The following is a 57671-nucleotide window of genomic DNA, read 5'->3' as shown; positions in this document are numbered from 1 at the left end:
AAAGATGCAAATACACAAGAAAAAGAGATAAATACTTGCAATGCTGGGGTTTATGTGATTGACTCGAGGCTTTTAAAAGAGCTTTTACCTTTGATTGATAACAATAATGCGGCAAAAGAGTATTATTTAACCGACATTGTAAAACTAGCAAAAGAAAAAGATGTGATGATTAAAGCGGTTTTTGTAGATGAAGATGAATTTATGGGGATTAATGATAAATTTGAACTCAGTATAGCTGAAAATTTTATGCAAGAAAAAATTAAAAAATACTGGATGCAACAGGGTGTGATTTTTCATTTACCGCAAAGCACTTTTATAGGTGCAGATGTTGAATTTGCAGGTGAATGCGAAATATATGAAAATGTAAGGATAGAGGGCAAAAGTAAGATTATAAACTCCATTATTAAAAGTTCAAGCGTGATAGAAAATTCCATCGTAGAAAATAGCGATGTAGGGCCTTTGGCACATTTGCGTCCAAATTGTGAGTTAAAAAACACTCATATAGGAAATTTTGTAGAATGCAAAAATGCGAAGTTAAATACCGTAAAAGCAGGGCATTTGAGTTATTTAGGAGATTGTGAGATAGATAGTGGAACCAATATAGGCTGTGGGACTATCACTTGTAATTATGATGGGGTAAAAAAGCATAAAACCATCATAGGAAAAAATGTTTTTGTAGGTTCTGATACGCAATTTATCGCACCTGTAAAAATCGAAGATGAAGTGATCATAGCAGCAGGAAGCACAGTAAGTGTCAATGTAGAAAAGGGTGCTTTGTTTATCAATAGAGCAGGGCATAAAATGATAAAAGATTATTATTATAAGAAATTTCAAAAATGAAAACCATACTTTTAGCCATTAGCGGTAGTATAGCTTTTTATAAATCTTATGAGCTTATTTCTTTGTTTAAAAAAGAAGGCTTTAGGGTAAAAGTTTTGCTTTCTAATGGTTTGTTAAAATTTGCTAGCAAAATGAGTTTTGAAGCCTTGGTTGATGAAGTTTTATGTGAGGAAAATGAAAGTTGGCAAAATTCAAACAATCACATAGCTTTTAGCAAGGATGTAGACCTTGTTTTGTTTGCTCCTGCAAGTGTTAATTCTATCAATAAACTTGCTTTTGGTATAGCGGATAATCTTTTTATCCAAACCTTAATCGCAGCAAATAAACCTCTTATCATAGCTCCTGCGGCAAATACAAATATGTTTCATTATTTTAGCACGCAAAATTCTTTAAAGATGCTTAAAGAAAATAAAGCTTTGATTATAGAGCCTATTTGTAAAGTTTTAGCTTGCAAAGATGAAGGCGTAGGAGCCTTAGCTGAAGTTAAGGATATTTTTAATATCACCAAAAGAGAACTTTTAAAAGAAAAGTTTTGGTGTGATAGAAGTGTAGTTATCACAGGTGGCGGCACAAAAGAAAAGATCGATGATGTGCGTTGTGTGAGTAATTTTTCAAGTGGAAAAATGGCAAAAGCCATAGCCGATGCTTTTTATTTTTTAGGAGCTAGGGTAAAACTTTTAAGCTCTGTGGAATTTGATACGCCTTATGAGCTTTGCAAATTTGAAAGTTCTAAGGATTTAAAGGAGCTTTTGGATAAAAATTTAAGCCATGACTTTTTGATTATGACAGCTGCAGTGAGTGATTTTATCCCTCAAGGTATAAAAGGGAAAATTAAAAAAAATGAGCATTTGCAGGGTTTAAATTTATATTTATCTTTAAACGAAGATTTGCTTAAAACTTGCAAATTTCAAGGCAAAAAGATAGGTTTTAAGATGGAATTTGATTCTCAAAATGCCTTAGAAAATGCGAAAAAATCTTTAAAAGATAAGCAACTTGATATGGTTTGTCTTAATATCATTGATCAAAAAAATTATTTTGGAAGTGATCAAAATGAGCTTTATTTTATCACTTTAAACAATGAAAATAAAAGCACTTTGCAAAGCAAAGAAAAATTGGCATTTGAATTAGTAAAATGGTGTGAAAAATTATGAGTATGATTAATTCTACCTTGCCTATACAAATGAAAGTTTTGGCTAAATCAGGCTATGGGCATTATACGCTTTTGTTAAATCACAAAAAGATTCAAACCAAAAGCATGATAGAGCTTGAAATTGGTGCTGAATATTTAGCTGAACTTTATATGCAAAATGGTGGAGTTATACAATTTAAACATCTTTCAAAGCGTCCTAATTTTAAACCTTTTGAAGAGGGATTGGCTTTGATAATCGCTATTTTAGAGGATAAAATTTCTTATAAAAAATTCATTATACAAAATCTTTTAGATTGTAAAGATATAGAGCGTTATCAGATATTAAAAGAAATGCTTTTTGCAAGTTTTGAAAATATTTATCATATTCCTTTTAACTTTGAAAATAAATCTTGCTTGTTTCAAATGCGTAAAAGAGCAAAATATTTAGAAATTTACTTATATTTTAGTGTTTTTGGAGCTTTAAAAATTTTAATAGACTCGCAAGGCATTAGTGTTTTTACACCTTTTGCCAAGGTGCAAAAATTTTTAAACGAACATTTAGATTTTAATGTATTGCAAGAAAACAAGATTGAACCTTTGTTTGTTTTCAAAAGGCTTTTTGATTTTAAAGGATGAAAAATGAATGAATTAAAACACCTTGCTGTTGTTATGGATGGCAATAGGCGCTGGGCTAGGGCTAAGGGTTTTTTGGCAAAACTTGGATATTCCCAAGGAGTCAAAACTATGCAAAAATTGATGGAAGTTTGCATAGAAGAAAATATTTCAAATTTAAGCCTTTTTGCTTTTAGTACGGAAAATTGGAAGCGTCCTAAAGATGAAATTGATTTTATTTTTGAACTTTTAGATCGTTGTTTAGATGAAGCTTTAGAAAAATTTGAAAAAAATAATGTGCGTTTAAGAGCTATAGGTGATTTATCGCGTTTGGAAGATAAAGTAAGAGAAAAAATTACCTTAGTTGAAGAAAAAACAAAGCATTGTGACGCACTTTGTGTTAATTTGGCTATAAGTTATGGTGCAAGAGATGAGATTATAAGAGCTGCTAAGCGTGTGATTGAAAAAAAACTTGAGCTAAATGAAGAAAATTTAACGCAAAATTTAGATTTACCTTTAGATGTGGATTTGATGCTTCGCGTTGGAAACGCTAAAAGACTTTCAAATTTCTTACTTTGGCAGTGTTCATATGCTGAAATTTATTTTAGTGAAACTTTATTTCCATCTCTTACCAAGAGAGAATTTAAAAGGATTATTAAAGAATTTAGAAATAGAGAAAGAACTTTTGGAAAATGATATTTTTCATAATAATTCTAGGGGCTTGTTTGGGTTCTTTTTGCACAAGTTTGGCAAGTAGGATAATTGAAAAAAAGCCCTTTTTTATCTCGCGCTCTTTTTGTTTTTCTTGTGATACAAAATTAAAATACTATGAACTTATTCCTATTTTTTCTTATATTTTTTTAAAGGCAAAATGTCAAACTTGTAAATGTCATTTGCCTATTTCTTTGTTAATCAATGAAATTTTAGGCGCAATTTTGCTTATTTTGGTTTATTCTTTAAGTCAAAATTTTTATGATTTTTTATTTTTATCTCTATTTTTATTTAATCTTTTCTTACTTTCTTTAATTGATATTAAACTCAAAGCCGTACCACAAATTTTACTTTGGAGTGCTTTTTTATTTGCTTTTTTTTACGCCTTTAGGGAAAGTGAAATTTTACATTTTTTGATTTTTAAAGAGTTTAGTGGAGGTTTTTTACTAAATGCTTTTAGTTTTGGAGGATTTGTTTTTTTATTAAAAAGTTTGGTTTTTTTTCTAATGAATTTCCAAAAAAAAGATGAAATTTTAGAAAATTTGGGTGATGCTGATATTATTATTATGTCTTGTATAGGTGGAATTTTAGGTTTTGAGTATGGATTTTTAGTATTATTTATAGCTTCTATTTTGACTTTGCCTTTTTTTATTTTTTTTAGAATTAAAGCAATAAAAGAGCAAGAACTTGCTATGATACCCTTTTTAAATATCGCTTTTGTGGCAGTTTTATTTTATAAAAACTTAGGATTATTCTAATGAAGCTTAGTTTAAGATATGTTTTAAATCAATTTTTAAGTACGAATTTGTCTATATTTTTCGTACTTTTTGCTATTGTATCTATGGTGTTTTTTATTCAACTTGCAAAACTTACTTCAAGTATAGAGATTAGTTTTTTGGATCTTTTAAAGCTTTATGGGTTTATGTTGCCTAGAATTTTAATTTTTACCTTGCCTATATCTTTTTTTATTTCTTTAACTTTGGCTTTGTTTAGGCTTTCTAAGGAAAATGAAAGCATAGTGCTTTTTACTTTGGGATTTTCACCAATGATTTTGGCAAAATTTTTCCTTAAAATTGCAAGCTTGATTAGTGCTTTTATGCTTGTTGTGGCTTTGGTAATGATACCTATAGTATTTGAACTTCAGGATAACTTTGTAAACTATAAAAGCACTCAAGTGAAATTTAACTATAAAACAGGAGAATTTGGACAAAAATTTTTAGACTGGATGATTTTTATAGAAAAACAAGATAGTGATAAGTATGAAAACATAATTATGTATCGCCCTAAACATAAAGCAGATGATAAAGAACAACTTATCATAGCCAAAGAAGCGCATGTGCAAAGAAAAGATGATAGCTTTGCTTTTAGCTTAAATCAAGGCAAAATGTATAATTTTGAGCAAGGTCAAAGTATTTTTAGTGGAGAATTTGACACTTTAGTAGTAAATACTCAGTTTAATACAGACAATCTTCAAACAAAGAAATTTTATGAATACTGGAATGATTTAAACGAAAATCCACAAAGAGCAAGAGAATTTGTGATTTATACAACTATAGCCTTGTTTCCACTTGCTAGTACGCTTTTTGCGCTTTGTTTTGGTTTGGTTACTTATCGTTATGAAAAAGGCTATGTGTATTTAGGTATGTTTGGAGTGATTGCTATATATTTTGGACTTTTAAGTTCTTTTTCTCAACCTCCAATTTTGGCTTGTCTTGGAATTTTTTCTTTAAGTTTATTTGTTTCGGCTTATTGTTTTAAGAAAATGATTTTGAGTCGATATTGATGAAAATAAAAATTATATTTTCTTATGATGGCTCTGCTTTTTTAGGTTCTGCTACTCAGCCTCATAAAAAAGGTGTTCAAGATGCTTTAAGTGGGGCCTTATCGCATTTGGGTATTTTTTCACCTCTTTTGATGGCTTCTCGTACAGATAAAGGAGTACATGCAAGCTATGCTGTAGCTAGTGTGGAGTGTGGAGATTATTTTACTAATTTAGAATATCTTCAAAAACAACTTAATAAATTTTCTCATCCTTTTATCCATATTAAAAAAATTGAAAAAGTAAAAGATGATTTTGAAGTAAGATTTGATGTAAAAAGTAGAGAATACCGCTATATATTTTCTCACGCTTCTTATAGTCCTTTTATGGCTTCTTATGTACATTTTTATCCTAAATTTGACCTAGGTAAAGCTAATGAACTTTTGGGTTTTTTTGTAGGAAAAAAGGATTTAAAGTTTTTTTGCAAAAGTGGAGGGGATAATAAAACGACTTTAAGAGAAATTTTTATTGCTAGAGCTTATGCTTATAAAGATTTTAGCATTTTTCATTTTAAAGCTAATGGTTTTTTAAGAGGGCAAGTTAGATTAAGCGTAGCAAGCGTTTTAAAAGTTTTAGAAGGAAAAATGAGTGAAAAAGAACTCAAAGAACAGATTGAGGCTAAAAAGCAATACAATCACTTTTTAGCACCGCCAAATGGGCTTTATTTAAGCCGTATATGTTATTAAAAACTTTCATAGAAATTAAAAGCCTTTTGGGTTAAAATTTTTCTTATTTCTTCTTGATGTTCTTTACCTTTGGTTTCTAGGGTAATTGAAATCATCGCATCGCCATAATCAAGCTTGGTAGAAAATCTATCATAGTCGATTTTTACTATATTTGCATTGGCTATTTTTAAGCTGTCTGTAAGGTGTAATAATGCCCCAGGTTTATCTACTAAAGTAACATGAATTTGCATTTTTCTGTAAGATTTAAATAAACCTTTTTCTATGATGATATTTAGCATTTGTGCATCGATATTGCCTCCGCTTAAAACTACGCCAATTTTTTTATGATTTTGTGTATTTATTTTTTGATGAAGCAGGGCGGCTACACTCGCAGCTCCCGCACCTTCGACTATGATTTTATGTTTTTCGAGTAAAAACAATACCGCATTAGCTATTTCTTCATCATCAACTTGGATAAAATCATCTACACATTCTAAGATAATGTTAAAATTTATAGGATTTGCATCACGCACAGCAATACCATCGGCTATAGTGCGTACGCTTTTCGCATTTTTGATTTTTTTAGCATGAAAACTTTCATACATTGCAGGAGCTCCTTTGGCTCCAACTCCAATGATTTTAATGTTAGGATTGATTTGTTTAGCTGTACTTGAGATACCGCTTATAAGCCCTCCGCCTCCAACAGGTGCAATAATCATATCAAGATCGCTTATTTCATCAAGCATTTCAAGCATTAAAGTTCCTTGTCCTGCCATTACAAATTCATCTTCAAAAGGATGGATAAAGCTAAGATTATTTTCTTTAGCATAAGAGGTTGCAAAAGCATAGGCTTCATCAAAATTATCCCCTCTGAGCATCACCTCTGCTCCTAAGGCTTTTGTAGCAGAAACTTTTAAGAGTGGAGTGGATTCTGGCATTACGATAACTGCTTTAATGCCAAATTTTTTTGCACTAATGGCCACGCCTTGAGCATGGTTTCCCGCACTTGCTGCAATGACTCCATGTTGTTTTTGTTCAGTGCTAAGATTGGCTATTTTATTGTAAGCTCCACGAATTTTATAAGCACCTGTAATTTGTAAATTTTCATTTTTAAGATAAATCTCACTTTGACAAATATCACTTAAAAAAGAAGAGTATATGAAAGGAGTTTTGTTTACAAACCCTGAAATTTGTTGTTTTGCTTTGTAAATTTTATTAAGCTCTAACACTATTTTTCCTTTGTTTTAAAATGCGGATATTCTAGCATAATGCAACGATTTTGTATAAAATTTATATCTAATTTTTTACATTCTTCTTTGGCTGTTTCATTACTAATATCAAGTTGAAGCCATAGGTTTTTAATATTTTTTTCAACAAGCTTAGGAAGAATTTCTAGCGCCACTTCACCTTTTCTAAAAAGTATAAGTGTATCGATTTTTTCTTCTATTTGATCTAAATTTCTATAAACTTTTTCATTTAAAATAAACTCTTCTTTAGGATAAATAGGAAAAATTTTATAATTTTTTCTTTGTAAAAATTCTGCTACCCTATAAGAAGCTTTTGTCTTATCTGGACTTAAAGCAAATATGACAATATTTTTACTTGTATTTATAATATAAGAGATAGTTTCTTTTTCGTTCATTGTTAACCTTTGTTTTGGTATTTTATCTTAAATGATTAAAAAATTAACTAAAGTGAATTCAAAAAATGAAAAAAGTGTTATAATATAGCAAATTCCGAAGTTTAATAAGGAGGGAAAAATGGAAGAATTTTATCCATATACTTTAACAATCCATCTTCTTTGTGCTATTTTGTTTATAGGTTATTTGTTTGTTGATGTATTTGTTTTGGGTGTAGTTAAAAAGAAAAATCCTAATTTTGACAAAAGTCTTTTTAGTGCTACTGGAGTTAAAATAATGCCTTTTGTTGTTCTTTTGCTTTTTTTAAGTGGAGGTGCTTTGGCAGGTTTTCATTTTAAACCTTTAAATTTACTTTTTGCTGTAAAAATTATTTTGGCTTTTGGAATTTTATTTTTAGTTGTTTTTTCTTTATTTTGTCATTTTATACTAAAGAAGAAAAACCCACTTGGTGCTTTTATCCACCCTTTTGTATTTGTGCTTTGTATTGCAATAGTAATACTGGCTAAATTAATGAATTATTTTTTTATACCTTGCTAAGAAATACTCCACATTCAAGATGTGGAGTATTGACAAATTGATCAAAAAGAGCAAACTCTTCCGCTTTATGTGTTCGGCTTAATTCTTTTAAATTTTCTTTTAAAGTGATAGGATTGCAAGAAATATAAATAATATTTTCATATTTTTTTATTAAGTCGATTACGCTTTTATCAAGTCCTGCACGGGGTGGATCAACTAAAATATGAGAGAAATTAAAATCATCCAATCGAATATCTTTTAAACGAAAAAATTCTCTTTCTTTTTTGATAGCAAGACTTAATTCTTCGCTTGAAAGTCTTGCAAAGTGGATATTTGTTGTATTGTTAAGCTCGCAATTTTTTAAAGCAAAATTAATATTACTTTTTGAAATTTCGGTGGCTAAAACTTTAAAAAAGAATGGTGCTAAAGCTAAAGTAAAATTTCCATATCCACAGTAAAGCTCAAGTAAATCCATTCTTTTTTGAGTATTTAAAATTTCACACACCCAAGTAATCATTTTTTCATTTATAGCAGTATTAGGCTGAATAAAACAATCGTTGTTTAATTCATAAAATATTTTTTTATCTTGAATATTTAAAGTTTGTCTTAGATTTTCTGTTTTAAAAATAAGTTTTTTGCCTTTACTTCTTGCTATAAGGTTGATATGAAGAATATTGCTTAAATTTTCTAAATTTGACTTTATATCTTCTATATTTTTATGATAGAGTAAGGTTACGCTAAGCTCTTGCTTTGTGGTTAAAAACTCCACGCCAAAAAGTTTTTCTTTTAATTTATTATCTTGACGCAAGTATTCTAGAAGTTTTGGCATAAAAGCACAAATTTTCTCATCAGCAAAATCTAAATATTCTATAATGTACTTTTTTTTGCTTTTTGGATCAAACATTGCATAAAAAAGCGTATCATTTTCATGATAAAATGAAAGTTCAGCTCTTGTACGATAATGTTTATCTTTTGAGGCAAAAAGTTTAAAATCCTTTGTATAAAATTCTTTAAAATATTTTTTTATGAAAGAGTGTTTTTGATCTAAAGTGAGAAAATTTCCAAAATTTTCAAGACTCATGGAACTTTCTTTCCAATGAGTCTTAGTAAAAGCGCAATAAGTATGAAATTTAAAGGCAAGACAAACCAAACGCTAAGTCCTAAAGATACAGGAATATATCCAGCGATTAAAGAAATACCACAGATAAATAAAGCATAAGGAATTTGTGTTTTTACATGCTCCATATGATCGCATTTTGCACTCATAGACGAAAGGATTACATTATCTGAAATTGGTGAGCAATGGTTTCCAAAAATCGCACCTGTTAAAACGCAGCTTATATTAATGACCATATAATGATGCATAGCGTTTGCATCCATGCCATTGATTTTGGCGATTTCATGAGCTAAAGGCGCAGCCAAAGGCATTAAAATCCCCATAGTTCCATAGCTTGTTCCTATGGCAAAAGAAATGGCTGAAGCAAAAGCAAAAATAGTAGCAGGTAAAACAAACTCAGGCAATTTATCTGCAAGCAAACTAGTGATAAATAAAGAAGTCCCTAAATCTTTTACTATGCTTGAAAGTGACCAAGCAAATAAAAGCAATACTATAGTAAAAATCATGGTTTTCCAGCCATATATCCAAGTTTCTACTGCTTCTTTAAGATTGAAAATTTTACGACGCACCCCGATAAAAATCGCTACGATAGCAGCAAACAAAGCAGCTTGAAATAACACCACAGAAGAATCAGCATTTCCAAAAGCAGCTCTAAAAGTTTCAAAAGATAAAGGATTGGAACTTGCTTTTGCAAGTTCTTCGCCTTCTAAAGCACTAAGTCCATTAAAATAAAATCCTAATATAGCTAAAATGATTAAAGCAAAAATAGGAACAATAGCATCAAAAGCACGAATTTTAATACCTTCTTTTGGTGCTAAAAACTGATCTTCTAATTCAGCAGTATTTAGTGTGCCTGATTTAGGCAGAGGTGCAATTTGTCCTGTGGTTCTTGCACGTATTTCAGCTTTATACATAGAACCAAACTCACGCCCCATGATTGCAGTCATGACTACAAAAAAAAGCATGAAGATATTATAAAAACGATAAGGTATGGTTTCGACAAAAATTCCAAAAGCACTAATATCGCTAATGCCTATATGTTCATAAGCGGTTTTAATTAAAGAAACTTCTAAACCTATCCAAGTAGAAATTACAGCTATTCCTGCCACAGGAGCTGCGGTAGAGTCGATAATAAAGGCAAATTTTTCACGAGAAATTTTAAATTTATCTGCCAAAGGACGCATAATTGGACCTACGATTAGTAAATTAGCATAATCATCAAAAAATATTAAAAGCCCTAAAAACCAAGTGTTAACTTGAGCTGATACAGCTGATTTGGCTCTTTTGGCAAATTTTAATGCTACAGCTTTTGCACCTCCCATTTTTGTGATAAGTGCCACAAGACCACCTATACAAAGAATTTGTAAAATGATTCCTGCATTTACTGGATCTGAAGTTGAACCTAAGATATAGGAAATAATTTTTGAAAAAGATTCTACCGCAGTATTGTAATAATTTACAAAAGTTAAATGTTGTGCTTTAAAAATATTTGCAGAAAGGCTAAGTAGAAAAGTTCCACTTAAAACTCCAGTAAAGAGCGATAAAATAACATCTTTTGTGATAAAGGCTAAAGCAATAGCAACTAAAGGTGGTATAAGCGTAAAAGCTCCAAATAAATTAGCATTTGCAGCTGCTTCTGAGGAGTTTGCAAATGCAACTAAAGGTAAAAACAATAAAACTAAAAATTTATTCATTCATCTCTTTCTATATAAAATCCATTCCAAGTTTGTGTTACCGGCATAAGCTCGATTTCATTAACATTAATATGGCTTGGTAGGTTAATGATAGACATTACCACTTTGGCAATATCATTAGCACTGATAAATTGCGTATTTTCATACACTGCATCAGCTTTTTGGATATCTCCTTTAAAACGCACTTCACTAAATTCAGTTTTGCAAAGTCCTGGAGCAATGTTTGTTACTTTGATATTGCTTCCTCTAAGATCATTTCTTAAGGCCAATGAAAATTGTCCTACAAAGGCTTTGGTTCCACAATACACATTGCCTCCAAAATAAGGATTGCGTCCCGCAACCGAACCTAAGTTAAAAATATAAGCATTTTTTTGTTTACGAAGTATAGGAATAGCAGCTTTTGCAACATATAAAAATCCTTTGATGTTTGTATCTATCATAGTGTTAATATCTTCAAGGTTTAATTTATCAAATTCATCTACCCCTAAAGCTAAACCTGCATTATTAAAAAGCACATCAATTTCTTGAAATTCTTTAGGTAAATTTTCAATAGCTTCAAAGATTTCTTTTTGATTTCTTACATCTATGCAAAGGGTGTAAATCTTATCTTTGTGAGCATTTTTTAGCTCTTCTAGACGCTCTTTGCGTCTAGCAAGGGCGATTACTTTGTAGCCTTCTTGTATAAAAGCTTCAACACAAGCTCTACCAAAACCTGAACTCGCTCCTGTAATAAATGCGGTTTTCATTCTAAACTACCTCCGTAAAATAGATTTTCGTTTGCTTTTAAACCCAAGCTTTTTAGATAATCAGCATTTTCTTTTTTACCTGCTGCTAGTGAAAAGTCAAGTGCATTAAAACCAAGATCATCAACAGCGTTAAAATTTGCTCCTTTTGAAATAAGAAGTTTTAAAATTTCAACATTTCCATAGGCTGCAGCATGCATTAAAACATTTTTTGAAGTGTGCTCTAGAGCGCAAAATGTAATAAAATAAGGCGTATTTGAACCTATGTTCGCACTTAATGCTAATTTTTCATTGTTATTAATATATTTTTGATTAACATTTGCTCCATTATCAAGAAGTAGTTTTATGATATCAAGACGATTAAACTCTATGGCATAAAAAAGCGGGGTTTTACCAAAGGCATTGGCTTGATTAACATTTGCTCCATTTTGGATTAAAAAGTTTGTATTTTCATAATTTTCCAATGCGTAAAAAATAGCACTTTCATAACCTTCGTCAATCCTAGCACCAAAACGAATCAAAAGTTCTAAAATTTCTTTTTCTCTTTGATTTAGAAGCGCTGCTTGCAAGGCTATAGTAAGATCATCTTGGCTTGGATTATTTGAAAAAATAAAATCTTGTATATAAGATACCGAATAATTTTTATTTGACATGATTTTTGCTAAAGGACTAATGTCTTTGTAAATTTTTGTTTCACCAACAGCCCAATTTAAAAATTCGTTTAAGGCATTGCTAGTATAGTAAATATTACTACCTTTATCAAAATTAAAATTACTTTCAAAATACTTTTCTAAAGGTTCTATAGCGTTATTGTATTCTTTCCAAAAAGCTTTGTAAAGTCTAAAATTTCCTATACTTTGATATGCCCAATATCTAAAATAAGATTTTAAAATATCATATTTTTTTTCTAAATTTTCGGGTGTATCTAAAGTTTTTTGATAAGCGATGGGATCGATAGCTATTTTTAATAATAAAAAATCAAATTGTTGTAATTTTGGCAAATAAGCCACACCATTACAAGAGCTATTGCTTCCGCGAATTTCATTGGAAATTGCATAGAGTTTTTTTGTAAAATCTTGATTTTTTAAAGATTCTTTACAGCTTGAAGCTATATTTAAATAATCTAAATTTGAACTTTCATTTAGCAATGTTTTATTATTTTTAATGTTGTCGCAGTTAATGGCATCATTAGCCATTAAACTTGCAAAACAACAAAAGGAAGCGAATAATAACTTCAATATTTTTCCTTTGAAAATTTTAATTTTGTTATTTAATCCAAATAAGTATTAAATTTGAATTAATTTTCAAGTTTGAAATTTTCAATCTCATTAAAATTTAAATATCTATAGATATTTGCCTTATGCTCATCACTTAGTTTTTCGCTAACAATTTGTAAGTATTCTTCCTTGCTTGGAATTTTACCCAAAATCGCACAAACTGCCGCAAGTTCTGCACTGCCTAAATATACTTTAGCACCCATTCCCATACGGTTGTCAAAATTTCTTGTAGAAGTTGAGAAAACTACAGCTCCATCATTTACTCTAGCTTGATTACCCATACACAAAGAACAACCAGGAACTTCTATTCTAGCACCTGCTGCGCCAAAGATGCTGTAATAACCTTCATTGGTAAGTTGTGCTTTATCCATTTTTGTTGGAGGCACTACCCAAAGTCTGGTTTTAAGTATGCCTTTATCTTTTAAAATTTCTCCCAAAGCTCTATAATGTCCTATGTTTGTCATACAAGAACCTACAAAAACTTCATCTATATTTTTTGGACGCTTATCATCGGCTAAAATTTCGCTTAAGGTTGCCACATCATCAGGGTCATTCGGACAAGCTAGGATTGGCTCTTTAATGTCATTAAGATTAATATCTATAATATAAGCGTATTTTGCATCTTTATCTGCTCTTAAAAGAGTAGGGTTTTTAAGCCATTCTCTCATTTTTTCAGCCCTTCTAGCAAGGGTAGATTTATTCTCATATCCTGCTTCTATCATAGCTTCAATTAAAGAAATATTGGATTTGATATATTCGCTTACACTTTCTATGCTTAAATCTACACTACAAGCAGCTGCAGATCTTTCAGCACTTGCATCACTGAGTTCAAAAGCTTGTTCGACTTTTAAGTTTGGCAAGCCTTCTATTTCTAAAATTTTTCCTGCAAAAATATTTTTCTTATTTTTCTTTTCAACGGTAAGTTGTCCTTGTTTGATTGCATAATAAGGTATAGCATTAACCAAATCTCTTAAGGTAACTCCGGCTTGCAATTCTCCACTAAAACGTACTAAAACACTTTCAGGGACATTTAAAGGCATAGAACCAGTAACTGCAGCAAAAGCTACAAGTCCGCTTCCTGCAGGGAAAGAAATTCCTATAGGAAAGCGTGTGTGAGAATCCCCACCCGTTCCTACGGTATCTGGCAATACAAAACGATTAAGCCAAGAGTGGATAACTCCATCACCTGGTTTTAAACTTACCCCACCACGACTTGTCATGAAATTGGGCAAGGTTTTATGTAAATTTGAATCGCTTACTTTTGGATACGCAGCTGTATGGCAAAAGCTTTGCATAACAAAGTCTGCATTAAAACCTAGGCTTGCAAGTTCTTTAATTTCATCTCTAGTCATAGGACCTGTGGTATCTTGAGAGCCTACGGTTAAAGTTATAGGTTCTATATACATACCTGGACGCACACCTTCAACTCCACAGGCACGACCTAGCATTTTTTGAGCCAAGGTATAACCACCGCTTGAAGATTTAGGTTGTTCAGGTTTGGTAAAGATATTTTCGCTTTCCATTCCTAAAAATTCTCTAGCCTTAGCACAAAGCCCACGACCTATGATAAGTGGGATTCTTCCTCCTGCTCTAACTTCATCTAAGAGAGTGTTTGGACTGAGTGTAAATTCTGCGATTGCAGAGCCATTTTTTATGATTTTTCCATCATAAGGATGAATTTCAAACTCATCGCCCATTTCTAAGTTTGCTACATCACAGATGATAGGTAAAGCCCCGCTATCTTGAGCAGTGTTAAAGAAAATCGGTGCTATGGTTGAACCCATTACTATACCACCGCTGTGCTTGTTTGGTACACCTTCTATTTCTTTTCCTAAGTGCCATTGTATGGAATTTATCGCCGATTTTCTACTTGAACCTGTTCCTACAACATCACCTACATAAACCACTTCGCGACCGCTTTTTTTAAGCTCTTTGATTTTTTCTAAGGATCCTGTTTGTCTTACCTTTAGCATGGCATTTGCATGTAAAGGAATATCGCTTCTTGTAAAAGCATCTCCTGCAGGGCTTAGATCATCGGTATTTGTTTCCCCTGCTACTTTAAAAACTATACATTTAATCACTTGTGGTAGTTTTTCTTTTTTATTAAACCAGTCCGCATTTGCCCAGCTTTGTAAAACTTCCTTAGCGTGTGGATTGTTTTTGCTAAGTTCAGCTATGGTATGGAAATTATCATGTACAAAAATAATATTTTTCAACACTTCTGCAGCATCTTTGGCTATGTTTTCATCTTTTAAGGCATCGATTAAAACTTTAACATTATATCCGCCTAGCATAGTTCCAAGCATTCTTAAGGCTCTTTTTTTGTCTATATTTGGAGCACTGATTTTGCCTTTAAGTATGGAATCTAAAAATTCACATTTTACTAAAGCTGCATCATCAACACCAGGATTTACTCTATTTTCTAAAAGATTTGCAAGCTCTTCATTATTTTCATTTTCAAGTAATTTACAAAGTTCTCTAGTTTGATTTGCATTTAAAGGAAGGGGTGGTATACCCAAAGCGGCTCTTTCTTCAACAAGTTTATTGTATTCTTGCATAAAAGACATTTTCTACTCCTTAAATATTTTTTATTATAATTGTAGCTCTTTGAAGGATAAAAAATGTTTAAAGTTTATTATAAAATGCCTTTATGTTACCTATCTTTACATAGTGATGGAAAATTTTTAACTAGAGTCGATTTTTGTGATAATAAAAGATCAGAAAAAAATTGTAGTTTGCTTGACTTAGCAAAATATGAACTTGATTTATATTTTACTCATAAGCTTAGAAAATTTAGCATTCCTGTTTTGATACAAGGTACGGATTTTGAATCAAAGGTTTATAAGGCTTTAATGGAAATTCCTTATGGCAAAATAGCTACCTATAAAGATATAGCAGAAAAAATTAATCATCCAAAAGCTTTTAGAGCTGTTGGAAATGCAAATTCTAAAAATCAAATTCCTATTTTTATACCTTGTCATAGAGTTATTGCAAGCAATGGCATAGGAGGATATAATGGAGGGCTTGAAATAAAAAGATTTTTGCTTGAAAATGAAGGAGTGAATTTAAAATAAGCTTGGGGTTTGATTTTCTTTGTTTTCAAATTCTTGTTCAAAAATATCATAATTTTCAAGAATTAAACAATATTTAAAATTTTTTAATTTTCTTAAATCTGAAAGCTGATTATAGGAAAAATCGCAAAATAAAGAATTTTTAGAAGCAATTTTAAAGTCTTTTATGTTTTTAAATTTTTCTTTCCAGAATTCAAAGGTATTTTGGTTGTTGCTTACAATAAACGCTTGAGAGCTTGAACCAAAAGGAGTGATTTCAAATTTATCATCAATAAAATAAATTTTAAAATCATCAATCTTATTAAAGTCAAATATTATTTTTTGACTTTTTTCTTTTAAAAAAGAAATAATTTTTGCAAAACTATTTGCGTAAAAAAAAGGCAAATTAAGATTTTTAAAATATAAATTTTCACAAATCAAAGTTGTAAAAAAAAAGCTAGATCGCGATAATAAGGTAAAATTAGCATCTTTTAGACTATGAGAATAGGTGCAAAGTTTATTTAAGTAATTTTCTTCACAGTAGCAAAAAATTTCACCCTTTTTTGCTTTGATTAGTTTTTCAAAATCAGCAAAAATATTTCCTTTTAAAATGTTAAAATAAAAAGCCTTGCAAAGACTTAGTTCGTAAGATTTAAAAAGTAAAAATTCACATTCTTTATCTTCGCAAAAAAAGCGTAAAAATCTTACAAGAGCTCGTTCTAGATTTTCTACTCTAAAGTAAAAAATTTCTTTATCTTCAACAGCAATGTCATTTTCTGTAATTATAGCATAAGCGCCTTTTTCTATAGCTTGGGCAATTTCTTTTTTATCGTTATTAAAGAAGGCAAAGCCTGTTTTAAGTTCGTTTAAATTTATGGCAAAACCTTCCACGCTTAAAACACTACCTTCATGAATTAGTGTTGCGTTTAACAGTTCGCCTAAATTGCTAATTTGCATATTTTAACCTACTAAAGAGCCGTTTTGCACAAGTTGTTCAGGGGTGATTAAAACAAGTTTATCTCCGCTTTTTGCAGAAAGTATCATACCATCGCTTTCATGTCCAAAAATTTTAGCTTTTTTAAGATTGCTTATAACGCAAACTTGTTTACCGATTAAATCACTGGCCTTATAGTATTTTGCTATGCCTGAGAGTACTTGACGGATTTCTTTATCGTCAAGTTCGAGTTGAAATTTTAAAAGTTTTTCACTCCCTTCTATATTTTGACAATCAAGTACCTTAGCAACTTTGATTTCAATTTTTGCAAAATCATCGATTTTTATTTTAGGACTTTCTTCTTTTTTAGGTTCTTCTTTAATTTCTTGTTTTAAAAGAGCTTTTTCTACTTTTGGAAATAAAGCTTCGCAAGGATTTGCTTTAAAATCTAAAAGTTCATTATCAAGTATCATTTTTGTGTAATTTGCAGACGAAATTTCAAAATTTAAAGCTAAGGCCACCTTTTGAGAGGACTTTGGTAGAGTGGGATTTAGTAAAAGAGTTGTTTTGGCTAAAATATTTGCACAAAGTGCTACTAAAGCATTAGCTTGTTCGTGTTTGTTTTCTTTGATTAAATTCCAAGGTTCGTATTTACTAATGGCTAAATTTGCCACACTTAAGGCTTTAAAAAGTTCTTCTAAATAACGATTACACTGTAAGTTTTCTAAAAATTCTACCGCTAAATTTAAGTGTTCTTTTGCTTGATTTAGTTCGGCATTGTAAAATTTTAAAACACCTTCTTTTGAAATATTTCCTTGAGAATATTTTGTACTCATACCTATAATGCGATTAAGTAAATTTCCAAATTCATTGCTAAGCTCTGCATTGATACGATTTATCAGCATATTTTCGCTAAAATCCCCATCGTTACCAAAAGGCACTTCTCTAAGCAAGAAATATCTAAAAGCTTCATTTCCATAGGCATCAACTACTTCTTTAGGTTTTACAACATTGCCTTTGGATTTGCTCATTTTTTCACCTTCTTTAGTCCACCAGCCATGTGCACCTATAAATTTTGGCAAAGGCAAATCCACGCTCATTAAAAAAGCTGGCCAATAAATGGCATGAAAACGCAAGATATCTTTTCCTACTAAATGCACATGCGCAGGCCAAAATTTAGCATTTTCTCCCTTGTTTTGAAAGTCAAGTGAGCTTACATAGATAAAAAGTGCATCAAGCCATACATAAATAATATGTTTATCATCATTAATTTCTTGAGGCAGTTTAATCCCCCAATCAAAACTTGTTCTTGTAATGGAAAGATCTTTAAGGCCGTTTTGGACAAAATTTATAAGTTCGTTTTTTTTGTTTTTTGGCAAGATGGGATCTTTTTCTTCATACCATTGTAAAATTTTATCTTGATATTTTGAAAGTTTGAAAAAATAGCTTTCTTCTTTTAAAATTCTAGTTTGTTTGCCACAATCTGGGCAAGAACAATCGTTAATAAGCTGACTTTGAGTAAAAAAGCTTTCACAAGAAATACAATAGTGTCCTTCGTATTCATCTTTATAAATATCACCTTTTTGCCACATTTTTAAAAACATAGCTTTAACAAATTCAATATGCCTTGTATCAGTTGTTCTTGCGTAAATATCATAGGTGATTTCAAATTCATCCCATAATTTTTTAAATTCAAAACTGATTTTATCAGCGTATTCTTGAGGAGTGGAATTTCTTAGTTTGGCAGCTTCTTCGATTTTTTGTCCATGCTCATCTGTTCCTGTTAGAAATCTTGTTTCATGTCCTTGCAAACGATAAAATCTTGCTAAAGTATCGGCTATGATGGTAGTATAAGCATGACCTAAATGAGGTACATCATTTACATAATAAATTGGTGTTGTAATATAACGCATTTTTTTCCTTTAAAAGTCAAATCCGCCTTCGGTTTTACCCTTAGACATACTGTTATAGACTGCATCAACATAATTTTTTCTAGTTTGGCAGTTAAAAATTTCATCGCAATTATAACAAGAGTTTAGGTTTTTTGAGTTTTGACATGAAAGTAAAATTTCTTTTTTTTTATCCATATCTTGCTCAAATTCATCTCTAACTTCATTCATTATAAGCCTTTAAAAGTTTTGAAATTTCATATTCTGAGCCAAAAAAACAAGGAGTTGTCGCATGGATTTTATCAAATTCAAGTTCAAGTAAAGAGCGGTTTTTTCCATTTGTAGTTTTTCCGCCTGCTTTTTCTATGATAAAGGCTAGAGGAAAGACTTCAAAAAAGGCACGAAGTTTGCCATTAGGCGCATCTTGTGTTGCAGGATAGCTAAAAATGCCACCCCCTTTTAATAAAATTTGATTGATATCGCTTACCATGGCTCCAGAATATCTTAAGCGATAGCCTTCATCAAAAAGACTTTTGATAAATTTAGCGTGTTTTTCTTCCCAAAATTTTTGCGTTCCGCCTGTAGCATTAATCTTGCCTTTTTCATTCATTTTAAGATCTTTTATAAAAATAAATTCATTATTTGCATTTAAGCGATAAAGTTTTGGCTGATCTTTGCAAATCACAAGTTCTAATCGCGTTCCATACATACTATAAAGCGCAGCTCTTAAATTTTTAGCACTTGCTTTTTCTTCATAGATAGCAAAAATAGAACCTATGGCAAAATTAACATCCATTAAGCTAGAACCGTCTAAAGGATCATAAGCTACGATAAAATTTGCCCTCTCGTTAAGCGTTAAAATTTCATCTTTTTCTTCACTGATGATGGCTTTAATACTTGAACATTGACTTAGGGTTTTTGTGATGATTTCATCACTTAAAACATCAAATTTGAGTTGGGTATCGCCTGTAAAATTTTGATTTTGACTGTAGCTTGTATCGGGAAATTTTAAAGCGTTAGAAATTTCTAAAACCGCTTTTTGTATATAAGAAATCACTTCTTGCATTTTATAATTCTCCTTGTAAATTTTTAGCATTTTTAAGTATGTATTGGCAAATAGCTTGTATATCGTTTAAATCAAGCCAAGTAAGATAAGGGTGAGAAATTTTTTCATAGCTTGCAATGGCGTTTGAAAAAATAAAATAACTTTCATCAATTTCTTTGCAAAATACGCTAATGCGTGGTAAATCAAGAGTTTTTAATCCTTCAACCAAACAAATGTCAAAATCAGGGCTTAATTTTAAAGCTTTTAAAATATCTCTATTTTCATGAGAAAAAAAAGTTGTTCTTGTAGGGCTTAAAACCATGACTTCAGCTCCACTTTGAAAAAATTTAAAACTATCTTTACCGTTAAAATCAAATTGAGCTTTATCGCCAGGGTCATGTTTAATGATTAAAACTTTTAAATTTTGTTGCAAAAAATTATCAGCTATTTTAGTGATGAGTGTAGTTTTTCCTGAATTTGAAGGCCCGCTAAAAGCTATAATAAGTTGTTTCATAAAATATACTCTTAATTTTTTTGCAAAATTATATCTTTTTAAACCAAAAAATAGGGTTAAAAGGCTACAATAATACTAAAAAATATGGAAAAAGAATGAAAATTTATAGTGTAATTTTAGGTGCTTTTTTGCTTGGAGCTTGTTCTTTAAAAGATCAGGCGATTGTGGATACAAATTTAAAATCTCAAACTTTAATGTTTACTCAAAAATACAAAATCACACAAGATAAGATTAATGCCATTATAACTATGTCTTATTTAAACCCAATTCTAGACAAGACAAGTAAAGATGATGTATTAGCTTTATCTTTTGCTCCAAATACATTAAAAATTCAAAATTTAGAAGTTTTTATCAATAATAAAAAAGCCAATATTGAAAAATTGGATGATGAGTATTTAAAATATATAATACAAAACAACTATACTGATTATTTTAAAGCATCTCTTCCTAGTGTCAAGGAAGAGACTAGGCTTGTAGCTAAGATTTGTTTGGATCATTTGCCTTGTTTTGAATTAAATTTTCAAAAATATCCGAAATCTTTATACTATCGTTCAGAAGATGTCGATACACAATATAATTAGCTAGAACTTTTTTTCCGTAAATTCGGCTTTCTTGATAAGGAACTAACTCCATAGACAAGAAAGGTTCAAATTTGCCTGTCTTAAACATATCATTTCTTGCAAGCATACGGTTAGTAAATCCTATACCGCCATTATAAGCATAAGCGACAAAAAGTGGAGATTTTAAACGTGATTCAAGGTAATTTAGATGATAGTTTCCAAAGTAATATGCTATTTCAGGTTTAAACATAAAATCTTGATCGAAATTTGGAATTTTTAATTCTTTTTCCCCTATGTGATTGGCCAAAAATGGCATAAATTGCATCATGCCTAAAGCATAAGAAACTGAAATAGCAGTTGGAATAAAACGACTTTCTTGTCTGGCAATAGCCAAAATTAAAGCTTGTCTTGTTTTGTTATAGTCTTTTATATTGTCATAATAAGGCATTATAAAATAATGTTTTTTAAAATTATTTTTGCGTTCTAATATGTAAGCATAAATAGGCAAGGTTTCTTGTGTGTCAAATTCTTTTGCCAAGACATCTAGTTGACTTGCGTTAGCATCGCGAATTTGTTTGTTTATTTTTTGCCAAGCAAAAGGATCTTGCATATTAAAATTATTTTTTTTCTTGCTTGGATTAAGGCTTTCTATCTTTGGAAAAGGTGTGTTAGTAAGTTCTTTTGCATAAAGACTATAAATATTTAAAGAAGAACTTTGCGATAAAGTTTTTAAATCTTCTTCATTGTTTTTAATCAACCACATCCAAAATATAGCATTGTCTTTATTACTTTGTGATTTAAAACTTTGTGCCGCCTTTTTAAAAAAGTCATAAGCAAGCTCTGTTTTATCATAAGTTAAGGCATTGACTCCTAAATAGAAAGCAGAATCTTCACTTACATTTTCAGGATTTATTTCTAGCATAGAATATCTAAATTTTGGATTTTCTTTTTTAATAATAATATTTTGTGCAAAATCTTTAAAACCAATGTGGTTTGGTAGTTTATTGACTAAACTTGTATTTAAATCTAAGTCGTATTTTTTAGAATAATTATAAAGCTTAAAAAAACCATTAATATCTTCTTTTTGTACTATATAGCTCATAGAATCAGAAGTATTAAAAGCTAGCAATAAATTTGTCAAATCAGGTCTTTGATTTTTAAAGGTTTGAGCTAAAGTAGTTCGGTCTTTGGAATTTAGACTCGCTATAAAAACTAATGAATTTAAGCGCACACTTTGACAAGTTAAATTTGCATCTAAGATAGTATTCGCTGTATAGGTATAGCATTTAGCATATTTTGGGTTGATATAAGGCTTTAAAGGGATGATTTTTTCAAGTTCGGATTTAATTTTTCCTATATAGCGAAAAATATGAGAATTTAAATCCTGTGCATCTTTTTTACTGATTTTATTTTTTTCTAAAAGCCTATAAATATAATAATCCTTGGCAAGTGAATTTTCTTCCTTTTTGAGTTTTTCTATGCTATATTGTGTAGCATTTAAACTTGAAAAAATAAATAAAAAAACGAGTATTTTTTTTATCACAATATACTCCTTAAGATATTCCCAAGAAAAATGTCAAGAAACTGCAATGCTAAGACTATAATCAAAGGTGCAAGATCAATATTGCCAATGCGTGTTGGAATTTTTCTAACTAAGGTGTAAGCAGGATAACTTAATTTATATAAAATTTGCACTATGGGATTATAAGGATCAGGGTTTACCCAGCTTAAAAGTGCTGTGATGATAATAATCCAAGTATAAATGTTAATGACAATTTGAAGTACTTGAAAAATAGAAATAATAAAAGAGTCTATAACCATAGTTAAATCCTTGCTAATTCGTGAATAAAATTTTTAATATAAGGATAAAGATCACTAAGTTCAGGTCCGTGGATATTTCCTGTTAAAATTATCCTTAAAGGCATGAAAAATTTTTTACCTTTTAAGTTGCTTTTGTTTAAAAGTTCATTTTTAAAATCTTCATAATTTTCAAAAAGTTCAATATCTTTTAAGAGTTCTTTTAAAATTTTACATTCTGTTTCAAACTCGCCAAAATCTTTTGCATTAAAAATAGCTTGCATTTTTTCTTTAAGTTCTTTTATAGTACTTGCTTCTTGAGTGTAAAATTTAGCAAGTGGTGCAAGATCTTTGTTTAAATCTAAAATTTTATTAAGCTCATCATCTTTTATCATTTTGATATGTTCGCGATTAATTTGCAAAAGTTTTTTAAGATCAAATCTTGCTGGAGCTTTTGAGACTTTAGAAATATCAAACCATTTTATAGCTTCTTCTAAGGTAAAAATTTCACAAGGAGTTTTATTGCCTAGTATGACAAGATAATTCGCGATTGCACTAGGTAAAATTCCACTTTCAAGTAGCCATTTTACAGAAGAATGTGCTTCTCTTTTGCTCATTTTAACACCTTCTTCGTTTAAAATGATAGGCAAGTGCGCATAAGTCATAGCTTTATTGTAGTCTAAACTTGCGCGGATATGTTCTTGTTTTGGAGTGTTTGAAACATGATCTTCTCCGCGTATAATACAAGTAACATTTTCAAGCATATCATCAACCGCACAAGCAAAATTATAAGTTGGAGTTTTATCTGTTCTCATGATGACAAAAGAGTCTATGTTTTCAGGCTCAAAACTAAGCTCGCCTTTGATAAAATCAGTGAATTTCATAGTATGAGTAGGTTTTTTAAGACGGATAACAAAGGGTTTTTCACATTCTAAAACATCAATATCGGCTAATTTTTCACAAGTGCCATCGTAGCGATAAGCTTTACCTTGTTTTTTAGCTAACTCTTTTTTTGCTTCAAGTTCTTCTTCGGTACAAAAACAAGCAAAAGCTTTTTTTTCACTTACAAGTTTTAAAGCCATTTGGCGATGGAATTTTAAATTTTCACTTTGTATATAGTAATGCTGCCATGAAATACCAAAAAGATTTAAAATTTCTTTGATTTCTTCTTCTTTTCCTGCTATATTTCTAGCCTTATCAGTATCTTCAATACGTAAGATAAAATCCATATTTTTTTGTCTTGCACAGATATAATTAAAAATTGCTGCACGTAAATTTCCTATGTGCATATCACCTGTGGGAGAAGGTGCAAAACGGTACATCTTATAGCCTTTAAAATTATTTAAAAACTTATTATAACAGAAAAATTTATACGGATATTTAATTTTACTTGGTTATAATACTTTTATGATATTTTTAATTTTTTCTTTCATTGTGTTATTGATTTTTGGCTTAGCAAATGTTTATATTTATAAAAGATTAATCAAGAAAATTACTCTTTTTAAGTATTTTTATAAAATTTTTTCCTTTATTTTTATTGTGCTTTTTTTAGCTCAAGCTGTGTTTTTAATATTTCGTAGAGATGAATATTTAAGTGATACTTGGTATGAAATTTTAGCCATGTTTTATGCGCCGACTTATTGTTTGTTTTTTATGACTTTAGCTTGGGATTTTGTTAAATTGATTTTAGTTCTTATGGGTAAAAGAGATAAAACATATAATCTTATTTTGCGTTTGATTTTTGAACTTTCTCTTATAGTTTTAAGTGTGTTTTTAATTTATGCAAGTATAAATAATGCTCTAAAAACACCTGAAGTAAAGAGTGTTGATGTTGAAATACCAAATCTTAAAAAAGATTTAAAAATTGTCATGCTTACTGATATACATTTGGGTAAAAATTTGCATGAAAATTTTTTAGACAAGCTCATCACTAAAGTGAATTTGCAAAGTCCTGATATGGTTGTAATAGTAGGGGATCTGATTGATACTAATCCTAAAGATTTAAAAAATTACATCTCAAAACTTAATGATTTTAACTCCACTTACGGAACTTTTTATGCTTTGGGAAATCATGAGTATTATCATGGTATCAATGAAGTTTTGGATTTACTTAGAAAACATACTAATATGAAAATTTTAGTCAATCAAAATTTAGATTTGGGTTTTATAAATATTGCTGGACTTGGAGATTTAGCCGGACTTGATAGGGGTTTATATGCTCCTGATTTAGCAAGAATAAAAGTGGATTTAAATACAAGTAAAGCTAGTATTTTACTCGCACATCAACCTAAAACAGCTTTGCTTTATGATTTGAGTGATTTTGATCTTGTTTTAAGTGGGCATACACATGGAGGGCAAATTTTCCCTTTTATGTTTTTAGTTAAACTTCAGCAAGGTTTTGTTCATGGGCTTTATGATTTAGGAGAAAAAACTAAGCTTTATGTGAGTAGTGGAGCAGGATTTTGGGGGCCAAGTCTTAGAGTTTTTGCTCCGAGTGAAATAGTGATTTTAAATTTAAAAGGAAAAAAATGAGTTTTTCAAAAGAAAGTTCGAGACTTTTTGGTTTTGTAGCTGGGATTAAATTTCCTAAAATGATACAAAAAATTATTAATGAAAATTATGTTAAGTATTTTAATATCAATATGAGTGAATTTAAAGCTCCTTGTGAATATGAGAGTTTAAATGCTCTTTTTACAAGAACTTTGCAAATTCCAAGAAAATTTGAAGAAGGTTTTATCAGTCCAAGTGATGGTAAAATTTTAGAGTGTGGAAGTACTTTTTTAGCAAATGAAGAACATTTTGCTTTTTCTATAAAAGGACATGCTTATAGCGTTGAGGAGCTTTTAAAAGATAGCTTTGAAAAAGATGAACTTAAAAATGGGCTTGATTATGTCAATATTTATCTTTCTCCAAAAGATTATCATCGTTATCACAGCCCTTGTGATATGCAAATTTTAAGTGCAACTTACACAAGTGGAGTGCTTTATAGTGTAAATGAAAAACATTTAGAACGCATTAGTAATTTATATGTAAAAAATGAAAGAGTGAGCTTGAAATGTCAAAATGAAAAAGGTATTTTTTGGCTTGTTTTTGTAGGAGCGCAAAATGTAGGAAAAATGCGTTTTAATTTTGATGCAAGCATACAAACCAATGCTAAAATTTCCCATAATTTTACTAGAAAATATGAAAATTTAAATTTCAAAAAAGGCGAAGAACTAGGAAATTTTGAGCTAGGTTCTACTATAGTTTTAATCTCTCAAAAAGGACTTTTAACTTTTAATGTAAAAGTAGGGCAGGGTATTAAATTTGGAGAAAAAATAGCGGATTAGTTTTTAGGAGTTTTATTTGCCATTTGGTAGATAAAGGCAAAAACTTCAGCTACAGCTTTATACATATTAGGTGGAATTTCATCACCTAAGTCAAGCTTGCTTAAAATTTCTATTAAATCTTCATCTTCTTTAATAGGAACTCCGTGTTCCTTGGCTAAAGAAATAATTTTAGCAGCACTTTCGCCTTTACCACTTGCAAGCACTTTTGGTGCAGAGTTTTTTTCTTTTTGATAGCCTAGGGCTACAGCTTTTTTAATCGATTTTTTGATTTTGCTCATACTTTTTTATCCATACCCATTTCAAGATCTAAATTTTTCATATTTCTAGTATCAAATTTACTTCTTATGATATCACCTACAAAGAAATTTGCACTTAAAAGTCCTGCTTTATTGATATTTCTTTTAAGCTCATGGGCATTTTCATAGATGGTTTTTCTAAATTCAATATTTTCTGCCATAATATTAATATCTATATATTTTTCATTATTTAAAGAAATAAGAATTTCTAAATCCCCAAGTTTTGCAAATTCGAGTTTAATCTGAGCAAAAAATTTGTCCTTTTTTCCGCGTCTAAACATAATTTTAGAATCATTTAAATCATCCCAAGAAAAAGGCAGATAAGTATTGATAGAGTCATTAGCTAAAGACATAAGCTGATTGATTTCAATTTGCGCTAAAAGACGATTAGCTTGATTATATACAGCTTCATTGCCTTCATTTTTAGCTAAATTTGAAATTTGCAAAAGTGTTGATTTTACATCATGATGTAAAGATTCAGCTATATCTTGTTCTGTTTTTGGTTTAATTTGCGCTAGATCTTTGATAGAAAGATTGAGTTTGTGTTCGAGATTTTTAAGTTCTGCTTGATTAAGCTTGGCATTTTGAGTATAGGGTTCAAGTTCTTTTAAGCTTTCATTAAGTCTACGAGAAAGATTGCTTAAATTTTTACTTAAATCTTGCACTTGTTCTAGATCTAAATTTTCTACATTAAATGCTAAATTTTTTACAATATTTTGTTTTATAAATTCCTGATTTTTAAAAATATTTTGCATAGTTTGGTTATTGTTAGATTGAATATTTTGAGTATTATTTAAATTTTGCGTATTGTTTGTGTTAGGATTTGAAGTGTTGGTATTTGTATTGATTGAAGTTTTGTTTTCTGTTTTTGTTTCATAAAATTTTGGATTTTCTTTGATATTTTCTTTTGATTTTTCTTGTTTTTCATCTTTAATTTTTTCTTGGTTTGGAGTAGAATTTTTTATATCATTGTCTGGCTTATTTTCTGTTTCATTATTTTGAATATCATTTTTTGTATCTTGGGTATCTTCTTCATGGGTTTTTATACCAGAATCTAAATTTTCATCTTCTTTTGATGCTTTTATATGTTTTTCTTCATCTTGGTTTTTTGTATTATGATTAAGTTTTTCTTCCTTGATATTTTCTATGTTACTTAAAAGATTTTCTAAAATATTTTCTTTATCTTGTATTTTAAAAGCTTGATTGCCTAGTATATTTTTTAAAGTATTTTCAAGTTTTTCAAAGGCGGTAGCAGTTTGCTTAAGGATGTTTGGATCTTTTATCATTAAATTTTCTGGCTTATTAAGAGCTTTGAAAAAATCATTTTTAATGGAATTTAATTCTTTTAAAATTTTATTAGCTATAGGGGTGATTTTTTCTTGAGCATGACTGGGATTTTTACTTATATAATTTTTAAAATTTTCCAATTTAGAACTTAAATTCAAAAGTGCTTTAAAAGAACTTTGATTTAAAATTTGCTTATTTTCATTTTTGCTAGAATTAATAATATTTTTTAATTCTTTTAAAGTGTCTTTTGGGCTTAAATTTGTATTTGCAAGCTGGGCTATCTGAACGCTTAGTTTTTCGCTACTAAGACCTTTAATTGTACTTAAAAGAGAGTGAAAACTTTTGGGTAGTAATTCTTCGTTTAGGGCATCTTTTAATTTAGCTTCTAAAAATACGCCTGAATTTTTAAACAAAGGAGCTAAGTTATTGTTTTTTATTTCACTGGCAGGTTTTAAAATTTGATTTAATCTATCTAAAACTTGCGTAAAAGTATCGCTTTTTGCAAGTTCTGTGCTTAAAGTTTTTAATTCATTAGCAAAATTAGGAGCTAAATTTAAATTTTTTCCTTGTTTAAGTACAGGGGAATCGGGATTTTTTTGAGCATTGATTTGATCTAAAAGTTTATTAACAAGTTCTTTTAATTTGGCACCTGTTTCATTTTGAACAAATTTTGCTAGTATTTCTTCACTACTAGCGTCCTTGCTTAAACCTAAATTTTGCTTTAAAGCTTGTGCAAGTGCTTCTTTTGGATTGTCTTTTAAATTTGTTTTATCTTTTGAAGCAGAGTTATCTACTTTTAAATCATTTTTTTGCGTATTGGCAATTTGACTTGCTAGTTGAGTATTAATCATCAAATATCACCATATTTCCAGGCTTTTTCTTAAATTTTTTATTTAAAATATTTGGTTTATTGATAGCAAAAAGAATTAAAAATGCTAAAGAAACTATATAAAACCATATAAAACCTTTGATTTCAAAGTATTGCATTAAAAAACCTAAAATTAAAGGACCAAACAAAGAGCCTAAAGAATAGCAAAAAAGAACACCACGACCTAACTCTACGCCTTTATTTTTGCTTATTAAAACATCATTTGCTCTAGCAAGTGCTAAAGCATATAAACAAAATATTCCTACACCAAGAGTAATTCCTAAAAAATATTGCATATACAAGTGAAGTTTAAAAAAGATAAATATAATCATAGTGATAAATCCTATGCTTGCACAAGTGATAATGGCAAATTTGCGACCAAGTTTGTCTGAAATAGTTCCTATGATGGTTTGTGCAATAAAACCACCTAAAACCCCACAAAATATAAAATAAGAAACCGCTTTTGCATCAAAACCTTGCAAAAGTATAAATAAAGATGCCATAGAAAAAAAGCCATTTATAAGCATTCCGGCTATAAAGCTTGTGACGATAGCCAAAGGAGCTATATCAAAAATTTTAGGTATAGAAATAGGACTTGATGCGGGCAAAACAGGTTCTTTAATTTTAATCAAATTTAAAGGTAAAGATGAAAGTAAAATTAAAGTTGCGCTGAGAATAAATACACTATGTTTGCTTAAATTTAATGCTATGATTAAAACTCCAATACCAAACGCAAGATAAAAAACAATTTCATAAAAACCTAAAATTCTAGATCGAATGGTATTTTTGCTTTTTTCATTAAGCCATGATTCTATGACCATTAAAAGACCATAGTAGCAAATCCCTATAAAAAATCTTAAAACAGCCCAAAAAATAAGATTTTCGCTTACTGTATGAAGCATAGCTGAAATTCCAAAAATAGCCCCAAATAGCCCAAAAGAGCGTATATGACCTATACGAGAAATAATTTTATGAGCACTGATGGTTCCAATAAGAGCGCCTACAAAAAAACAAGAACTTACTACTCCAACAGCCAAAGAACTTTCTCCGTTTTCTTTTAATATAACACCTATAGAGCTTACTATCAAGGCATTACCTGCAAATAAAAATGCCATACCAGCAAAAAGTGCTGTCATTGATTTAATAATTTTTTTTGGACTCATACTTTTTTATATATAAAATAAAAATAAACACACAAACTAGCAAGGATGAAATTCCACAAATATAAGCAAAGATATTTAATTTATCTTGGCGATGTAAAAATAAAAATCCAGCAACCAATACTACATAAGCCATCAATTTAAAGAGAGTAAAAAACATAGCAAAAAAATGGATTTTCTCTTTAACATTTGGCTTTAAATCGTCTTTTAGAACTTTAAAATGAATAATTTTTGATAAATTTTGTTTTTTTTTGATAAAAAGTGATGAAATGAAATTAAAATCTTTTTCATAATTTTTTGATTTTTTTATAATGACTTTTTTATAATTTAAATAAGAAGCAAAAATAATCAATAAAACACTAAAAAAAGCTATTTCATAGCTTAAAAATGTATCTAATTTAAAATGATTTAACGATGAAAATATGATCCAAAAAAATAAATGAATAATGGAAAAAATATAAAATAGAGCTTTTTTGTGTTCCATTATTTGTTCTTTTCTTTTTGAATTTTTTCTTTGATCAACTCATCTCTTTCTCTGAATTCTTCATAGCTTTTTACTTGAACTTTATAAGCTTTGTAAACATTAAGTATAGCAGCACTGATCCCCCAAAAAACTCCAAGCCAAAAAAGCCAAGGATAAGGAGTAAATTTTTTAAGCAAATATCCTATTCCCACACCTATAAATACAGCAACAACCATAGAGATGCCAAGACTTAAACCATCCGCAGCTTCAAGAGTTTTGCGAATAATTTTTTGTCTTTTGCTGTTGGAATTTTCTAAGTGATTTTTTTCTTCTTTTAAAATATTGCTCATATTCTTTTAAAGCTTTCTCTAACAGCTTCTAATGTTGTATCTATAATTTTATCATCCATTTTTGAACATATAAAACCTGTTTCAAATTGAGAAGGCGCTAAATAAATTCCATTTTCAAGCATATTTTTATGAAATTTTGAAAATAATGCTAGATTAGATTTTAATGCATCTTGGTAGTTTGATACAGGATCTTTGGTGAAAAAGTATCCAAACATAGAACCTACATGACAAGCTTGTAGCGGAAGTCCTTTTTCATCTGCTAATTTTTTCATTCCTTGGGTAAGTTTTTTTGCTAATTTTCCAAGTTTGTCATAAAGCTTGGTTTTCTTTTTGGCTTTTGTAAGACTTGCTATACCTGCAGCCATTGCCAAAGGATTTCCACTTAAAGTTCCTGCTTGATAAACTCCACCCAAAGGACTTAAAATATCCATAATTTCAGCTCTAGAAGCAAATGCTGCTGCAGGTATACCACCTCCTATTACCTTACCAAAAGTAATTATATCTGCTTGAATATGATTGATTCCATAGGAACCAAGGTAAGATGCTCTATATCCACTCATTACTTCATCAAAAATCAGCAGAGTTTGATTTTTTTTACAGATCTTAGCAAGTTCTTCTAAAAAATCTTGTTTAGCTGGAACTAACCCCATATTTCCAGCAATAGGCTCAATGATAACACATGCAATATCTTTATTTTTTTCAAAAAGCTCTTTAACGCTGTTTATATCATTATATTTTGCTACTAAAGTGTGTTTAGCTATATCTTCTAAAACACCCAAAGAACTAGGAGAGTTAAAAGTAGCGGCACCACTTCCTGCACTCACCAATAATGAATCAGAATGTCCGTGATAACATCCTTCAAATTTTAAAATTTTATCTTTTTTAGTAAAGCCACGGGCAAGACGAATAGCACTCATGGTTGCTTCTGTTCCACTGCTTACAAAGCGGATTTTTTCTAAATGAGGAAAATCAGATAAAATAAGCTTGGCAAGTTCGGTTTCTAATAAAGTTGGAGCTCCAAAACTTGAACCTTTGTGAAGTGCTTTTTGGCAAGCTTTTTGTATATCTTTATCGCAATGTCCAAAAAGTAAAGGTCCCCAGCTTTGAACATAGTCTATATAAGAATTTCCATCTATATCGAAAATATAAGCACCTTTTCCATGGGAGATAAATTTTGGCTCACTTTGAACATTTGCAAAAGCACGAACTGGGGAATTTACACCACCTGCGATGAATTTACACGCTTCTTTAAAAGCTTTTTTGTTTGTCATTTTTCCTCCTTGCTAAATTGCTTGATGTAATTATATAAAGTTACAATTTCATCATTTGTTAAAGAGTAATTTGGCATGATTGATTTTGCGTCTTTACTCTGATTAAGAGAATTTTTAAAATTCTCAAAACTAAGATTTTGTATACTTGGAACTTTATAAGCTATTTTAATACCATTTTTCATATAATATCCTAAAATTTGTTCGCTTCCATCTGCTCCATGACATTCTTTACAACTAATGCCCCTTGGATTTTCATAAAGCATTTTAGAGTATTCTTTAAGAGTGATAAAATCAGCACCAAAAAGACTGATACTAAATAAAAAAAACATTAAAACAATTTTCAAAGTTTCACCTTGTTAATGAAGTTTTAATATGATACAATTTTTACTTTAAAAAAGTGATTAAATTTATAGAAGGAAAATAATGACTTTGCTTGATGGTAAAGCTTTAAGTGCAAAAATCAAAGAAGAATTAAAAGAAAAAAATCAATTTTTGAAAAGTAAAGGGATTGAAAGCTGTTTAGCTGTTGTCTTGGTTGGAGATAATCCTGCAAGTCAAACTTATGTAAAATCTAAGGCTAAAGCCTGTGAAGAATGTGGAATTAAATCTTTAGTTTATCATCTTAATGAAAATACTACACAAAATGAACTTTTGGCATTGATTAATACCTTAAATCACGATGATAGTGTTTATGGAATTTTGGTTCAGCTTCCTTTACCTGATCATATTTGTAAAGATTTAATACTTGAAAGCATTATAAGTAGTAAAGATGTTGATGGTTTTCATCCTATTAATGTAGGATATTTAAATTTGGGCTTAGAAAGTGGGTTTTTGCCTTGTACTCCACTTGGAGTTATGAAGCTTTTAAAGGCTTATGAAATTGATTTAGAAGGAAAAGACGCTGTTATCATAGGTGCTTCAAATATAGTAGGTCGTCCTATGGCTACTATGCTTTTAAATGCTGGAGCTACAGTAAGCGTTTGTCATATCAAAACCAAAGATTTGAGCCTTTATACTAGGCAAGCTGATTTGATTATAGCAGCAGCAGGTTGTGTGAATTTACTTCGATCAGATATGGTAAAAGAAGGAGTGATTGTTGTTGATGTTGGAATCAATCGTCTTGAAAGTGGAAAGATAGTTGGAGACGTGGATTTTGAAGAGGTATCTAAAAAATCTAGTTATATAACTCCTGTTCCAGGTGGAGTAGGTCCTATGACTATAGCTATGCTTTTAGAAAACACAGTTAAATCTGCTAAAAATAGACTTAATTAAGGAAAATCTATGGAAATTTTAAAGAAATTATATAAATTTTCACAGTCTTGGACTGGAACTGTAGTTATTGTTCTTTTGGTGATTTTTTTCTTTATACAAGCTTTTGTTATTCCTTCTGGTTCTATGAAAAACACCTTGTTGGTGGGGGATTTTTTATTTGTTAAAAAATTTAGTTATGGTATCCCAACTCCTCATATTCCTTGGTTGGAAATTCCTGTTTTGCCAGATTTCAATAAAGATGGGCATTTGATAAAAGCACAAGGGCCACAAAGAGGAGATATAGTTGTTTTTAGAAATCCTAGAAATGAAAAAGAACACTTTGTAAAGCGTTGTGTAGGTATAGGAGGAGATAGGATAGTTTATGCAAATAAAACACTTTATGTAAGAATGCATGAGGGTGATGATTTTATGAGAGAACATTATCCGAATGATCTTGTTACTCTTGGAGGGCAAATTTATGTAAAAGAACCTTATAAACAAAAAGGTATTCATTATGATCCAAAAAAAGATATAGAAAGTGATATTTTACGCTTTCTTAGCATAGGTGATTTTGCTATGTCTCCAACTTATATTAAAGAACTTGGAAATCATATAGGTTTTAGTGGCGGAAATGCTTATGTTTTTGATGTGCCTGAAAATGAGTATTTCATGATGGGTGATAATCGCGATTATTCTTATGATAGTCGTTTTTGGGGTTCTGTTCCTTATAGGTTGATAGTAGGTAAACCTTGGTTTATATATTTCTCTTGGGATAAAGATAAAAATGTTCGCTGGGAAAGGATAGGGCGTTTTGTTGATACCTTGGAAAATGATGAGCAATATATCCATGATCATGATGATGAGGATAAATTAAGCTAATGTTTGTGAAAAACACAAACATTATATTTTTAAAAGCGTGATTTCATCACCTTTTTTTAATTCACTTGTATTTTCTTCGCTTATAAGCAAAAACTCACTTTTAACAAGTGGAAGTATCATACCAGAGCCAAATTTGTTTTCGTTAAATGGTGTAAAAATACCTTTTTCTAAATTTCCTAAGATGAGATTGTTTCTTCCACTTTTAAGCTTTAAATCTATACCCATTGTAGCATGAAATTTTAAAGTATTTTCTAAATTTCCGCTTAATAAAGCAACAATTTTTTTAGCAAAAATAAAACAAGAAAGATAAGCTGCCATAGGATTTCCTGGTAAAATCAATACGAAATTTTCACCTTTTCTATAAAGCTTAGTAGGTCTTGCAGGGCGTGCTTTTAGTCCTTTAAAAAGCGGAGTAAAGCCTAATTCATCTAAAGCTTTTTCCATAAAATCAGCCTCACCAACACTTGCACCTCCTGAAGTGATTAAAAGATCAAAATTTGTATTTTCTAAAGCCTCTTTAGTGCTTTTAAAATCATCTTTGATAATACCTAAATAAGAAGCATTTTGAAGCATGGTTAGTAAAGGCAAAGCATTGGCATTATAAATACTTTCTTCATCGCATTCTTGCCAAGGTTCTTTAAGTTCATTTCCGCTTGAAAAAATGCCTATGCGAATCTTTCTTATGACTTCTATTTTATAAAGCCCTTGAGAAGCAAGCAGGGCGATGTGTTTATCATTAAGTTTAGTGCCTTTTTGAAGTAAAAGTTCGTCTTTTTTTAATTCTTCGCCTTTATAGCGATAGGCATTGTATTGTTTAGGGGCTTTTTTAATGATGAGTTTATTTTCTTCTATATACTCATCTTCTAGCATTAAGATAGTATCAGCATTTTTGGGCATTTTAGCCCCTGTCATGATTTTATAGCATTCATTCTTAGCAACTGTATAAAAATTTTTATCTCCTGTAAAAATAGTCCCTTTAATCTCCAAAGTCTCATTGATATCAGCATAATTAAAAGCATAGCCATCAAGAGCAGCATTGTCAAAACTGGGTAGATTTTTTGTAGCGTATAAATCTTTAGCTAAAATTCTATCCTTTGCTTTTTCAAGGCTAATAAGCTCACTTTCATCTAAGCATGAAATTTGATTTTCTAAGTCTTTTAAGGTTTCAAAGATATTTTTCATTCTTCAAGCCTTGTGATTTTCACACCTAAACCTTTAAATTTTTCTTCCAAATTTTCATAACCCCTATCAAGATGGTAAATTCTATGGACTTTGCTTGTGCCTTTAGCTGCAAGAGCTGCTAAGATAAGGGCTGAAGAAGCACGCAAATCTGTAGCCATGACATCAGCAGCGTTAAGTTCTTTTCCGCCTACTATAGTAGCAATATGACCATTTAGTTTAATATCTGCACCCATTCTTAAAAGTTCACTTACATGCATGAAACGATTTTCAAATAGTCTTTCATCGATAATACTAGTTCCATTAGCTTTTAAAGCTAATGCCATAAACTGCGCTTGCATATCGGTTGGAAAGCCTGGATATTCGCTTGTCATGATTTCTACAGGTTTAATTTCTTTAGCAGGAAGTAGAGTGATGCTATCTTCTGCAATCAGGGTTTCAAAACCCATTTGATGAAGTTTTGCTAAAACTGCACTAAGATGAGTGGCATTAACTTTATTTAAAGTAATTTTAGAATTTGTAATAGCCCCAGCACAAAGATAAGTTCCTGCCTCAATTCTATCAGGTATAACACTAAATTCTTTAAATTCTAAAAGTTCTCCATCGCTGCCATAAATTTCAAGCTCGTCTGTACCTATGCCTTTGATTTCAAGTCCTGCGTCTTTTAAAACTTCGCAAAGTTGAACAACTTCGGGTTCTTTTGCAACATTTAAGAGTTTGGTTTTACCTTTAGCTAAAGCTGCTGCCATGATGATGTTTTCGCTACCTGTAACCGTGATTTTATCAAAAAGAATTTCATTGCCTTTTAAATTTCCACTAGCTACGACATAGCCTTGTTTGATTTGTATATTTGCCCCCATTTTTTCCAAGGCTAAAAGATGTAAATCAATAGGTCTTTGTCCTATGGCACATCCACCAGGCAAAGATACTTCACAATGCCCAAAACGAGCAAGTAAAGGCCCTAGGGTAAGTATGGAAGCACGCATTTTGCGTACAATGTCATATTTGGCTATAGTTTGATTAAGGGTGTTTGTGTTTAATAAAGCACTATTATTTTGAAAATTGACTTTAGCTCCTAAATTTTCTAGCAAAGATATAAGAGTTTTTATATCAGCAACATTAGGAATATTGTTGATTTTTGCTTCATTTTTAGCAAGTATGCTTGAAACGATCAAGGGTAGGGCGGCATTTTTTGCCCCGCTTATTGCAACATTTCCGCTTAGATGATTTGTGCCTTCGATTTCTAGATAAGTCATATTTTTCCTTGAAAAAGTTTAAAAATGCACTATTATAGCATTCTTAAACTTTTGAAAAAATATAATCAAGCTTGTTGGCTTTGGAGTTCTTGAATTTGAGCTTGAATTACATCTGCTTGAGATTTTAGCACATCAATTTGTTTTTGAAATGTCGTTTTCATTTGTTCGTTAGCGTTTGTCATTTTTTGAGTAAGTTCTGCAATTTTAGCTAAAATTTCGGCTAATTTTGCTATTAAAGCCTCTAATGTGGGATTTACGCCACCTTTGCTACTTTGAATGGAATTTTGGTCTTTGTGGTTTTCTATTTTTTCTTGACTTACTTTGATTTCATATTCTTTTTCATTTTTTGAATTTGCTTGACTTAAACTTCTTGCTTCATCTGAAATTTGAATTTTAACCACATTGTCACTATGAACATTACTTGCTAAATCATTGTTTTTGTTTATTTGTGTTTGATAATTGCTAAAATTTGTTGTCAAAGTATCTATTTTCATCTTAAATCTTTTTAAATTAATTTATATTGTTATCGGTTTTTTTATTTATAAATTTATATTAATGATAATTATTTTAAGGATATTTTATTTTAGATTTTCATATTTATATTTTAAATGCAAAAAAGACTAAAGTTTCATAAAGTTTTTAAGTATTTTTTTACCTTTTTGAGTTAAAACCGCTTCAGGGTGAAATTGCAATCCATAAATAGGATATTTTTTATGTTTAATTGCCATAATAATATTTTCTGAATTATGAGCTAAAATTTTGCATTTTTTAGGCATAGAGCTAATATGTAAAGAATGATATAAACAAATTTCAATTTCTTTTTTAATACCTTTAAAAATAGGATCTTTTTTAAAATAAAGTTTAGAAATTTTACCATGCATGGGATTTTGCATTTTAGAAACCCTACCGCCAAAAATTTCAGCTATACACTGATGTCCTAAACATATACCTAAAATTTTTTTATTTTTTTTAAAATATTTGATTGCTTTTAAGCTTAATTTAGATTCCTTAGGAGAATGAGGCCCAGGAGAGATGATAAGATGAGTAAAATCAAATTTTTCTAATTCTTTAGCTTTTTTAAAGGCATCATTTTTTATCACTTTACATTCAAAACCAAGTTCTTTAAGATAATAGATGATGGTATAACTAAAAGAATCATAATTATCTATAAATAAAATTTTCTTCATTGTAATTTTACCTTTTTTAAACCACGCACGGAATTAATGCAATAAATATTTTCTGCTTCAAATAAATCTTGTTTAAATAATGCTTTTTCTTTTATCAAACCAAGATTGACTAAGAAATTTCTATATACGCCATTTAACATACCACTTTGAATTTGTGGAGTATAAAATTGAGCGTTTTTTTCTAAGATGAGATTGGTTCTTGAGCCTTCGCAAAGTTCATCTTTTTCGTTAAAAAAAGCTATGTCATAACACAAGTTTTGCTGCCATTTGTATGAGTGTTGATTATAAAAACTACGTAAAGAGCTTTTGTGATAGAGATTGTCACTTTTTGAGTTAATTTTATCATCACTTAAAAGCAAAATATCGTTTGAATTTTGTTTTGGGGCACTTTGTTGAAATTCGTATCTTCCGTCTTTGTATAAAATAAGCTTTAAAATTCCTTCTTTATGTGGATTTTTAAAGGGTAGGGGAAAATTATAAAATAAAGAATGTTTTTTGTGGAAAATTTTTTCATCGAGTTTAAAAAGTGTAAAATTTTGATATTCTTTATAAGAACTTTTTTGGTTTAAAATATTATAAAAATCTTTAAAGAGCTTGTGAGTATTAAAATTAAATTTAAGAGCTGAATTTATAAGCCTTAATAAATGTTCTTTTAAAAATAAAATTTGAGAATTTTTAAAATACATGGTTTCAAAAAGATGAAAATCACAAGGATTTAAGATCGCACTTTTAAGTTTTAATTCTTCAAATTCATCTTTGAATTTTGAGTCCCAAACCAAGCCACTACCGGTGCTATAAGTATAAATTTCATCTTGTTTTTCTAAGGTGCGTATGGCTACGCTAAATTTATTTTTATTTTTGTGTATTAAACCTATAGTTCCGCAATAAATACCACGATCTCTTTGTTCTAATTCTTCAATAAATTTAATGCTTTCAAGCTTTGGAGCACCTGTAATAGAACCGCAAGGAAAGAGAGCTTTAAAAATTTGATATAAAGAAATATTTTTTTTAAGTTTTCCTTGTATGCTTGAAGTCATTTGGTGTAAAGTAGGGTGACTTTGAATTTCAAAAAGTTTGGTTTTTAAGCTTTTTTTTGTGATGATTTTTGAAAGATCGTTGCGTAAAAGATCGCAAATCATAACATTTTCACTTAGATTTTTTGTATCATTTTGCAAGAAAATTTTATTTTCTTCATCTTTTATAGGATCTTTATCACGCTTAATTGTGCCTTTCATAGGTTTTGTAAATATTTTTCTTTTTTTGGTCTTGAAGAAAAGTTCAGGAGAGAAGGACAAAATTTCTCTTGTTTCATCTTTTATAAAAGCTTTAAATTCAGTATCTTGTCTAGAAAGCAAAAGTTTAAAAAGTTCAAAAGAATCCATTTTGCTATGAAATTTAAAATTTTGAGTGAGATTGATTTGATAAACTCTTCCTTTGGAGATTGCCTCTTTAACCTTGATGAAATTTTCTTTGTAATTATCTTGATCTAAAAAATTTATAAATTCAGGAATAAATTTTTCTTCATCAATATCTTCTTTTTGAAGTTTTTTTCTTTTTTTAAAAGCAAATACAGACAAATAAGCTTTTTTACTTGTGAAATTTTTATCTTGAAAATATCTATATAGCTCATAATCAGCAGGCATTAAAATATAAAAATCATTTTTATATTTTTCTATAAATTTAAAGCATTTTTTACATTCTTTGTGGTTAAAGGCTTTTAAAATGTGTTTTAAATCATAGTAAAAATATTTACCAAAAACAGCGTAGTTTTCAAGAGTCACTTAATTCCTTTGCAACCTGTGCGGCAAGTTTTAATTTATCATTATCAAAATGAGTGTAAATTCTTGAAGTGTTTAAACTTGCATGCCCTAAAGCTTCTTGAACTAAAACTAAATCTTTTTGTTTTTTATAAAGCAGGGTGGCAAAAGTATGGCGCAACATATGAGCACCATTTTTTTGTTTGCGAATTCCTGCGCGAAATAAAAGCTGTTCTACTATACGACTGACATAAGATTGAGTCAGTGGAGTGCCTTTTTTATTGACAAAAAGTAGGGCGTCTTTACTCATATAATTAATACTTACATTTTTAAGCAAATCGTAAATAAGTTCTTTTTTTATCATTACAACACGATATTTATTGCCTTTAGCTCTTATTCTTATGATATAAAGATCGTTTTCTTCGCTAATATCACCCATTTTGATATTGATAGCTTCGCTTACCCGTATGCCTGTAAAAATGATGATTTTAATAATAAGTTTATTGCGTATGGTATTGTTTTTAAAATCTGCACTTTCAATAGCATCAAGAAATTTTTTAAGTTCTTCTTCACTCATAAATTCGGGTAATTTCACCCCTTTAGAACCTGCTATACCTGCCCAGTTTTTAAGATTGATATCAAAAATATGTGCTTTTTCATCTTCTTCGTTTTGCTTGTCTAAAAAATCAAAAAAATTAATCACAGCAATACGGTAATTTTTTTTACTTGCATCTGATAAAGCACCTGTTATGCTTGCTAAAACTTCTACAATGAGTTCTTTATCAATCTGTTTTAAAGAATAAAGTTTGTAAAAATTTAAATATTCAAATACTTTTTTTAAGGGGTTAAAATAAGTATTAACTCCACTTAAACCAGCATTTCTTGCTTTTTTTACTAGAGCGTCAAGTTCTTCGATGTTCTTTACACCTTTTGTAAGGGCAAAATTAACTTCTGCTAAAGCTTGTGGATTTTTTAACTCTTTGTTAGATAGCGAATTGAGTTTAAATTTTACATATTTTGCCAGCCAAAATAAAAATGATTTTTCAAAATTTTCTTCACAATCTAAAGGGTATTTCATAAAAACTTTTCCTAAAATATAAATTTTTAGCTTTTTAATTAGAAAAGGTATTTTAGTATTAACTTAGTAAAAAAAAGCTTTTTTAGGAAAAAGTTTGTTTTGCATGCGAGGCAAAAAGATTAAAATATTTTTATTAAATAAATCTTATATCAATCATAAAAAGATATGATAAAAGGTAAAAATATGTAAAATTTATAATTTTGTATTGAAAACTGTAATTTTCAAACTTTTTTATATACACCTAGATTATTCTACTTTGATATAGGTTAAGCTGCTATTTTTACATACTTTTATGATTTTACCTTTTGAATGAAATAAACTTATCCACAAAATATAATGTAAAAAATTGATAATTTTATTTCGTAAATTAAAATTATATTTTACTTTTCTTGAAAATTATAAAGAATATTTAAAAATTAAATTATTTTATATTATTATCAAAATATATATAAAAATGATAACTTGTGCATTAAATTTTTTAATCCCCTATTCTTGATTTTTAGTTAAATTAAATATTCTTAAGTTATAAAATTTTTTAAGAACATTTTTATTTTAATAGTTTTATAATTGTTATTACATAAAAACTTAATAAAAAGTTTTATCAAAACCAAATTTCAAGGAGAGGGTAATAAAATTTCCAGTAAAATTAGCAAGATCTATTGTTGTATGTGCTTTTTTAGCAGGCATAAGTGCTAGTGCATTAAGTGAAGGTAAAGAATATGTAATTCTTAAAAATCCTATTGCTAACGCTGATAATTCATTGATTGAAATTTTTTCTTATCGCTGTACTCATTGTTATAATCATCTCAAATTTAATACCATGGGTAAAGTTAAAGAAAAATTACCTAATTTAACTTATAAATTTTATCCTGTAAGTTCTATGGGAGATTATGGAAAGCAAGCTAATGAAATTTTTGCTTTTGCGGCATTTAAGGATGGTGTAAATAAAACTGATCTTACGGATAAAAATAGTTTAACTCATAAAGTTGCTGAAGCTTATTTTAATGTATATTTTAAGAAAAAACAAAGATGGGAAAATGGTAAAAATCCTGAAGCTTTTTATAGTGTCGGTTTAAAAGCAATGAATGTAAATAAAGCTGATTTGGAAAATTTCTTAAAAACTTCAGAGGCTGCAGAGCTTTTAAAAAGTTATGAAATTGCCAACCCTATTTCGCAAAATTATGACACCCTTGCTTTTGTTTTTAATGGAAAATATCAAATCATTCCAAGTGCAATCAACTCTCCAGAGGCTTTGATTGAAATTATTAAAGAACTTAGCAAGCAAAAATGAGAGTTGTATAAAAATGAAAGATAATTGCAGAAATTTTTCACTTTCTAAATGGCAAGATACGCGCAAGCCTTGGTTAATTTTGATTATAGTTACTATAGGGCTTACTTGTATAGCACATTTTTTATTTCAAGAATATCTTTTTATGGAACCTTGCGAACAATGTGTATATATAAGATTTGATATGCTTGTTATAGCTATAGGTGGTATGATTGCATTAATCAACCCTACAAATAATATTTTAAAAATTTTTTCTTATAGCTTAGCTTTTTATGGAATTTGGCTTGGCTTGGAGCATTGTCTAACTTTAAATCATATTCATGAAGTGGTTCATTCTGAAAATCCTTTTGCAGGTGTAGATGGATGTCGTGAAATTCCTATTTATCCATTTAATTTACCTTTGTATAAATGGGCTCCTAGTTGGTTTTTGCCAACAGGAGAATGTGGGATGGATACCCCTGTAGTTTCAGAAAATGCTTATAATCATCTTAATGCTTTTCAGAAATTTTTTATAGGAACTCCACCTGATTTCGAAAATGGGCTTTATAGCAATGGTTGGTATTTGATTCCTAATTTAAAGTTTATGAATATGGCAATTTGCTGTCTTATAACATTTTTATGTTGTTTTATTGTGCTTTTTGCAATGTTTATAGCCTATGTTTTAGATAAAAATAAATCTAATACTAAAATTTTTGCATTGGTGATTGTTATTTTGGTTTTGGTGCTTAAATTTATAGGCGAACCAAAAAATCCAAATCAAAATATAGCTAGTTTAATTCATTTGAATCAAGTCGTTTTAAGATGCTCTTAAAATACGCAACAAATTATTTTTGTTGTGTATTATTAAAATTTTATTAAGCTATTTTATGATGGCTTAAATAATTTTAAAGGATTTATCATGAGACTTAGCAAAACTCTTTGCATGGCACTTTTGGTGGGTTCTACCCTGCTTGCGCCTAATGCTTTAATGGCCATGGGTGATCCTAGTGGAGTGAAAATAGATTAGCAAATTCAAGGACAAATAGGTATGATTAAAATGAATCCTTATGGATTGTCTCCTTTGACCGCTATTATCACGAATAATTGGTTATGTCTTAAGCGATATAAAAAAATCAAATGGTCAAACTATTTCTTATAATGTGAATTCTAAAATGGCTAAGACGTATGGTGGAATTCCTATTTTTGGACTTTATCCTTCTTATTTAAATACAGTAAAGGTAAGTTATGCTAAATCTACAAATAGTAAAAGTCAAAAAATCATTGATGAGATTTATAAAATTGCAACTCCAGGGGTTAGTATAGAACCAAGTGGAAGGCACTGATCAAAGAGGAACTCCTTTTGAAAATGTGAAAGTATTAAAAATGGATTCAAAATTTTCAGATAGACTATATTTAGTAAATAATGCTCTTGGAAAATAATCTGGCAAAGACTCATAATCTGTATGGAATAATCCTGTAGGTGGTGCTATGGAATGGGATGAAAATTCAAATGTCTTTATCATAAGATACCAAGGGTGAAATCAGATGGTATTATGATAACAATAAACTAATGAACTGGGACAATATTTATAATCGTGGAATTATGATGAGTTTTCGTCAAAACAAAGATAGAGCTTTAACTTGGGGATTTGGTCAAAGATATATAAAATACGATATCTTAGAAAGAGAAATTTTCAATCGCAAATTACCTGCTGTCTATATAGATTTTTTCTCATGCTATGGACAATATGCAAAATGGGCATTATTTATTTAAGAGTAGCTTCAGCAAATACTTTGCGTCCAGATGGTAAGCATGTACGCGCTGTGCGTGATACTATTGTAGAGGTAGATGAGAATGGTAATGTTGTTGATGATTAGAGATTGTATGAGATTTTAGATCCTTATAGAAGTACTATTATCAAAGCTTTAGATCAAGGTGTAGTGTGTTTAAATATAGATGCAAGCAAAGCGGGTAAAACTTTAAGTGATGAAGAACTTGCCAAAATGGATGAAAGCGACAAATTTGGAGATATAGCAGGTATAGGCAGGAATTTGGGCTCATGTAAATAGCGTTGATTATGATCCAAGTGATGATAGTATTATTATTTCTAGTCGCCATCAAAGTGCTGTTGTTGAAATTGGTCGTGATAAAAAATAAAATGGATTTTAGGGGCACATAAAGGGTGGAATAAAGAATTTCAAAAATATTTATTGCAACCTGTAGATAAAAATGGCAAAAAAATTGTTTGCGATGATTATAGCAAATGCCCAGGTTATGAAAATGACAATGGTGGATTTGATTTTACTTGGACGCAGCATACAAGCTGGAGAATTGATAGTAAATCAAACAAGCGTTATATTTATATAAGTGTTTTTGATAATGGTGATGCAAGAGGAGCTGAACAACCTGTATTTGCAAGTCAAAAATATTCTCGTGCTGTAATTTATAAAATCGATCAGCAAAATAAAACTGTGGAACAAATTTGGGAATATGGCAAAATCGTGGAAATAAATGGTTTTCTCCTGTAACTTCTTTAACTCAATATGAACCAGATAAAAATTCTATTATGGTTTATAGTGCAACAGCCTGAATGGCTTTTGATCTTAGTAAAGGTGTAAATCTTGGAGAGCCAAAACCTGAAATTGATGAATTTAACTAGGGTGCCAAGGAACCTTTGGTTCAAATTCAATTTAGCGGTTCAGGAACGGGTTATCAAGCAATGCCTTTTAGTATTGATCAATAAAAATTACCAAAAAATAAATTTTGGCGGCTTATTTATTTTTTTTAAATAAAATTATCTTTGAAAATTTTATTTAACTAAAGGATATAATATGCGTAAATTTTTTTGCAAATTTGTTTTAACGCTTGTATTTTGTTCAAGTTTTGCATTAGCAAATAATAGTTTTATTACTCTTAATCCAAGTTTACCTAGCTCTGAAAATAGTGTAATAGAAGCATTTTCTTATAAATGTATACATTGTTACAATCATCATAAATTTGGAACTCTTGAAAAACTGAGAGAAGCTTTTCCAAATTTACATTTTAAACTCTATCCTGTAAGTTTAATGAATGGGGAATTTTCCAAAGAAATGAATGAGCTTTTTGCCTTTGCTCAATACAAAGATGAGCAAAATGGTAAAGACGCGAGTTATTCTGATAGTTTATCTCATAAACTTGCTGATGTTTATTTTGTTTCTTATTTTTTAAACAAGCAAAGAAATTTTTCAAATTTAAATGAATTTTACGACATAGGTTTAAAGGCTATGAATGTAAATAAAAATGAAGTATTAAATTTTTTAAATACCCCAAAAGCTAAAGAAATTTTAAGCGAGTTTCAAAGAGCTAATGATATAGCTAAAACCTATGGCACCCCTGCTTTTGTTGTTAATGGAAAATATCAAATTAACCCAAGTGCAATCAATTCGATGCAAGATTTAGAAGATCTAGTTAAAAAATTAAGTAATATGAAATAATAAATTTTTAAGGCAATAAAAATTGCCTTAAAAATTATTTTTTGATCATATTTGTATAAGGTCCATAGCGATGTTGGGTTATAGAAAAGCTATCATCATAAGGTCCTACATCCATATCTAAAGGCTTAACATTTCTATCTGGAAAGTCTTTATTTCTATTTGCTTTCATAGGACGAGCTTGTGAATTCATGTAAGCTGCTACATCATAAGCATCTTCAAGACTTAAGTCAGGCGCACCTTGAGGCATATTTTCTTTAATATAAGAAGCAGCTTTGATAAGACGATACATTCCAGCTCCTGTATTATAACTATCATCACCCCAAAGTGGTGGATAAAGATAATACGCCCCTGTGCTATCCTCATTTTTAAGCCCTAATCCATTTTCTTGATGACAAACGGCACATTTATCCATATAAATTGCCTTACCTTTTTTAGGATCAGCTGCTCTTAAGATGAAATCTATCTTCTTAAGTCCCTGTCCTTCTATCTTAGCTCCTACTGGAACTCCTTGAGATAACCATTGCATATAAGTTAGCATAGCTTTCATTTCAGGTGTATCACTAGACATTTTTTTGCCATTCATAGAGCGTTCAAAACAGCCATTAATCCTATCTGCTAAGGTAATTACTTTATCTCCTCTTGCATTATATTGTGGAAATCTTGCCCAAATTCCTACAAAACCCGATTGATTTTGCACACTTCCACCATTAGCATGACAGCTTGAACAAGAAAGATTATTTCCCGCAAATCTTTTTTTAGGATCTTTGGCTTGTGGACCCACATACTTGCTTGTTTCATTAAGAATTTTATTTCCCAAGATAACCATTTTGCTATATTCTGATTTTTTTGGCATTTTAGTTTCATCTATAGTGCCATCTTCATTTAATTCCTTAGGTAAATTCCATTTGGCAGTAGGCAGATCAATACCTGTTGCACTCTTAGTTTTTTCCAAATTTGGATTTAAGGCTAAAGCACAACTTCCACATAACAACAAAGTTAAAATTATAGAAAATTTATTCATCAATTTTCCTCCTTATTTTGCGTAATTTAAATTCAGTATAAGACTTTATTTAGAAAAAGTCAATAAAACCTAATTACATTTTAAGAAAAAAGCTTTAAACCTTAAAATAATATTCGTTTATATTTAAAATAGAACTTATATATTTAAAGCAAAAATAAAGTTTTTTCGCTATAATAAAATCTTGCAATATTTTTAAAGGTTAGGTTAATGAAAAATTTAAGCATTCAAGAAAAAAAAGACTTAGACAACTGCGTTTTTCAAAATCTTGGAAGGCAAGATACTTTTACTTTAAGCGTGGTTTTTAAAAATTTTTATTTCAAAATTAAAGCATTTATTTATTCTAAATAATACCACTTAAAATCCTTTTTTGTGTAGGAAAGATCTTTAAAAGAAGGTGATTGGATAAATAGTTTGCACTCTTTATCCAAATTTTCTATCCCGTATATTTTCATAGCCATTCTTGAGTCATGTCTTGTAAGTTCTATTCCAACGCAAGCTTGATTGTTGATTTTGTAAAGTAAAGTGCCACCATCTTTTTCATCTATATTTAAAATATCCAAATTCTTATTTTTACTCATATCTTTTACATCTTTACTAAAAGAATATCGGAGTTTATAATATATCATAATATCCTGCATGGTATTTTTCAAATTTTGTAAATTTTCATTAATCAAATATCCATTATTTTTATAAAGTTTTAAAAAATCTTCATTAAGAAATTTTTGAAAACTTTCATCTTTAGATAATTTTTGACAAGAATTATAGCTATTTAAAATTCTAACTTGACCAGCTTCTATTAAAAGTTCAAGGCAATCTTTATTTTCTTGTGAAAATTGCACTAATTTAACTTCTTGAATCTTAAAATCTTTATTTGGTTTTTTTTCATAAGCAAAATCATTTAATTTTTCATAAATATTAGCAAAACTTAAAGAATATAAACTAAAAAAAATTAAAATACACTTTTTCATTGAAAAAAATCTTTGTATTTATTTTTTAGAAATTCCACCACTTCTAAAATTTCATCAACCCCTTCTTTGTTGGAATTTTCGAGTACATTATCTATATTATCAATATAAGCTTCTATTGCATTTTCTAATTTTTCTCTTTTAACTCCAGCGTATAAAAGCATAGCTTCTAAAACTATGCTAAGCTCATATTGTAAATCTTCTAATTCATTTTTTAAGGTTTTATTATTGTTTTGATTCATTGTTTTCCTTTTTAAGTTCTTTGCTTTTAATTAAATCAATAATTTGAGCCTTAATATAATTATAATTTGCTCCATCTTTAAATGTCGCAAAAAGTCCACCACTAGCATTTTTATGTCCGCCACCACCTACTAAATTTTTAGCCATTAAACTTACATCTATTTTTCCATTTGCACGAAAACTTAAGGTTTTTCTAGAACTAACATCAATAAAAAAGTCATAATCAGGATTTTTTACTAAAAAATCATTTCCAATAACAGAAGTATTGCCTATATTTGAAGTTAAGATGCCTTTATGGCCTTCATATTCTATGCTGAAATTTTCTTTTAGCTCACTTAGTTTTTCAACTACAAAATAAGAAATTAAATTAGAAAGAGTATCATCATTTTTTCTGGCAAAATAATCCTTTTTTATAAAATGAGTAGCATTATCGAGTAAAATATTTGCATTTTCTTTTCCTATAAATTTCCAAGCCTTATCAAGCAAGAAAAACATATAATCAATTTGAGATTCTTTAAACATTACACGATTTATTTCTTTTGCATTGGCAATCAAGCCTAAAAAAACCTTTCCAAGTTCAAAATTTTCATCCTCGCTTAGCCAAATATCAACAGCATTAACCACATCAACAAATTTTGAAAGTTCTAAAACAGGAGTACAGATTTTAGAGAAAAAATCATAAACGATTTTAGTTGCACATCTTTTAGAATCAAGTAAATACCAAGAATATTTTTGAGCACATTCTTCGCCACTTTGATGATGATCAAGAAGAAAAATTTTAGTATTTTTCTCTTTGCAAATTTTTTCAAATTCTTCACATTGATTTAAATTTAAATTTAAATCTGTTATTAGAATAATAGCTTTTCCGAAATTTTCATCTTTTTCTATATCGCCTATAATAGAGTTAAAATTTTCATTAATTTCTTTGCCATAATTAGAATTATAAAATTTCACATTTTTAAAATAAAAATTTACTATAAATTGACAAGCATAGCCATCAAGATCTGTATGTGAAAGATGATAAATTTTCATTATATTCCTTAAAGTTCTATCCTAATAATACCCTCGGTATTAAAATTTGTATTTTCTGCAATTTCTGCAAAACTTAACACTACTATATTAATGCTAAAATTATAACAAATATCAGCAATGAATTTTCTAAGCTGCGGTTCAACGCAAAGTATAAAAGGCTTGATACGACCATTTGCTACTGCGGCAACTTCAGCCCTTAGAGTATCTACTAAAGTACCTGTTTGAGCTACACTTAAAGGCAAGTGATAACTTCCATCTCTAAATTGTACATTTTCCATTAAAACCGCAGAACTAGCAGAGTCTAATATAAAAATATCCAAATTTCCTTTATCATCTAAATACATATTTGTAATCATCCTAGCTAAGGACGCCCTTACATGTTCAATAATCATATCAAAACTCTTGCTTACTTCTGCTATATCGCTTACAGATTCTAAAATAGTAAGCATATCTTTAATTGGTATGTGATGCTTAAGCAAGTCTTTGAGAATTTTTTGAATAAGACTTACAGGTGCAACACCTAAAGCACCTTCTACGATGATTGGATAATCATTTTTAACCTTATCAAGAAGATTTTGTACCTCTTGGCGTGTGAGAAGTTCGCTTGCGTGCGCTTTGATAAGTTCGCTCATATGTGTTGAAATAACACTTGCAGGATCTATTACTATATAGCCATTTAATGTTGCTTCATCTTTTAAATTCGCATCAATCCAAAGTGCATCAGAGTTAAAAGCGGGTTCTTTTGTAGCAATCCCTTCTATCTCTTCTGTGATAAAACCACTATCCATGGCTAAATATTTATCCGGATAAATTTCAGCACTTGCTATAGACACGCCCTTGAGTTTAAAACTATACTCATTTGGTTTAAGTCTTAAATTATCTCTTATTCTTATTTTTGGCATTAAAAATCCTAAACTTTCAGCAATACTTCTTCTCATTGAGCGAATTCTTTCTGTAAGTTCGTTTTCAGCAAGCTTAATAAGTCCGTATCCAAGTTCAAGTTCTAAAATTTCAACTTTGAGTATATCGTTAATCTTGTGCTCTTCTTCTTTGAGAATTTCTTCTTCGCTTTTCTTAGCAGGCGCTGCCGTTGTCCCACCTGCTCCACTTTGAGATGCAGCTGCGGCACTTGGTTTGCTTTTTTTAACTGTAGTTATATCAATTTTACCTTCCTTAACCTGCTTGGTAAGATAGCCAAGGCTTAAAAATACTAAAGCCATAAAGCCCAAGGATAAAGTTGGCAAACCAGGCACTAACGCAAAGATAAAAAGTACAAAACCTACTATTAAAAGCGTGCGATATTCGCTTAAAAGTTGAGTTAAAGTTCCTTCTGCAAAATTTTCCTCATCTTTGCTTGCACGAGTGATAATTATAGCGGTTGCGGTAGAAGTAATAAGCCCTGGAATTTGAGATACAAGTCCATCACCTATGGTTAAAATAGTATAGGTAGAAGCAGCATCGCTTAAAGCCATATCGTGCTGAAAAGATCCTATTAAAAAACCACCTATGATATTTATAATAGTTATGATAATTCCTGCAACAGCATCTCCTTTGATAAATTTAGAAGAACCATCCATTGCACCATAGAAGTTTGCCTCAGCAATAACTTCTTGACGTCTTGCTCTAGCGGTTTGTTCATCAATAAGTCCTGCATTTAAATCCGCATCAATAGCCATTTGTTTACCCGGCATCGCATCAAGTGTAAATCTTGCTTGTACTTCAGAAACCCTTGTACTACCTTTTGTTACAACCATGAAATTAATCAATACTAAAATACAAAATACAATCACGCCAATGACCATATTTCCACCAACAACAAATTCTCCAAATGCTGCTATAATCTCACTCACAGCTTCAGGGCCGTTTTGCCCTTCGCTTAAAATCATCCTTGTGGTAGCTATATTTAATGAAAGCCTAAATAAAGTGATAATCAAGATTAAAGTTGGAAAAGTTGTTAAATCTGTCGGTTTGGGTATATAAATAGAAATTAAAATAATTAATACCGATAAAGCTATACTTAAAGCCAAGAAAAAGTCCAAAATAGGACTTGGTAAAGGAACTATAATAATAGCTAAAATACAAACTAAAAAACCAACAATAGTCAAGCTTTTAGCTTTTAAAACAGGAGCGATTAAAGGCCCCAAGAAAGGAAAAACTAAATCGACTATTTTATTTTTTGCCATTATTTTTCATAATATCTTCTAAAGTAATAGAATCTAAAAATTCATCTACTTTATTTTGTAAATTTACTAACATAGGCATTAAGGTGCAATTTTCTTCTTTATTATTTGGACAAGTGCCACCACTGCATTCAAATACACTGATATCCTTTTTTTCAGCACTATTAACAATTTCTTTTATAGTATATTGACTCGGTTCTTTGATTAAAACAAAACCACCTTTTGCCCCTTTAAAGGATTTTAACAAGCCATCTTTAGCTAAAGTTTGTAAAATTTTAGCTAAAAAACTTTTAGGAATATCAAGCTCTAAAGCTAAAGAATCTACATCTTGAGGTGTTTCTTTTTGAGAAATATAAATTAAAGAAAGTAAAGCGTATTCGCTAGCTTTGGTAAATAGCACAGATTCTCCTTGTTATAACTACAGAAATAGCTGTAATTATAATAAATAATTCTTAGAAAAAGACTTAAATTTTGACAAAACCTTCTAAAAAAGATAAATTCAGTTTATTTTTTGCTTTTTAAGATAAAATTACAGTTCTTTAATTTTATTATTTTACCAATCAGGAGGTCTATCATGGCTTTAGATTCGGCCAAAAAAGCAGAAATAGTTGCGAAATTCGCTAAAAAACCAGGTGATACTGGTTCAACAGAAGTTCAAGTAGCTCTTTTAACTGCAAGAATTGCAGAACTTACAGAACATTTAAAAATCTACAAAAAAGACTTTTCATCAAGATTAGGACTTCTAAAACTTGTAGGTCAAAGAAAAAGACTTTTATCTTATCTTAAAAGAAAAGATTATAATTCTTATAGTAAGTTAATTACTGAATTAAATCTTAGAGATAAATAATTTTTAAGCCCTTTTTACGGGGCTTTTGTCTTTTAAATTTCTTCTTTTGTAATCAGTTTTATATATCAAAAACACAAGAAAAATCTTACAAGATTTCCCTTTGTCCTTTGGCATCAGGTTCGCTTAAAATCCCGTTTTGCGTAAGTTGTTCAATAATATTTGCAGAGCGGTTATAGCCGATTTTTAAACGGCGTTGTAAATAAGAAATGCTTGTTTTTCCATCTTCTAAGATTACTCTTTTAGCTTCTTCATAAAGCTCATCTACTTCCCCATCAAAGCTTTCATTTGTTGTAACACCTACGCTTTGTTGATCCTTTAAAAAGCTTTCATCATATTCTACGCTTTGTTGATCCTTTAGAAAATCCACGATTTTTTCTATTTCAAATTCGCTTGCAAAAGGCGCATGCAAACGCACTATAGAGCTTGTTCCAGGAGGAGTAAATAAACAATCCCCTCTTCCAAGTAAACTTTCAGCACCCATAGCATCTAAAATAACTTTAGAGTCAATTTTTTGCCCTACTTTATAAGAAATTCTACTTGGTAAATTCGCTTTAATTAGTCCTGTTACAACATCAACAGAAGGTCGTTGTGTAGCTACAATCAAGTGGATTCCACTTGCTCTTGCCATTTGCGCAAGTCTTCCTATATAAAATTCTACATCTTTACCCGCAGTCATCATTAAATCAGCAAGTTCATCGATAATTACTACAATAAAAGGAAGTTCTTCTCCGCCTAATTCTTTCATTTTTTCATTGTAATTTTCTATATTTTTGGTTTTTGCATCAGCCATTAAGCGATAGCGTCTTTCCATTTCAGCTACCATATTTGAAAGCGCATTGACTGCTTTTTTTGGATCTGTGATAACAGGAGTTAAAAGATGAGGAATGTCATTATAAATGCTAAATTCAAGCATCTTAGGATCTATCATCATCAAACGCAAGGTTTTTGGAGAGTTGCGATATAAAAGACTTAAAAGCATAGAATTTATCCCCACACTTTTACCACTACCTGTCGTTCCTGCGATGAGTAAATGCGGAAGTTTTTTAAGATCGGTTACAAAAGCATTGCCTACTATATCTTTACCTAAAGCTATGGTTAAAGGACTTTTAGCGTTTTTAAAAACTTCACTTTGTAAAATTTCTCTTAAATAAATGGTTTGAATTTCATCATTTGGAACTTCTATACCTACAACATCTTTTCCTGGTATTGGAGCTTGAATACGGATTGATTTTGCCATTAAAGCCATAGTTAAATCATCTTGCAAATTTAAAATACGACTTACTTTCACATCTGCACTAGGACGAAATTCAAAAGTAGTTACCACAGGACCAACATAAGTGCTTATAACATCGCCGCCTATTTTAAAACGACGCAATTTTTCAAGAAGATTATAAATTTTTTTATCTATTTCACTTTCATTGATTTCTTGTTTGTGTTCTTTTGGATTAGCTAAAAAATCTAATGGCGGCAAGGTGAAATCTTTTGGTTTTTCTACTTCGCCCTGCTCTATTTCACGCAATAAAGCTTGGTTAATAGCAATTTCTTTGGCTAAAACTGCTTTTTGAAGTTTAACTTCTTGATCATTTGTTTTTTCATTATCGATTTTAGTTTCTGTATTTTGGATAAAATCGAGTGTATTTTTTTCTTCTATAACTATTTCATTTATATTTTTTATAGGAGTAGGTTCTATATAAGGATGATTTAACTCTTCTACAATGGGAGCAAATCCAAAGATATTGTCTGCTTTATCTAGATTTTTATTTTCATTTATTTTGTCTGATTCTTCTGTTTCTGTTTTAATTGTTTTTGGGCTATTAAAACTATATTTATTCCCTTCTATAATATCGCTTGAATTTATCGCATCATATTCTTCTAATTTTTTAATTTCTTGTTTTACTTTATTTTCTAAAATTTCATTTTGATAGGCTTTGTATTCTTGTTCTAGTTTTTCTTTTTTTATCAAATTCTCTCTAAGTTCAAGCTCTTTTGTAAAAATTTTTGGTTTAACTTCTTGATTAGAAACTGGAATTTCAATATTTTTACGTTTATAACTTGGCTCATCTAAATTTTTATTTGTATCTATTTGCTTTATATCTTCAAGTTTTTTAGGTTTTAAAAAACGTTCAGGAATCATATCTACCTCTTCTTCTGAAATAAAATTAAAATCTTCATCAAGACTAATGCTCATTTTACTAGCCTTTTGTGCGAAATTTCGCACTTGTTGAGAATGCTCATGAACAAAACTTCTTGATTCTTTTAAACTTTGTTTATCAATCTCTATGGTTTCATCTAAAATTTGATTTTTTAGTTTTTCAAAATTTTCCTTGGCCGTGGTAATTGAATTTTTACTTGCATTGATATTGCTATCTTTAATTATCTGTTCTAAGTTATTGGTTTCCCTTTTTTTGTTTATTTGTAAATTTCCATAAATACTATCTTGCAAAATATTTAATTTTGGAGCTATAGGTTCTGATTTACCTACATCTTCTTTCTCGTTTTCTCCACCAAATACACGCATAAGTAAAGATTTAAAAGCTTGCTCTATTTTTAATAAATAAGTAAAATCTAATTCTATTTTTAAAATTTCTTTTGCAAATTTTGGAAACAATAAAACCAAAGAAAATAGTAGAAGTAAAAGAGCAAAAATTCCACTCCCTGTACGCCCTAAGATTATAGAAAAAAATCCATATACAATTTCTAAAATATACCCAAACTCTCTATAAAAGACAGAAAATAAAAGCAAGGTAGAAAAAAAGGCCAAAGAAAAACCAAAAAGCTCCCTACGCTTAAAATTTTCTATTTTATATTTTTTTTTATAGTAGAGATAATTTAATATAAGCAAAGAAAATGGATAATAATACCCAAATTCTCCAAATAAAAATAAATTAGCCTTGTAAACCCATTCTCCCATGCCAGGTGCTAGCATACAAAGACAAAGATAAAAAATAACAAGCGTGGAGCTGGTAAAAATGGCTTCTTTTTTAATATTCTTTCCTTGAAAATAAAATCAAAGCCAAATTATACCATAAAAAATTTTACATATAATTTAATAAGCTAAGTTGAGAAATTGTTGTACTAGCTTTAAGAGAAGCTTGATATGCAAGTTGAACTTGCATTAAATTCATCATTGCCTCACCATAATCTACATCAATCACATTTGATTTTATACTTTGGACATTAACGCTTAAAAAGGATGTGCGTGTATTAACACCTTCGATAGTATTATGATATGCTCCCATAGTTGTATTAAGCTTGCTAACATGATCTGCTAAATGATCAAGTCTTTCTAAAGCTCCTTGCATACCTGTATTTCTAGGGTTTTCACTTTCGGAGTCTGCTCTCATATTGCCTTTTAAAACAGCATCAATCATTGAATCTAAATCTTTAATAATATCCACATTTGGCTCATCTATAGTTAAAGAATTATTCGCACTAAAACTAAAATTTGGACCATTTTGCACAGTAGAAGTTATGGTAAAAGGAGGTGCTGGAAATTGGCCACTTTGAGAATCACTAAGAGAAATTTCTATATTAGTGCCTGAAGAAAGTTTATCAGTAACACTAATACGACCTTTATAATCCATACTTACATCAACAGTAGCTTGTGAATCTTTCATGAGTTGTTGTATTTGGGTATAATCTGCATTATTAATTTGACCATTATTGGCTTGTATGGTTGTTGTAGGAATTTTATCTGCAGCAAACATACCTATAATATCATTAATTTGACCATAAGTAATATCATTTGATCCTGTAACAACCCCACTATTTCCAGTTGCAGGATTAGTATGCATAATAGGAAAGCTTATGGTTTGACCTGGATTATTAGGATCAGGATAGCTTACAGTTGAAGTTTGTAAATTTATAGTAACATCGTAAGAATTTCCACCTTTGGAATTGACTTTTAAATTTAAAGTAGTACCATTTAGGCTATCTCCTGCCATTACCTCGCTAAGTTTGGTTGAATCAGTGGCATAAGCATTGCTTCCTTTGATAACTTGAGAAACATTACCATAAACAGTATTGCCATTTTTTTCGAAATACACATTATCGTAATCAGCTCCATTAGCAGCATTTCCATCTGTATCTGTCATTTTACTTTTGATAAAATCAGTTTGTTTTAAATCGATTGTGAATTGTTGATTGTTGATTGTTACAGTTACAGGGTTGTTTAATTTTGTTATATCTCCATTATTGGGATTTCCTAGCGCAGCAGTCATCACCCTGTTTGTAACATCTTCCATTGTAATACCTTCATTCTGTGCTGCTTGGATAATATTATTTAATTCAGTTTTATCATCAGCTTGTGGTGTGAAAGCTACAGCATGAAAATCGAGTTTATTATTACCTTGCTTTAGATCTGTAATTTGAATTTGACCACTATCATTCATATTTACTTCTACTACTTTATTATTTGGAGTATTACCATAAAGAGCTCCAATATTTTCCATTACATCTTCTAAAGTATCTTCGGGTTTGACGAGTACAGCACTTTTAAAACTTGTTCCATCGGGTCTTGTACCTTGAACATAAAGAGTTGTTGGAGGAAAATTAAGTTTTAATTCATCATTATCAAAGTCTTTATCGGGGTCTAGTTTGTCATCTTTTACATAACCTTGCCCGATAAGTTGTTGCCATTTAGAATCTCCTGTGAGATATTTGGTTTTATCAGGGTCTTTATTTAAATCCCAACGATTATCTGTAAAACTAACATTAGTGCTTATTTGTTTTTTATAGTCTCCATCTGCTTTAAAAAATAAATCCCAACCTGGTATATTGTATGGGCTTTCAGTTCCAGCTCCAGTTACTACATTAATATTATTTTTATCTCCATAATAATTTCCATTAGAATCAAAAGGTTTGTTTGCAACTTGAGAACCTGCAAAAAGATACTGACCATTAACACTGGTATTTGCAAGCTGAACTATGCTTTCTTTTATACGTTCTAGTTCTTTTGCTATAGCTTCTCTTGAGGTTTGAGAATTGCTATCGCTTGCAGCTTGGGTTACTTTAACTTTAAAATCTTCAAGAAGTTTAACCATATCTTGTAAAGCTTTCATACTATTTTGAGTCATTTCTTGAGCTCTACTTGTTGATTCTTTTACTTGTTCTAACGTTTTAATTTCATATTCAAGACGCGTATTATCTATATAAGTGCTTGCATCTTCATATGAATTTTGTATTTTCAAACCTGAAGCAAGTTGTTGAGATATCTGATATAAAGCACTTTGACCGCCCATAGAATTATTCACACTATTTGTGAAGTTAAGTTTATTTGTAATTCTCATTTTTTTCCTCTAAAGTATTAAAGTTAAAATCTTTTCAAACATTGCTAATAAACAAAAGCAATAACTGTTCCAAAAATTTAAATTATATAATTTTATATTGTCTTTTTGAAAATACTTTTTATTTTTAAAGTATTTTTTAGCCTAAAAAAGTATAATTTTAGCTTTAAATCTTAAAAATGAGCCCGAGTGGTGAAACTGGTAGACGCGCCAGACTCAAAATCTGGTAAGGGCAACCTTGTGTCGGTTCGAGTCCGACCTCGGGCACCATTTGTTTTTTTACTCCCGAGTGTTATTTTTTGGCAAATTATATTCAAAATATTAAAAAAGAGTTTTTATATTTTCAAAAATAGCTTTTTGTATATTATATAAATAACCATAATAATAATTTATTTTACACCTAAATTATATATTAGGTATAAATCTTTTTCATAGATAAAACTAATTATACTGTGTGAGCTATTATCATACTTTATAATATTTTATAAAGCTTTGAAAAATCACTAGGAATTTTGATAATCAAATTTTCATTTTTAAGTTTTAATTTCTTAAATGATAGATTTTATTATCATAGTAAAAACTTTGATTTAAAAATACTTTTTTTAAAAAATACATAGTCTTTACAGTAAATTTTATTTAAAATTTATATCCAGATTGATATAAACATTTATATCAAATCTAGGTTATTGATTTAATATCATCATAAAAAACTTCATCTTGTGAATTTGGATTTGCAAAACCTTGTTTTAAAAGCATATAGCTATGTAAACCTAGTTACATTACCCAAACTTTAAAACCTCTCTCTTGTATTGCTTTTAAAACCCTTGCTATTTTTTTAAATCAATTACAAAGTTTTTATTTTCATTAACAAATCACACTTACTAAATCTATCATTTACTTATACTTACTTCAATCTCACATTCATAATCATATTAGATAAAAAGATACTATCTTTATCAAAGTCTTTTGAGTTATATTCATTTTTTGATTGTATAGTTTGCATAGTTTGCATTAAAGTTGAAAGATTGTATAAACTTAAACTTTCTAATATATTTATAAGTTCTATCTTGCTTAAAGTATTAAAATCATTTAACAAGCTAAGATAATTACTTATAATAGAAGAAGAGTGAATACTATGAAATAAAATTTTATTTTTTATATCTTTTTTAATAAAAAATTGATTATTTTTTATATAAA

The 57671-nt window shown here is 29.7% G+C and carries 55 protein-coding genes, 1 tRNA gene and 2 pseudogenes (1 of these 58 running past the window's edge); 21 read left to right on the top strand and 37 right to left on the bottom strand.

Annotation, left to right across the window (positions count from 1 at the left end; all coding sequences use genetic code 11):
- The 7 genes in view from glmU to truA are tightly spaced (at most 3 nt apart) and all read left to right on the top strand, a layout consistent with a single transcriptional unit that may run on beyond the window.
- On the top strand, positions 1-840 hold the 3' portion of the coding sequence (gene glmU, locus BGS40_RS07905) for a bifunctional UDP-N-acetylglucosamine diphosphorylase/glucosamine-1-phosphate N-acetyltransferase GlmU (protein ID WP_096738592.1). The gene continues 450 nt to the left of window position 1, outside the view; the window shows 840 of its 1290 coding nt (coding positions 451-1290); the start codon falls outside the window, past its left edge; the stop codon is at positions 838-840.
- Positions 837-1991 carry a bifunctional phosphopantothenoylcysteine decarboxylase/phosphopantothenate--cysteine ligase CoaBC gene (gene coaBC / locus BGS40_RS07900; protein WP_052781863.1) on the top strand — a complete coding sequence of 385 codons (1155 nt, stop codon included), beginning with the start codon at positions 837-839 and terminating at the stop codon, positions 1989-1991. The genes glmU and coaBC overlap by 4 nt, the downstream gene beginning before the upstream one ends.
- Positions 1988-2605, top strand: coding sequence for a hypothetical protein (locus BGS40_RS07895; RefSeq protein ID WP_052781862.1), 618 nt, complete (start codon positions 1988-1990; stop codon positions 2603-2605). Before coaBC ends, BGS40_RS07895 begins: the two co-directional genes overlap by 4 nt.
- Positions 2606-2608: 3 nt before the next feature.
- Positions 2609-3277: a polyprenyl diphosphate synthase gene (uppS, locus tag BGS40_RS07890; protein ID WP_052781861.1), complete on the top strand. Its 669-nt coding sequence runs from the start codon at positions 2609-2611 to the stop codon at positions 3275-3277.
- On the top strand, positions 3274-4050 hold the full coding sequence (locus BGS40_RS07885; RefSeq protein WP_087691934.1) for a prepilin peptidase: 777 nt from the start codon (positions 3274-3276) through the stop codon (positions 4048-4050). Before uppS ends, BGS40_RS07885 begins: the two co-directional genes overlap by 4 nt.
- Positions 4050-5075, top strand: a complete 1026-nt coding sequence (locus tag BGS40_RS07880) for an LptF/LptG family permease (protein ID WP_002856798.1) — start codon at positions 4050-4052, stop codon at positions 5073-5075. The genes BGS40_RS07885 and BGS40_RS07880 overlap by 1 nt, the downstream gene beginning before the upstream one ends.
- Positions 5072-5797, top strand: a complete 726-nt coding sequence (gene truA / locus BGS40_RS07875) for a tRNA pseudouridine(38-40) synthase TruA (RefSeq protein ID WP_096738591.1) — start codon at positions 5072-5074, stop codon at positions 5795-5797. The genes BGS40_RS07880 and truA overlap by 4 nt, the downstream gene beginning before the upstream one ends.
- On the opposite strand, the gene ilvA is transcribed toward truA, so the two are convergent.
- Together ilvA and BGS40_RS07865 are read right to left on the bottom strand one after the other, a co-directional pair.
- Complete coding sequence (gene ilvA, locus BGS40_RS07870; RefSeq protein ID WP_087691933.1) at positions 5794-7005, bottom strand: threonine ammonia-lyase; 1212 nt, start codon at positions 7003-7005, stop codon at positions 5794-5796. The genes truA and ilvA overlap by 4 nt on opposite strands.
- Positions 7005-7418: a CoA-binding protein gene (locus tag BGS40_RS07865; protein WP_002858783.1), complete on the bottom strand. Its 414-nt coding sequence runs from the start codon at positions 7416-7418 to the stop codon at positions 7005-7007. Before BGS40_RS07865 ends, ilvA begins: the two co-directional genes overlap by 1 nt.
- 118 nt (positions 7419-7536) lie before the next feature.
- On the opposite strand from BGS40_RS07865, the gene BGS40_RS07860 reads away from it, so the two are divergent.
- Positions 7537-7953 carry a hypothetical protein gene (locus tag BGS40_RS07860; RefSeq protein ID WP_052781857.1) on the top strand — a complete coding sequence of 139 codons (417 nt, stop codon included), beginning with the start codon at positions 7537-7539 and terminating at the stop codon, positions 7951-7953.
- Here the strand turns inward: BGS40_RS07860 and trmA are convergent.
- From trmA to BGS40_RS07835, 5 genes are read right to left on the bottom strand one after another with little or no spacing between them, the layout of a single operon-like run.
- Positions 7940-9013 carry a tRNA (uridine(54)-C5)-methyltransferase TrmA gene (gene trmA / locus BGS40_RS07855; protein WP_087691931.1) on the bottom strand — a complete coding sequence of 358 codons (1074 nt, stop codon included), beginning with the start codon at positions 9011-9013 and terminating at the stop codon, positions 7940-7942. The two genes, BGS40_RS07860 and trmA, sit on opposite strands and share 14 nt — an antisense overlap.
- Positions 9010-10743, bottom strand: a complete 1734-nt coding sequence (locus tag BGS40_RS07850; RefSeq protein ID WP_096738590.1) for a Na+/H+ antiporter NhaC family protein — start codon at positions 10741-10743, stop codon at positions 9010-9012. The genes trmA and BGS40_RS07850 overlap by 4 nt, the downstream gene beginning before the upstream one ends.
- A complete protein-coding gene (locus BGS40_RS07845; protein ID WP_087691929.1) occupies positions 10740-11489 on the bottom strand; it encodes an SDR family NAD(P)-dependent oxidoreductase in 750 nt (249 codons plus the stop codon). The genes BGS40_RS07850 and BGS40_RS07845 overlap by 4 nt, the downstream gene beginning before the upstream one ends.
- Positions 11486-12724: an ankyrin repeat domain-containing protein gene (locus BGS40_RS07840; RefSeq protein WP_087704712.1), complete on the bottom strand. Its 1239-nt coding sequence runs from the start codon at positions 12722-12724 to the stop codon at positions 11486-11488. Before BGS40_RS07840 ends, BGS40_RS07845 begins: the two co-directional genes overlap by 4 nt.
- 59 nt (positions 12725-12783) lie before the next feature.
- On the bottom strand, positions 12784-15330 hold the full coding sequence (locus BGS40_RS07835; RefSeq protein WP_087691927.1) for a bifunctional aconitate hydratase 2/2-methylisocitrate dehydratase: 2547 nt from the start codon (positions 15328-15330) through the stop codon (positions 12784-12786).
- Positions 15331-15384: 54 nt separating this feature from the next.
- On the opposite strand from BGS40_RS07835, the gene BGS40_RS07830 reads away from it, so the two are divergent.
- Positions 15385-15837: a methylated-DNA--[protein]-cysteine S-methyltransferase gene (locus BGS40_RS07830; RefSeq protein ID WP_002852552.1), complete on the top strand. Its 453-nt coding sequence runs from the start codon at positions 15385-15387 to the stop codon at positions 15835-15837.
- Here BGS40_RS07830 and BGS40_RS07825 read toward each other — a convergent pair.
- From BGS40_RS07825 to mobB, 5 genes are read right to left on the bottom strand one after another with little or no spacing between them, the layout of a single operon-like run.
- The gene (locus BGS40_RS07825; protein ID WP_057096157.1) at positions 15829-16770 is read right to left on the bottom strand and encodes a hypothetical protein; all 942 of its coding nucleotides are present in this window, start codon (positions 16768-16770) and stop codon (positions 15829-15831) included. The genes BGS40_RS07830 and BGS40_RS07825 overlap by 9 nt on opposite strands.
- 3 nt (positions 16771-16773) lie before the next feature.
- Entirely contained in the window at positions 16774-18660 is a 1887-nt protein-coding gene (metG, locus tag BGS40_RS07820) for a methionine--tRNA ligase (protein ID WP_096738589.1), read from the bottom strand.
- A 9-nt stretch (positions 18661-18669) separates the two neighbouring features.
- Positions 18670-18867 (bottom strand): hypothetical protein, encoded by a 198-nt coding sequence (locus BGS40_RS07815; RefSeq protein WP_002797008.1) that lies wholly within the window; start codon positions 18865-18867, stop codon positions 18670-18672.
- Positions 18860-19702, bottom strand: a complete 843-nt coding sequence (locus tag BGS40_RS07810; RefSeq protein ID WP_087691925.1) for a class 1 fructose-bisphosphatase — start codon at positions 19700-19702, stop codon at positions 18860-18862. Before BGS40_RS07810 ends, BGS40_RS07815 begins: the two co-directional genes overlap by 8 nt.
- A 1-nt stretch (position 19703) precedes the next feature.
- Positions 19704-20195 carry a molybdopterin-guanine dinucleotide biosynthesis protein B gene (gene mobB / locus BGS40_RS07805; RefSeq protein WP_096738588.1) on the bottom strand — a complete coding sequence of 164 codons (492 nt, stop codon included), beginning with the start codon at positions 20193-20195 and terminating at the stop codon, positions 19704-19706.
- Between the two features lie 95 nt (positions 20196-20290).
- Between mobB and BGS40_RS07800 the strand changes: the two genes are divergently transcribed.
- Positions 20291-20776 (top strand): hypothetical protein, encoded by a 486-nt coding sequence (locus BGS40_RS07800; protein ID WP_096738587.1) that lies wholly within the window; start codon positions 20291-20293, stop codon positions 20774-20776.
- Here the strand turns inward: BGS40_RS07800 and BGS40_RS07795 are convergent.
- The 3 genes from BGS40_RS07795 to gltX are packed head-to-tail and all read right to left on the bottom strand — an operon-like array spanning position 20673 to position 23874.
- The gene (locus BGS40_RS07795) at positions 20673-22298 is read right to left on the bottom strand and encodes a lytic transglycosylase domain-containing protein (protein ID WP_096738586.1); all 1626 of its coding nucleotides are present in this window, start codon (positions 22296-22298) and stop codon (positions 20673-20675) included. The two genes, BGS40_RS07800 and BGS40_RS07795, sit on opposite strands and share 104 nt — an antisense overlap.
- Positions 22295-22576: a YggT family protein gene (locus BGS40_RS07790; RefSeq protein WP_002871825.1), complete on the bottom strand. Its 282-nt coding sequence runs from the start codon at positions 22574-22576 to the stop codon at positions 22295-22297. Before BGS40_RS07790 ends, BGS40_RS07795 begins: the two co-directional genes overlap by 4 nt.
- A 2-nt stretch (positions 22577-22578) precedes the next feature.
- On the bottom strand, positions 22579-23874 hold the full coding sequence (gltX, locus tag BGS40_RS07785) for a glutamate--tRNA ligase (RefSeq protein ID WP_096738585.1): 1296 nt from the start codon (positions 23872-23874) through the stop codon (positions 22579-22581).
- An 85-nt stretch (positions 23875-23959) separates the two neighbouring features.
- Here gltX and BGS40_RS07780 point away from each other — a divergent pair, with 85 nt between their 5' ends.
- Both BGS40_RS07780 and BGS40_RS07775 read left to right on the top strand, forming a co-directional pair.
- Positions 23960-25084: a metallophosphoesterase gene (locus tag BGS40_RS07780; RefSeq protein WP_096738584.1), complete on the top strand. Its 1125-nt coding sequence runs from the start codon at positions 23960-23962 to the stop codon at positions 25082-25084.
- Positions 25081-25881 (top strand): phosphatidylserine decarboxylase, encoded by an 801-nt coding sequence (locus BGS40_RS07775; protein ID WP_087704707.1) that lies wholly within the window; start codon positions 25081-25083, stop codon positions 25879-25881. Before BGS40_RS07780 ends, BGS40_RS07775 begins: the two co-directional genes overlap by 4 nt.
- On the opposite strand, the gene BGS40_RS07770 is transcribed toward BGS40_RS07775, so the two are convergent.
- From BGS40_RS07770 to BGS40_RS07740, 7 genes are read right to left on the bottom strand one after another with little or no spacing between them, the layout of a single operon-like run.
- Positions 25878-26159, bottom strand: a complete 282-nt coding sequence (locus BGS40_RS07770) for a FlhB-like flagellar biosynthesis protein (protein WP_002776788.1) — start codon at positions 26157-26159, stop codon at positions 25878-25880. The genes BGS40_RS07775 and BGS40_RS07770 overlap by 4 nt on opposite strands.
- Positions 26156-28315 (bottom strand): flagellar hook-length control protein FliK, encoded by a 2160-nt coding sequence (locus BGS40_RS07765; protein ID WP_096738583.1) that lies wholly within the window; start codon positions 28313-28315, stop codon positions 26156-26158. Before BGS40_RS07765 ends, BGS40_RS07770 begins: the two co-directional genes overlap by 4 nt.
- On the bottom strand, positions 28308-29495 hold the full coding sequence (locus BGS40_RS07760; protein ID WP_096738582.1) for an MFS transporter: 1188 nt from the start codon (positions 29493-29495) through the stop codon (positions 28308-28310). The genes BGS40_RS07765 and BGS40_RS07760 overlap by 8 nt, the downstream gene beginning before the upstream one ends.
- Positions 29473-29976, bottom strand: coding sequence for a hypothetical protein (locus BGS40_RS07755; RefSeq protein ID WP_052793858.1), 504 nt, complete (start codon positions 29974-29976; stop codon positions 29473-29475). Before BGS40_RS07755 ends, BGS40_RS07760 begins: the two co-directional genes overlap by 23 nt.
- Positions 29976-30305 (bottom strand): AtpZ/AtpI family protein, encoded by a 330-nt coding sequence (locus tag BGS40_RS07750; protein WP_002892542.1) that lies wholly within the window; start codon positions 30303-30305, stop codon positions 29976-29978. Before BGS40_RS07750 ends, BGS40_RS07755 begins: the two co-directional genes overlap by 1 nt.
- On the bottom strand, positions 30302-31576 hold the full coding sequence (gene hemL, locus BGS40_RS07745) for a glutamate-1-semialdehyde 2,1-aminomutase (protein WP_096738581.1): 1275 nt from the start codon (positions 31574-31576) through the stop codon (positions 30302-30304). The genes BGS40_RS07750 and hemL overlap by 4 nt, the downstream gene beginning before the upstream one ends.
- Complete coding sequence (locus BGS40_RS07740) at positions 31573-31920, bottom strand: c-type cytochrome (RefSeq protein WP_002892545.1); 348 nt, start codon at positions 31918-31920, stop codon at positions 31573-31575. The genes hemL and BGS40_RS07740 overlap by 4 nt, the downstream gene beginning before the upstream one ends.
- 79 nt (positions 31921-31999) lie before the next feature.
- On the opposite strand from BGS40_RS07740, the gene folD reads away from it, so the two are divergent.
- Positions 32000-32848, top strand: a complete 849-nt coding sequence (folD, locus tag BGS40_RS07735; protein ID WP_096738580.1) for a bifunctional methylenetetrahydrofolate dehydrogenase/methenyltetrahydrofolate cyclohydrolase FolD — start codon at positions 32000-32002, stop codon at positions 32846-32848.
- Positions 32849-32857: 9 nt separating this feature from the next.
- Entirely contained in the window at positions 32858-33706 is an 849-nt protein-coding gene (lepB, locus tag BGS40_RS07730; RefSeq protein WP_052781840.1) for a signal peptidase I, read from the top strand.
- A 21-nt stretch (positions 33707-33727) separates the two neighbouring features.
- Here lepB and BGS40_RS07725 read toward each other — a convergent pair whose 3' ends face one another.
- The 6 genes from BGS40_RS07725 to BGS40_RS07700 all read right to left on the bottom strand — a co-directional run bounded on the left by BGS40_RS07725 (position 33728) and on the right by BGS40_RS07700 (position 40163).
- On the bottom strand, positions 33728-34888 hold the full coding sequence (locus tag BGS40_RS07725) for a molybdopterin molybdotransferase MoeA (RefSeq protein ID WP_096738579.1): 1161 nt from the start codon (positions 34886-34888) through the stop codon (positions 33728-33730).
- A complete protein-coding gene (murA, locus tag BGS40_RS07720; protein WP_052793854.1) occupies positions 34885-36141 on the bottom strand; it encodes a UDP-N-acetylglucosamine 1-carboxyvinyltransferase in 1257 nt (418 codons plus the stop codon). The genes BGS40_RS07725 and murA overlap by 4 nt, the downstream gene beginning before the upstream one ends.
- A 65-nt stretch (positions 36142-36206) precedes the next feature.
- Positions 36207-36635 carry a flagellum-secreted nonflagellar protein FspA2 gene (fspA2, locus tag BGS40_RS07715; RefSeq protein ID WP_052781837.1) on the bottom strand — a complete coding sequence of 143 codons (429 nt, stop codon included), beginning with the start codon at positions 36633-36635 and terminating at the stop codon, positions 36207-36209.
- A 126-nt stretch (positions 36636-36761) separates the two neighbouring features.
- Positions 36762-37328: an anthranilate synthase component II gene (locus BGS40_RS07710; RefSeq protein WP_002871815.1), complete on the bottom strand. Its 567-nt coding sequence runs from the start codon at positions 37326-37328 to the stop codon at positions 36762-36764.
- The gene (locus tag BGS40_RS07705) at positions 37325-39109 is read right to left on the bottom strand and encodes a bifunctional chorismate-binding protein/class IV aminotransferase (protein ID WP_096738578.1); all 1785 of its coding nucleotides are present in this window, start codon (positions 39107-39109) and stop codon (positions 37325-37327) included. The genes BGS40_RS07710 and BGS40_RS07705 overlap by 4 nt, the downstream gene beginning before the upstream one ends.
- Positions 39099-40163, bottom strand: a complete 1065-nt coding sequence (locus BGS40_RS07700) for a tyrosine-type recombinase/integrase (protein ID WP_096738577.1) — start codon at positions 40161-40163, stop codon at positions 39099-39101. Before BGS40_RS07700 ends, BGS40_RS07705 begins: the two co-directional genes overlap by 11 nt.
- A gap of 760 nt (positions 40164-40923) precedes the next feature.
- Here BGS40_RS07700 and BGS40_RS07695 point away from each other — a divergent pair.
- The 4 genes and pseudogenes from BGS40_RS07695 to BGS40_RS07665 all read left to right on the top strand — a co-directional run bounded on the left by BGS40_RS07695 (position 40924) and on the right by BGS40_RS07665 (position 44904).
- A complete protein-coding gene (locus tag BGS40_RS07695; RefSeq protein ID WP_240684846.1) occupies positions 40924-41454 on the top strand; it encodes a thiol:disulfide interchange protein DsbA/DsbL in 531 nt (176 codons plus the stop codon).
- Positions 41455-41467: 13 nt separating this feature from the next.
- Positions 41468-42262: a protein-disulfide oxidoreductase DsbI gene (gene dsbI, locus BGS40_RS07690; RefSeq protein WP_096738595.1), complete on the top strand. Its 795-nt coding sequence runs from the start codon at positions 41468-41470 to the stop codon at positions 42260-42262.
- An 87-nt stretch (positions 42263-42349) separates the two neighbouring features.
- Positions 42350-44174, top strand: a pseudogene (locus BGS40_RS09275) (aryl-sulfate sulfotransferase).
- 88 nt (positions 44175-44262) lie between these two features.
- The gene (locus tag BGS40_RS07665) at positions 44263-44904 is read left to right on the top strand and encodes a thiol:disulfide interchange protein DsbA/DsbL (RefSeq protein ID WP_002873066.1); all 642 of its coding nucleotides are present in this window, start codon (positions 44263-44265) and stop codon (positions 44902-44904) included.
- A 34-nt stretch (positions 44905-44938) separates the two neighbouring features.
- Here the strand turns inward: BGS40_RS07665 and BGS40_RS07660 are convergent, their stop codons facing one another.
- Entirely contained in the window at positions 44939-45925 is a 987-nt protein-coding gene (locus BGS40_RS07660) for a c-type cytochrome (RefSeq protein ID WP_096738574.1), read from the bottom strand.
- 207 nt (positions 45926-46132) lie between these two features.
- On the opposite strand from BGS40_RS07660, the gene BGS40_RS09530 reads away from it, so the two are divergent.
- On the top strand, positions 46133-46273 hold the full coding sequence (locus tag BGS40_RS09530; RefSeq protein WP_052797713.1) for a hypothetical protein: 141 nt from the start codon (positions 46133-46135) through the stop codon (positions 46271-46273).
- Here BGS40_RS09530 and BGS40_RS07645 read toward each other — a convergent pair.
- The 5 genes from BGS40_RS07645 to BGS40_RS07625 are packed head-to-tail and all read right to left on the bottom strand — an operon-like array spanning position 46261 to position 50742.
- Complete coding sequence (locus tag BGS40_RS07645; protein WP_002856997.1) at positions 46261-46893, bottom strand: hypothetical protein; 633 nt, start codon at positions 46891-46893, stop codon at positions 46261-46263. The two genes, BGS40_RS09530 and BGS40_RS07645, sit on opposite strands and share 13 nt — an antisense overlap.
- Positions 46890-47132 carry a hypothetical protein gene (locus BGS40_RS07640; protein ID WP_002852415.1) on the bottom strand — a complete coding sequence of 81 codons (243 nt, stop codon included), beginning with the start codon at positions 47130-47132 and terminating at the stop codon, positions 46890-46892. Before BGS40_RS07640 ends, BGS40_RS07645 begins: the two co-directional genes overlap by 4 nt.
- Positions 47116-48162: a DHH family phosphoesterase gene (locus BGS40_RS07635; RefSeq protein WP_002859543.1), complete on the bottom strand. Its 1047-nt coding sequence runs from the start codon at positions 48160-48162 to the stop codon at positions 47116-47118. Before BGS40_RS07635 ends, BGS40_RS07640 begins: the two co-directional genes overlap by 17 nt.
- A gap of 8 nt (positions 48163-48170) precedes the next feature.
- On the bottom strand, positions 48171-50345 hold the full coding sequence (gene flhA, locus BGS40_RS07630) for a flagellar biosynthesis protein FlhA (RefSeq protein WP_002852599.1): 2175 nt from the start codon (positions 50343-50345) through the stop codon (positions 48171-48173).
- Complete coding sequence (locus BGS40_RS07625) at positions 50332-50742, bottom strand: Rrf2 family transcriptional regulator (protein WP_002852609.1); 411 nt, start codon at positions 50740-50742, stop codon at positions 50332-50334. The genes flhA and BGS40_RS07625 overlap by 14 nt, the downstream gene beginning before the upstream one ends.
- A 174-nt stretch (positions 50743-50916) precedes the next feature.
- Between BGS40_RS07625 and rpsO the strand changes: the two genes are divergently transcribed.
- Positions 50917-51189 carry a 30S ribosomal protein S15 gene (gene rpsO, locus BGS40_RS07620; RefSeq protein ID WP_002852579.1) on the top strand — a complete coding sequence of 91 codons (273 nt, stop codon included), beginning with the start codon at positions 50917-50919 and terminating at the stop codon, positions 51187-51189.
- 85 nt (positions 51190-51274) lie between these two features.
- Here the strand turns inward: rpsO and BGS40_RS07615 are convergent, their stop codons facing one another.
- Both BGS40_RS07615 and flgL read right to left on the bottom strand, forming a co-directional pair.
- Positions 51275-54115 (bottom strand): DNA translocase FtsK, encoded by a 2841-nt coding sequence (locus BGS40_RS07615; RefSeq protein WP_038401302.1) that lies wholly within the window; start codon positions 54113-54115, stop codon positions 51275-51277.
- Between the two features lie 109 nt (positions 54116-54224).
- A complete protein-coding gene (gene flgL / locus BGS40_RS07610; protein ID WP_087692215.1) occupies positions 54225-56477 on the bottom strand; it encodes a flagellar hook-associated protein FlgL in 2253 nt (750 codons plus the stop codon).
- Positions 56478-56657: 180 nt separating this feature from the next.
- Between flgL and BGS40_RS07605 the strand changes: the two genes are divergently transcribed.
- Positions 56658-56744 (top strand) — tRNA-Leu (locus tag BGS40_RS07605).
- A 634-nt stretch (positions 56745-57378) separates the two neighbouring features.
- Here the strand turns inward: BGS40_RS07605 and BGS40_RS07600 are convergent.
- Positions 57379-57671 (bottom strand): annotated as a pseudogene (locus BGS40_RS07600) (hypothetical protein); the annotation flags it as partial.

This window comes from Campylobacter sp. 107, from assembly GCF_002383835.1.
Taxonomy (GTDB): domain Bacteria; phylum Campylobacterota; class Campylobacteria; order Campylobacterales; family Campylobacteraceae; genus Campylobacter_D; species Campylobacter_D jejuni.
The sequence above is the reverse complement of the archived record's forward strand: the minus strand, read 5'-3'. Positions and strand labels throughout refer to the sequence as shown.

Bases quoted from the DNA above. Each gene is read 5' to 3' on its own strand.
- coaBC (WP_052781863.1), top strand. From the start codon at position 837: ATGAAAACCATACTTTTAGCCATTAGCGGTAGTATAGCTTTTTATAAA.
- BGS40_RS07895 (WP_052781862.1), top strand. From the start codon at position 1,988: ATGAGTATGATTAATTCTACCTTGCCTATACAAATGAAAGTTTTGGCT.
- uppS (WP_052781861.1), top strand. From the start codon at position 2,609: ATGAATGAATTAAAACACCTTGCTGTTGTTATGGATGGCAATAGGCGC.
- BGS40_RS07885 (WP_087691934.1), top strand. From the start codon at position 3,274: ATGATATTTTTCATAATAATTCTAGGGGCTTGTTTGGGTTCTTTTTGC.
- BGS40_RS07880 (WP_002856798.1), top strand. From the start codon at position 4,050: ATGAAGCTTAGTTTAAGATATGTTTTAAATCAATTTTTAAGTACGAAT.
- BGS40_RS07865 (WP_002858783.1), bottom strand. From the start codon at position 7,418: ATGAACGAAAAAGAAACTATCTCTTATATTATAAATACAAGTAAAAAT.
- BGS40_RS07860 (WP_052781857.1), top strand. From the start codon at position 7,537: ATGGAAGAATTTTATCCATATACTTTAACAATCCATCTTCTTTGTGCT.
- trmA (WP_087691931.1), bottom strand. From the start codon at position 9,013: ATGAGTCTTGAAAATTTTGGAAATTTTCTCACTTTAGATCAAAAACAC.
- BGS40_RS07850 (WP_096738590.1), bottom strand. From the start codon at position 10,743: ATGAATAAATTTTTAGTTTTATTGTTTTTACCTTTAGTTGCATTTGCA.
- BGS40_RS07845 (WP_087691929.1), bottom strand. From the start codon at position 11,489: ATGAAAACCGCATTTATTACAGGAGCGAGTTCAGGTTTTGGTAGAGCT.
- BGS40_RS07835 (WP_087691927.1), bottom strand. From the start codon at position 15,330: ATGTCTTTTATGCAAGAATACAATAAACTTGTTGAAGAAAGAGCCGCT.
- BGS40_RS07830 (WP_002852552.1), top strand. From the start codon at position 15,385: ATGTTTAAAGTTTATTATAAAATGCCTTTATGTTACCTATCTTTACAT.
- BGS40_RS07825 (WP_057096157.1), bottom strand. From the start codon at position 16,770: ATGCAAATTAGCAATTTAGGCGAACTGTTAAACGCAACACTAATTCAT.
- metG (WP_096738589.1), bottom strand. From the start codon at position 18,660: ATGCGTTATATTACAACACCAATTTATTATGTAAATGATGTACCTCAT.
- BGS40_RS07815 (WP_002797008.1), bottom strand. From the start codon at position 18,867: ATGAATGAAGTTAGAGATGAATTTGAGCAAGATATGGATAAAAAAAAA.
- BGS40_RS07810 (WP_087691925.1), bottom strand. From the start codon at position 19,702: ATGCAAGAAGTGATTTCTTATATACAAAAAGCGGTTTTAGAAATTTCT.
- mobB (WP_096738588.1), bottom strand. From the start codon at position 20,195: ATGAAACAACTTATTATAGCTTTTAGCGGGCCTTCAAATTCAGGAAAA.
- BGS40_RS07800 (WP_096738587.1), top strand. From the start codon at position 20,291: ATGAAAATTTATAGTGTAATTTTAGGTGCTTTTTTGCTTGGAGCTTGT.
- BGS40_RS07790 (WP_002871825.1), bottom strand. From the start codon at position 22,576: ATGGTTATAGACTCTTTTATTATTTCTATTTTTCAAGTACTTCAAATT.
- gltX (WP_096738585.1), bottom strand. From the start codon at position 23,874: ATGTACCGTTTTGCACCTTCTCCCACAGGTGATATGCACATAGGAAAT.
- BGS40_RS07780 (WP_096738584.1), top strand. From the start codon at position 23,960: ATGATATTTTTAATTTTTTCTTTCATTGTGTTATTGATTTTTGGCTTA.
- BGS40_RS07775 (WP_087704707.1), top strand. From the start codon at position 25,081: ATGAGTTTTTCAAAAGAAAGTTCGAGACTTTTTGGTTTTGTAGCTGGG.
- BGS40_RS07770 (WP_002776788.1), bottom strand. From the start codon at position 26,159: ATGAGCAAAATCAAAAAATCGATTAAAAAAGCTGTAGCCCTAGGCTAT.
- BGS40_RS07765 (WP_096738583.1), bottom strand. From the start codon at position 28,315: ATGATTAATACTCAACTAGCAAGTCAAATTGCCAATACGCAAAAAAAT.
- BGS40_RS07760 (WP_096738582.1), bottom strand. From the start codon at position 29,495: ATGAGTCCAAAAAAAATTATTAAATCAATGACAGCACTTTTTGCTGGT.
- BGS40_RS07755 (WP_052793858.1), bottom strand. From the start codon at position 29,976: ATGGAACACAAAAAAGCTCTATTTTATATTTTTTCCATTATTCATTTA.
- BGS40_RS07750 (WP_002892542.1), bottom strand. From the start codon at position 30,305: ATGAGCAATATTTTAAAAGAAGAAAAAAATCACTTAGAAAATTCCAAC.
- hemL (WP_096738581.1), bottom strand. From the start codon at position 31,576: ATGACAAACAAAAAAGCTTTTAAAGAAGCGTGTAAATTCATCGCAGGT.
- folD (WP_096738580.1), top strand. From the start codon at position 32,000: ATGACTTTGCTTGATGGTAAAGCTTTAAGTGCAAAAATCAAAGAAGAA.
- lepB (WP_052781840.1), top strand. From the start codon at position 32,858: ATGGAAATTTTAAAGAAATTATATAAATTTTCACAGTCTTGGACTGGA.
- BGS40_RS07725 (WP_096738579.1), bottom strand. From the start codon at position 34,888: ATGAAAAATATCTTTGAAACCTTAAAAGACTTAGAAAATCAAATTTCA.
- murA (WP_052793854.1), bottom strand. From the start codon at position 36,141: ATGACTTATCTAGAAATCGAAGGCACAAATCATCTAAGCGGAAATGTT.
- fspA2 (WP_052781837.1), bottom strand. From the start codon at position 36,635: ATGAAAATAGATACTTTGACAACAAATTTTAGCAATTATCAAACACAA.
- BGS40_RS07710 (WP_002871815.1), bottom strand. From the start codon at position 37,328: ATGAAGAAAATTTTATTTATAGATAATTATGATTCTTTTAGTTATACC.
- BGS40_RS07700 (WP_096738577.1), bottom strand. From the start codon at position 40,163: ATGAAATACCCTTTAGATTGTGAAGAAAATTTTGAAAAATCATTTTTA.
- dsbI (WP_096738595.1), top strand. From the start codon at position 41,468: ATGAAAGATAATTGCAGAAATTTTTCACTTTCTAAATGGCAAGATACG.
- BGS40_RS07665 (WP_002873066.1), top strand. From the start codon at position 44,263: ATGCGTAAATTTTTTTGCAAATTTGTTTTAACGCTTGTATTTTGTTCA.
- BGS40_RS07660 (WP_096738574.1), bottom strand. From the start codon at position 45,925: ATGAATAAATTTTCTATAATTTTAACTTTGTTGTTATGTGGAAGTTGT.
- BGS40_RS09530 (WP_052797713.1), top strand. From the start codon at position 46,133: ATGAAAAATTTAAGCATTCAAGAAAAAAAAGACTTAGACAACTGCGTT.
- BGS40_RS07645 (WP_002856997.1), bottom strand. From the start codon at position 46,893: ATGAAAAAGTGTATTTTAATTTTTTTTAGTTTATATTCTTTAAGTTTT.
- BGS40_RS07640 (WP_002852415.1), bottom strand. From the start codon at position 47,132: ATGAATCAAAACAATAATAAAACCTTAAAAAATGAATTAGAAGATTTA.
- BGS40_RS07635 (WP_002859543.1), bottom strand. From the start codon at position 48,162: ATGAAAATTTATCATCTTTCACATACAGATCTTGATGGCTATGCTTGT.
- flhA (WP_002852599.1), bottom strand. From the start codon at position 50,345: ATGGCAAAAAATAAAATAGTCGATTTAGTTTTTCCTTTCTTGGGGCCT.
- rpsO (WP_002852579.1), top strand. From the start codon at position 50,917: ATGGCTTTAGATTCGGCCAAAAAAGCAGAAATAGTTGCGAAATTCGCT.
- BGS40_RS07615 (WP_038401302.1), bottom strand. From the start codon at position 54,115: ATGCTAGCACCTGGCATGGGAGAATGGGTTTACAAGGCTAATTTATTT.
- flgL (WP_087692215.1), bottom strand. From the start codon at position 56,477: ATGAGAATTACAAATAAACTTAACTTCACAAATAGTGTGAATAATTCT.